Annotated in this window: 36 protein-coding genes, 2 tRNA genes, 2 rRNA genes and 12 pseudogenes (1 of these 52 running past the window's edge); 36 read left to right on the top strand and 16 right to left on the bottom strand. The window is 51.9% G+C overall.

Features of this window, described 5'->3' with window-relative positions:
* Positions 1–1,592, top strand: a pseudogene (gene polA / locus L1889_RS02035) (DNA polymerase I); it begins 1,203 nt to the left of the window's first position.
* An 85-nt stretch (positions 1,593–1,677) separates the two neighbouring features.
* Here the strand turns inward: polA and L1889_RS02030 are convergent.
* Positions 1,678–3,337, bottom strand: a pseudogene (locus L1889_RS02030) (Na/Pi cotransporter family protein).
* Positions 3,338–3,405: 68 nt separating this feature from the next.
* Complete coding sequence (gene htpX, locus L1889_RS02025; protein WP_238663663.1) at positions 3,406–4,278, bottom strand: protease HtpX; 873 nt, start codon at positions 4,276–4,278, stop codon at positions 3,406–3,408.
* Positions 4,279–4,473: 195 nt separating this feature from the next.
* Here htpX and L1889_RS02020 point away from each other — a divergent pair.
* From L1889_RS02020 to L1889_RS01970, 11 genes and pseudogenes are all read left to right on the top strand, one after another.
* Positions 4,474–5,348 (top strand): annotated as a pseudogene (locus L1889_RS02020) (DMT family transporter).
* Positions 5,349–5,382: 34 nt separating this feature from the next.
* Complete coding sequence (locus L1889_RS02015; protein WP_238663662.1) at positions 5,383–6,249, top strand: sulfurtransferase; 867 nt, start codon at positions 5,383–5,385, stop codon at positions 6,247–6,249.
* A 205-nt stretch (positions 6,250–6,454) separates the two neighbouring features.
* Complete coding sequence (locus tag L1889_RS02010) at positions 6,455–6,712, top strand: exodeoxyribonuclease VII small subunit (protein ID WP_238663661.1); 258 nt, start codon at positions 6,455–6,457, stop codon at positions 6,710–6,712.
* A 2-nt stretch (positions 6,713–6,714) separates the two neighbouring features.
* Positions 6,715–7,627, top strand: a pseudogene (locus tag L1889_RS02005) (polyprenyl synthetase family protein).
* A gap of 119 nt (positions 7,628–7,746) precedes the next feature.
* Positions 7,747–9,616 (top strand): annotated as a pseudogene (gene dxs, locus L1889_RS02000) (1-deoxy-D-xylulose-5-phosphate synthase).
* Positions 9,617–9,737: 121 nt separating this feature from the next.
* Positions 9,738–10,553 (top strand): GTP cyclohydrolase FolE2, encoded by an 816-nt coding sequence (folE2, locus tag L1889_RS01995; protein ID WP_238663660.1) that lies wholly within the window; start codon positions 9,738–9,740, stop codon positions 10,551–10,553.
* 176 nt (positions 10,554–10,729) lie between these two features.
* Positions 10,730–11,179: a 30S ribosomal protein S6 gene (rpsF, locus tag L1889_RS01990; RefSeq protein WP_238663659.1), complete on the top strand. Its 450-nt coding sequence runs from the start codon at positions 10,730–10,732 to the stop codon at positions 11,177–11,179.
* A gap of 21 nt (positions 11,180–11,200) precedes the next feature.
* Positions 11,201–11,518: a primosomal replication protein N gene (priB, locus tag L1889_RS01985; RefSeq protein ID WP_238663658.1), complete on the top strand. Its 318-nt coding sequence runs from the start codon at positions 11,201–11,203 to the stop codon at positions 11,516–11,518.
* A 71-nt stretch (positions 11,519–11,589) separates the two neighbouring features.
* On the top strand, positions 11,590–11,865 hold the full coding sequence (gene rpsR, locus L1889_RS01980) for a 30S ribosomal protein S18 (RefSeq protein ID WP_238663657.1): 276 nt from the start codon (positions 11,590–11,592) through the stop codon (positions 11,863–11,865).
* 18 nt (positions 11,866–11,883) lie between these two features.
* Positions 11,884–12,339 (top strand): 50S ribosomal protein L9, encoded by a 456-nt coding sequence (rplI, locus tag L1889_RS01975; protein ID WP_238663656.1) that lies wholly within the window; start codon positions 11,884–11,886, stop codon positions 12,337–12,339.
* 104 nt (positions 12,340–12,443) lie between these two features.
* Complete coding sequence (locus tag L1889_RS01970) at positions 12,444–13,817, top strand: replicative DNA helicase (RefSeq protein WP_238663655.1); 1,374 nt, start codon at positions 12,444–12,446, stop codon at positions 13,815–13,817.
* Positions 13,818–13,880: 63 nt separating this feature from the next.
* Here L1889_RS01970 and pdxA read toward each other — a convergent pair.
* The 4 genes and pseudogenes from pdxA to L1889_RS01950 form a co-directional block, all read right to left on the bottom strand.
* Positions 13,881–14,875, bottom strand: a pseudogene (gene pdxA, locus L1889_RS01965) (4-hydroxythreonine-4-phosphate dehydrogenase PdxA).
* A gap of 105 nt (positions 14,876–14,980) precedes the next feature.
* Positions 14,981–16,704, bottom strand: a pseudogene (locus L1889_RS01960) (PhoH family protein).
* A 61-nt stretch (positions 16,705–16,765) separates the two neighbouring features.
* Positions 16,766–17,230: a peroxiredoxin gene (locus tag L1889_RS01955; RefSeq protein WP_238663654.1), complete on the bottom strand. Its 465-nt coding sequence runs from the start codon at positions 17,228–17,230 to the stop codon at positions 16,766–16,768.
* Positions 17,231–17,238: 8 nt separating this feature from the next.
* A complete protein-coding gene (locus tag L1889_RS01950) occupies positions 17,239–17,670 on the bottom strand; it encodes an Mth938-like domain-containing protein (protein WP_238663653.1) in 432 nt (143 codons plus the stop codon).
* Positions 17,671–17,880: 210 nt separating this feature from the next.
* On the opposite strand from L1889_RS01950, the pseudogene alaC reads away from it, so the two are divergent.
* The 3 genes and pseudogenes from alaC to thrC all read left to right on the top strand — a co-directional run bounded on the left by alaC (position 17,881) and on the right by thrC (position 21,708).
* Positions 17,881–19,001 (top strand): annotated as a pseudogene (gene alaC, locus L1889_RS01945) (alanine transaminase).
* Positions 18,998–20,302 (top strand): homoserine dehydrogenase, encoded by a 1,305-nt coding sequence (locus tag L1889_RS01940; RefSeq protein WP_238663652.1) that lies wholly within the window; start codon positions 18,998–19,000, stop codon positions 20,300–20,302. The pseudogene alaC and the gene L1889_RS01940 overlap by 4 nt, the downstream one beginning before the upstream one ends.
* Positions 20,299–21,708: a threonine synthase gene (thrC, locus tag L1889_RS01935; protein ID WP_238663651.1), complete on the top strand. Its 1,410-nt coding sequence runs from the start codon at positions 20,299–20,301 to the stop codon at positions 21,706–21,708. Before L1889_RS01940 ends, thrC begins: the two co-directional genes overlap by 4 nt.
* A gap of 71 nt (positions 21,709–21,779) precedes the next feature.
* On the opposite strand, the gene L1889_RS01930 is transcribed toward thrC, so the two are convergent.
* From L1889_RS01930 to hpnC, 5 genes and pseudogenes are all read right to left on the bottom strand, one after another.
* Positions 21,780–23,128, bottom strand: a protein-coding gene (locus L1889_RS01930; RefSeq protein ID WP_238663650.1) for an IS3 family transposase whose coding sequence is annotated in 2 segments (ribosomal slippage) — positions 21,780–22,658 and positions 22,661–23,128 — 1,347 coding nt in all. Because the reading frame shifts where the segments join, the coding sequence is not laid out codon by codon here.
* A gap of 82 nt (positions 23,129–23,210) precedes the next feature.
* Positions 23,211–23,933: an FAD-dependent oxidoreductase gene (locus L1889_RS01925; protein ID WP_238663649.1), complete on the bottom strand. Its 723-nt coding sequence runs from the start codon at positions 23,931–23,933 to the stop codon at positions 23,211–23,213.
* A 157-nt stretch (positions 23,934–24,090) separates the two neighbouring features.
* Positions 24,091–24,528 carry an FAD-dependent oxidoreductase gene (locus L1889_RS01920; RefSeq protein ID WP_238663648.1) on the bottom strand — a complete coding sequence of 146 codons (438 nt, stop codon included), beginning with the start codon at positions 24,526–24,528 and terminating at the stop codon, positions 24,091–24,093.
* Positions 24,525–25,387, bottom strand: a pseudogene (gene hpnD / locus L1889_RS01915) (presqualene diphosphate synthase HpnD). Before hpnD ends, L1889_RS01920 begins: the two are co-directional and overlap by 4 nt.
* Entirely contained in the window at positions 25,384–26,274 is an 891-nt protein-coding gene (gene hpnC, locus L1889_RS01910; protein ID WP_238663647.1) for a squalene synthase HpnC, read from the bottom strand. Before hpnC ends, hpnD begins: the two are co-directional and overlap by 4 nt.
* 102 nt (positions 26,275–26,376) lie before the next feature.
* Here hpnC and alr point away from each other — a divergent pair, with 102 nt between their 5' ends.
* The 12 genes and pseudogenes from alr to phoU all read left to right on the top strand — a co-directional run bounded on the left by alr (position 26,377) and on the right by phoU (position 37,216).
* Entirely contained in the window at positions 26,377–27,531 is a 1,155-nt protein-coding gene (gene alr / locus L1889_RS01905; RefSeq protein WP_238663646.1) for an alanine racemase, read from the top strand.
* On the top strand, positions 27,521–28,237 hold the full coding sequence (locus tag L1889_RS01900) for an SDR family oxidoreductase (RefSeq protein WP_238663645.1): 717 nt from the start codon (positions 27,521–27,523) through the stop codon (positions 28,235–28,237). The genes alr and L1889_RS01900 overlap by 11 nt, the downstream gene beginning before the upstream one ends.
* A gap of 9 nt (positions 28,238–28,246) precedes the next feature.
* Complete coding sequence (gene radA, locus L1889_RS01895) at positions 28,247–29,632, top strand: DNA repair protein RadA (RefSeq protein WP_238663644.1); 1,386 nt, start codon at positions 28,247–28,249, stop codon at positions 29,630–29,632.
* A 5-nt stretch (positions 29,633–29,637) separates the two neighbouring features.
* Positions 29,638–30,417, top strand: coding sequence for a sulfite exporter TauE/SafE family protein (locus tag L1889_RS01890; RefSeq protein ID WP_238663643.1), 780 nt, complete (start codon positions 29,638–29,640; stop codon positions 30,415–30,417).
* Position 30,418: 1 nt separating this feature from the next.
* Entirely contained in the window at positions 30,419–31,144 is a 726-nt protein-coding gene (locus L1889_RS01885; RefSeq protein WP_238663642.1) for a 3-deoxy-D-manno-octulosonic acid kinase, read from the top strand.
* 56 nt (positions 31,145–31,200) lie between these two features.
* Positions 31,201–32,301: a polyamine ABC transporter substrate-binding protein gene (locus tag L1889_RS01880; protein ID WP_372871024.1), complete on the top strand. Its 1,101-nt coding sequence runs from the start codon at positions 31,201–31,203 to the stop codon at positions 32,299–32,301.
* A 5-nt stretch (positions 32,302–32,306) separates the two neighbouring features.
* Positions 32,307–33,434 (top strand): ABC transporter ATP-binding protein, encoded by a 1,128-nt coding sequence (locus L1889_RS01875; protein WP_238663641.1) that lies wholly within the window; start codon positions 32,307–32,309, stop codon positions 33,432–33,434.
* Positions 33,431–34,344 (top strand): annotated as a pseudogene (locus L1889_RS01870) (ABC transporter permease subunit). Before L1889_RS01875 ends, L1889_RS01870 begins: the two are co-directional and overlap by 4 nt.
* 2 nt (positions 34,345–34,346) lie before the next feature.
* On the top strand, positions 34,347–35,153 hold the full coding sequence (locus L1889_RS01865) for an ABC transporter permease subunit (RefSeq protein ID WP_257793825.1): 807 nt from the start codon (positions 34,347–34,349) through the stop codon (positions 35,151–35,153).
* 24 nt (positions 35,154–35,177) lie between these two features.
* Positions 35,178–35,528: a Spx/MgsR family RNA polymerase-binding regulatory protein gene (locus L1889_RS01860; protein WP_238663640.1), complete on the top strand. Its 351-nt coding sequence runs from the start codon at positions 35,178–35,180 to the stop codon at positions 35,526–35,528.
* 149 nt (positions 35,529–35,677) lie between these two features.
* Positions 35,678–36,361 (top strand): ribose-5-phosphate isomerase RpiA, encoded by a 684-nt coding sequence (rpiA, locus tag L1889_RS01855; RefSeq protein ID WP_238663639.1) that lies wholly within the window; start codon positions 35,678–35,680, stop codon positions 36,359–36,361.
* 78 nt (positions 36,362–36,439) lie between these two features.
* Entirely contained in the window at positions 36,440–37,216 is a 777-nt protein-coding gene (gene phoU, locus L1889_RS01850) for a phosphate signaling complex protein PhoU (protein WP_238663638.1), read from the top strand.
* A 28-nt stretch (positions 37,217–37,244) separates the two neighbouring features.
* Here phoU and L1889_RS01845 read toward each other — a convergent pair whose 3' ends face one another.
* Both L1889_RS01845 and argA read right to left on the bottom strand, forming a co-directional pair.
* Positions 37,245–37,517, bottom strand: a complete 273-nt coding sequence (locus L1889_RS01845; protein ID WP_238663637.1) for an oxidative damage protection protein — start codon at positions 37,515–37,517, stop codon at positions 37,245–37,247.
* 123 nt (positions 37,518–37,640) lie between these two features.
* A complete protein-coding gene (gene argA / locus L1889_RS01840; RefSeq protein WP_238663636.1) occupies positions 37,641–38,999 on the bottom strand; it encodes an amino-acid N-acetyltransferase in 1,359 nt (452 codons plus the stop codon).
* A 77-nt stretch (positions 39,000–39,076) separates the two neighbouring features.
* On the opposite strand from argA, the gene hrpA reads away from it, so the two are divergent.
* From hrpA to L1889_RS01825, 3 genes and pseudogenes are all read left to right on the top strand, one after another.
* Positions 39,077–42,865, top strand: coding sequence for an ATP-dependent RNA helicase HrpA (gene hrpA, locus L1889_RS01835; RefSeq protein ID WP_238663635.1), 3,789 nt, complete (start codon positions 39,077–39,079; stop codon positions 42,863–42,865).
* 52 nt (positions 42,866–42,917) lie between these two features.
* Positions 42,918–46,393: pseudogene (dnaE, locus tag L1889_RS01830) on the top strand (DNA polymerase III subunit alpha).
* 118 nt (positions 46,394–46,511) lie between these two features.
* Positions 46,512–47,281, top strand: a pseudogene (locus L1889_RS01825) (glycosyltransferase family 2 protein).
* Between the two features lie 53 nt (positions 47,282–47,334).
* Here the strand turns inward: L1889_RS01825 and L1889_RS01820 are convergent.
* Together L1889_RS01820 and L1889_RS01815 are read right to left on the bottom strand one after the other, a co-directional pair.
* On the bottom strand, positions 47,335–48,099 hold the full coding sequence (locus L1889_RS01820) for a YdcF family protein (RefSeq protein ID WP_238663634.1): 765 nt from the start codon (positions 48,097–48,099) through the stop codon (positions 47,335–47,337).
* Complete coding sequence (locus tag L1889_RS01815; protein WP_238663633.1) at positions 48,096–49,082, bottom strand: glycosyltransferase family 9 protein; 987 nt, start codon at positions 49,080–49,082, stop codon at positions 48,096–48,098. The genes L1889_RS01820 and L1889_RS01815 overlap by 4 nt, the downstream gene beginning before the upstream one ends.
* Before the next feature lie 96 nt (positions 49,083–49,178).
* Here L1889_RS01815 and msbA point away from each other — a divergent pair, with 96 nt between their 5' ends.
* Together msbA and L1889_RS01805 are read left to right on the top strand one after the other, a co-directional pair.
* Positions 49,179–50,963 carry a lipid A export permease/ATP-binding protein MsbA gene (msbA, locus tag L1889_RS01810; protein WP_238663632.1) on the top strand — a complete coding sequence of 595 codons (1,785 nt, stop codon included), beginning with the start codon at positions 49,179–49,181 and terminating at the stop codon, positions 50,961–50,963.
* A 159-nt stretch (positions 50,964–51,122) separates the two neighbouring features.
* Entirely contained in the window at positions 51,123–51,533 is a 411-nt protein-coding gene (locus L1889_RS01805) for a hypothetical protein (protein WP_238663631.1), read from the top strand.
* A 164-nt stretch (positions 51,534–51,697) separates the two neighbouring features.
* Here L1889_RS01805 and rng read toward each other — a convergent pair whose 3' ends face one another.
* Positions 51,698–53,161, bottom strand: a complete 1,464-nt coding sequence (rng, locus tag L1889_RS01800) for a ribonuclease G (RefSeq protein ID WP_238663630.1) — start codon at positions 53,159–53,161, stop codon at positions 51,698–51,700.
* Positions 53,162–54,333: 1,172 nt separating this feature from the next.
* Here rng and L1889_RS01795 point away from each other — a divergent pair.
* From L1889_RS01795 to L1889_RS01780, 4 genes are all read left to right on the top strand, one after another.
* Positions 54,334–55,871: ribosomal RNA gene (locus L1889_RS01795) — 16S ribosomal RNA — on the top strand.
* 95 nt (positions 55,872–55,966) lie between these two features.
* A tRNA-Ile gene (locus L1889_RS01790) sits at positions 55,967–56,043 on the top strand.
* A gap of 11 nt (positions 56,044–56,054) precedes the next feature.
* Positions 56,055–56,130: transfer RNA gene (locus tag L1889_RS01785), tRNA-Ala, on the top strand.
* 418 nt (positions 56,131–56,548) lie between these two features.
* Positions 56,549–57,671 (top strand): 23S ribosomal RNA (locus L1889_RS01780); the annotation flags it as partial.

The raw sequence follows: 57,671 nt of genomic DNA, 5'->3' as shown, positions 1-57,671 counted from the left end.
TTGATAAGCAACAGGTGCTCGCGAAGCTAAAGCCGTGGCTCACATCCGATAAGCATGCCAAGGTTCTGCACAATGCCAAATACGATGCACATGTGTTTTTGTCTGAAGACATTGGCTTAAAAGGCATTGAAGAAGACACTATGCTGCAGGCTTACGTACTCGAGTCGCATTTACGTGTGAACATGCAAGATGTGGCTCAGCGCTGGCTTGGGGTTACTGGTACCCCATACGAAGAGATCTGCGGCAAGGGCGCCAAGCAAATATGTTTTGACGAGGTCGCTGTCGATCTGGCCACACATTATGCCTCGGAAGATGCCGATCTGACGCTGCGTCTGCATCAGGTGCTGCGTCCCTTGATAGCGGCCCATGAAGGTCTGGAAGCCACCTATGCGCTAGAGGTGGCCACATCAAGGGTCCTGACTATTATCGAAAGAAACGGTGTGGCCATTGATAGTGATGTACTGCACAAGCAAAGTCACGGTCTGGGTGAGCGACTGTTAGGCCTTGAAGAAAAGGCTTACGAATTAGCGGGCCAGCCCTTCAATATGAATTCTCCCAAACAGGTGGGTGAAATATTGTTTGATCGCATGCAACTGCCCGTAGTGCGTAAAACCGCCAGCGGCGCGCCTTCGACGGACGAAGCCGTCTTAACTACCCTTGCACAAGATTATCCTTTGCCCAAGCTATTGCTAGAGCATCGTAGTATCGCAAAGCTGAAGTCAACCTATACCGATAAATTACCTCGTATGGTTAATGCCAAAACCGGACGTGTGCATACCCGCTACGCGCAAGCTGCGGTGATCACGGGTCGATTGGCGTCGTCAGACCCGAACCTGCAGAATATCCCCGTACGTACAGCAGAGGGCCGACGAGTACGCGATGCTTTTGTTTCCTCATTAGGCAAGATTGTTTCGGCCGATTACTCACAGATCGAGCTTCGCATCATGGCACATGTATCGGGTGACCAGAATCTGATACGCGTTTTCGCTGAAGGCGGTGATGTGCACAGAGCCACGGCGGCCGAGGTTTTTGGGGTCAGCCCGGACGAAGTCACTGCTGATCAGCGTAATGCCGCGAAAGCCATTAACTTCGGACTGATCTATGGCATGGGCGAATTTGGCCTTGCTAATAACATAGGAATTACACGTAGCGCGGCAAAAGCCTATATTGATCGTTATTTTGCGCGTTACCCCGGTGTGGCCGAGTACATGGAACGAATTAAGGTTGTGGCCAAAGAGCAGGGCTACGTAGAGACCGTTTTCGGTAGACGCCTATCTTTCCCCGAACTAAAAGGCGCTCGGGGCGCCCGTACTGCGGCAGCAGAACGAGCCGCTATTAACGCTCCCATGCAGGGTACAGCGGCCGACCTGATCAAAAAGGCGATGGTGGCCGTTCAGGATTGGCTAGAGCAGAAAAAACTCAAGACACTGATGGTAATGCAGGTGCACGATGAGCTGGTTTTTGATGTGCCAGAAGACGAGGTTGCCCTTCTAAAGGCTGAGCTCCCGAGGCTGATGGGAGAAGTCGCTTCACTGGATGTACCGCTTACCTCAGAGGTAGGCGAAGGAAGTAACTGGGGGCAGGCGCACTAAAAGCACGTAGTTTGGCGGGGCAGCACTCTGAAGAAACAGGGGCCATTTGTCAGGGCCCCTGTTTTCATGGTGCTGCTTAAACGGTTTAATCGTCTCTGATGCGAAGCCGGTTAGGCAGCAATTCGTTATGCTTGGCCAAGATAGGGTAGGCGGCGGCACCTACCAAATGCGAATTGATCGCTTTGATATCGCGGAGAATTTCCAGATATAACGAGCCAATGTCTGCCGTGTCAATTTGGCCTGCCTTAATGTTTTTCATATAGCGTTCGGCGGCACTGGTTTCAATATCACGAAAATGATCTTTTTCGAAGGCCAGGTAACGGGCTGTTTTCAAGTCTTCAGCCATGAACAGTGCGGAAGCCTGGCGCTGGTTTCGGATGAGCCGGTCCATGACCGCACTTAACTCATCTTGCTGCTCATTGCTTAGTGCCCAGGCATGACGGCGTAGCTGCGACGCATGTGCCAGCAGACCGCTGACGCAGATACTCGCAGCATGGGCAATATTGGATGAGAAGTTGATGACGCCTTCCAGGTTGCGTGTGTCGGAAGAACTGAGGTTTTCTTGCTCCAGCAGAGCCAGATATTCGGTGATGAGGTTATCAAGCCTGGATATTGCCGTATTGATGTAACGAGCATGGTTAATGCTTTGCGCATTGCCATTACTTAGCGACGAGCGAGACAGATTCAACATGGTCTGCAGCATATCTGACATGCGCAAGGCCTCGCGAGCCGCATTGGCAATTGCTACCGGAGGAACTTCCCGAGCGGAGTCTTCCAGATACATAGGTTTAGATGGGTCGTCTTGATCGGCTTTGCGTGGCAGATACCGTGTCAGCAGCTTTGCATAGGGACGCAGAAGCGGCAAAAAAGTACGGCAATTGCCAGATTGAAAAAGGTATGGAAGTTGGCGACGGCACGGGCGGAATCACTGGTGAACAGTGACATAATGGTCGGAATCCAGGGAAGCAGCGCCATTCCGAACAGGCAACCTATGACGCGGGTACCCAAGTTACCGAGAGGCAATCGGCGGCTGGCCGGATTGTTATCTCGGGTACCTTCAAAAACCGGATTAATAGCCGTACCCAGGTTTGCGCCCAATACCAATGCATAGGTCAGTTCGGCTGTAACCAGTTGATGGCTGGCCAAGGACATAATCAATACAACTACGGCGACGCTGGAGTGTGCCGCCCAGGTCAGTGCTGTAGCCAGAAGCAAGCCTGTGAGGGGGCATCAGCCAAGGCGCTTAATATGACGCGCAGAAGCTGTGCATCGTGGATAGGATCAAAAAGTGCGACTAAGGCATGCAGTGATAGCAGCAGCAGGCCCAGTCCTATAAAAACACGGCCTAAATCGCGTTTGCTTCCTGTTTTCTGCGACCTGAACATCCACACACCAAGCAAAATTAGCCCTGGAGCCAGGGCGGTAAGCTTGAATGAGAGCAACTGAACAATAATAGTGGTGCCGACGTTAGCGCCCAGCATGGCCGCCAAGCCCGGAACCAGGGCGACCAGGCCACCAGAAGCAAAGCCAGTGATCATTAATCCGGCAGCAGTACTGCTTTGCAGCGCCGAGGTAATCGCCAGGCCCGCGAAAAAGGCCCGTATACGACGCCCCAGAGCTCGTCCTAGCCACACGCCCAGAGCAGAGCCGAAAGCGCGCTGTACACCGGTTTGCACCATGTGTACACCCCACAGCAGTAGGGCTATATAGCCGCCGAAGTCGAGAAGAACCGAAATTTCTTTCATGCTGTTAATAATAACGCATGCGGCTTCGGCTTAGCAGCGATGCTTGCCGGACTGTGTTTTAAAAGAGCTCAGGAGTGTTTAAGCGCTGCAATTCGCTGTTCTATAGGAGGATGCGAGGCGAATAGGGCACCAAGGCTGCGGCCACCCGATATACCGGAGGATTCAAATGCCTTGGGCAGTTCTCCGGCTTCCACATTACCAAGCCGGGCAAGGGCACGAATCATGGGAGTGCCCGAACCTAACAGCTGAGCGGAGCCTGCATCGGCGCGGAATTCGCGGCGGCGAGAAAACCAGGCCACGATAATAGAAGCCAGTAGCCCGAAAACGATTTCACAGGCGATGGTGGTGACATAGTAGCCAATGCCGAAACCACGCTCGTTTTTCAGCAGCACCCGGTCTACAAAGTAACCCACCAGGCGGGCGAAGAAAATGACGAAGGTATTGACCACCCCTTGTATGAGCGTCAGGGTAACCATGTCGCCGTTAGCGATGTGGGCTACCTCGTGGCCCAATACGGCCATGACCTCTTCTTCGCTCATGCTTTGAAGTAGCCCGGTGGAAACCGCTACAAGAGAATCATTTTTAAAGGCTCCCGTGGCAAAGGCGTTGGGGGCTCCATCGTAAATGGCAACCTCAGGGCGGCCGATGCCAGCTCTGTCAGCCAGTTGATGCACGGTGTCGACTAACCACGCCTCTTGAGGGCTGCTTGGAGCCTGTGGGTCGATGACACGCGCTCCGGTGGAGCGCTTAGCCATCCATTTGCTGATCAGCAGCGAAAAAATAGCGCCGGTAAAACCAATGATCGCTGAGAAGACAAGCAGGCTTCCTGGGTTAATTCCTTCGGCCGTCAGGTATCGGCCGATGCCCAGAACGTTCATGGAGAAACTAAGCACCAACATAACGGCCATGTTGGTGGCAAGAAATAATAGAATGCGTGTCATTACTGATTTCCGTGCTGTTGCAGAATGAGATAAGACCGCCCAGGGAGCGGTCAGTTCCAAATGGTTTTAGCCGCTTATGGGCAGAAACTGACTAAAGTAGAGTAGTTTAAACGCATACGTGGTCTTTATTACTGACTACGCGGAGTATAGTTCTAGTTCTTTACTTCTTTCTTTCCGTTCCAGCGGGATAGTTAAATGCAATCGTTATGGATGTTGTTGGCGTGCGCGATGTTCGCCATCATGGGGGCCTGTATCAAGGTATCCTCAGAGTTCGATGCGAATTTGGCTCAAATTGTTTTATTTCGAGGCCTGCCATCAGTCGTGTTTATTGTGGTGTGGGCCAAGCTGCGTCAACGCTCATTGCGTCCGCCTAGCTGGAAAGTCCATATATTGCGTAATCTGTTTGGCGTAAGCTCGATGTGGATGGGCTTTTTCTCGTTGACGGTATTAAGTCTTTCAACGTCAGTCAGTCTCACTTATACCGCGCCTCTTTTTATTGGCGTATGGATGCTGTTCTGGGGGGAACCCAGCGAGACCCAATACGAATACTGGCTGTTTTGCTAGGCTTTTGTGGTGTGGTCGCTATACTTCGTCCCAATATCGGTGATGACGAGTGGCTAGCTGCCATGGTGGGCTTATGTGCTGGCGCTTTTTCGGCTGTCGCAATGATGCAGGTGCGCGAACTTGGGCGTCTTGGCGAACCTGAATGGCGAACAGTCTTTCTGTTTTCGTGTTTTGTATGCCTGACCAGCTTTGTAGGCTTGGCTTTGTTGGGATGGCAAGCCGTAGGCTGGCAAGGCAGCTTGTCTTTATTTGGCGTTGGCGCATCGGGCTTTGTGGGGCAACTGGCAATGACCCGCGCTTTTGGCCTGGGTTCTGCCTTGTTGACGGCAGCCCTGCAATATACCACCATTATTTTTGCAGCTCTGCTTGGCATCACTTTCTGGGGCGATGTTCCAGACCCCATAGCGTGGGCGGGCATGGCATTGATAATCGCTTCAGGAATGATTTCTCTCTGGCGTACCTACAGCGAAGATAAACTTATGCGGCGTAAAGCAACTACCGAGTAGTCAGAGGCCGCAGTGAACCCCATCAAGGAGCATCATGTTTAAATATTTAATTAGCCCCCAAGACCTTCAGCAGCACCGTCCACCATCCGGCTGGTTGATATTCGATGTCAGGCACAATTTGATGGATCACGAGGCAGGTCGTGCTGCCTACCTTGAAAGCCATATCCCCGGGGCTTTGTTTTTAGATAACGAAACTCAGTTGGCAGGAGATGCTGACGGCACCAACGGCCGCCACCTGCTCCCTGACCGTAGAGAATTTGCGGCATTGATGCGGTCTCAAGGCCTTACTTCTCGTACTCAGGTGGTTATTTACGATGCCGCGAATGGTCTGTTCGCGGCTCGACTCTGGTGGATGCTGCGGTGGCTCGGGCATGAGTCGGTGGCTATACTGGACGGCGGGTGGCAGGCGTGGGTGGAGTCGGGCGGCAAAACTGAAAGTGGCGAGCGCTCACCACACCTGACGGAAGCTCAGGTTATACAGAGCCTCTCGGTGCCTAGCAAGCCGCTGATGCCAACGGTGCGTGCAAACGACTTGTTATCAAATCTGGGTTCTCCGAGCTTCACCGTTGTAGATGCGCGGGCCCCAGAGCGCTACCGCGGAGAGGTGGAGCCCATGGATCCTGTAGCGGGCCACATTCCCGATGCGCTGAATCGTCCCCACACACAAAACTTAAATGCCGATGGCAAATTCAAGACGCCCGAACAGCTAAAAGCTGATTTTGAGGCCTTGCTTGGCGAAACAGAGCCATCGGACGTTGTGCATCAATGTGGTTCGGGTATCACTGCCTGCCATAACTTGTTTGCCATGGAACTGGCTGGCTTAAAAGGCTCGGTACTGTACCCGGGCTCCTGGAGCGAATGGGTAAGTGATTCCCAGCGTCCAGTGGCGAAAGAAGGCTAATCATAAGACAGGCAGGTCTCAAGGGCCCCGTGGCGTCGGCCGGGCCTTTGAGACGTTAACGTTGGAAGTTAAGCGTTAAACTTCTACTTATTGTGTCTTCACATGGTGTGCTTTGTGAAGTTGCCGTTAAAATGGCCGAAACCCGTACAATTTTGACTATTGTTTGCGCCGTCGAATATGTGCGTAAAAAAATCAGGACGATTTCATGAATGACCAAACCCCACCTATTACACCGGTGCCATTGCCTGGCGACTACGAGTCGGCGCTTGCTGAGCTGGAAGCGCTTGTACAAAGAATGGAATGTGGCGACTTGCCCTTAGAGCAATCCATCACGTCGTATCAGCGCGGCGTTGAGCTGGCACGAGTGTGTCAGCAACGGCTGGATCAGGCGGAGCAACAGGTCAAAGTGCTGCAAGGCCAGTTGTTGCGTCCGCTTAGCGGCATTGATGATGCTGAGGATTAAGCATGCCCACCATAACCATTGATCATAATAAATGGCTGACAGCCAAAGTTCAGCATATTGAAAGCGTGCTTGCCCAGCTTCTTCCCGAGGCAGGGAGCGAGCCGGAGAAACTTCATTCGGCCATGCGCTATGCTGTGCTCGGAGGCGGCAAGCGCATCCGGGGAGCACTGGTGTATGGGGCAGGTGAAGCCATTATGCAAGCCAGTACCTCAGTCATGGCCCAGGGGAAAGCGCTGGATCATGCAGCGGCAGCAGTTGAGTTGATTCACGCATACTCCCTGGTGCATGACGACCTGCCTTGTATGGATAACGATACCTTGCGCCGCGGGCAGCCAACCACGCACATCAAATTTGACGAGGCCACCGCCATGTTGGCGGGCGATGCACTGCAGCCTTTGGCTTTCGAATTACTGGCTACTATGCCCGTGGCTCCTGCCCTGGTCGTGCAGTCTGTTACGGTCCTCGCCCGAGCGGCTGGCAGCTCAGGCATGGCTGGAGGCCAGGCAATCGATTGTGACAGTGTTGGCAAACAGCTCGATTCCTCGCAATTGCAAGCTATGCATCGCATGAAGACGGGTGCCATGTTGAAGGCCAGTATTTTGTTAGGGGGTGGTAGCAGGAGCCAGCTCGTCGCAACGGCAAATGCTTAGCGACTATGGTGACGCGATGGGCCTGGGGTTTCAGGTCATGGATGACATCCTTGACGTGACGGCCGATACTCAGACTTTGGGCAAAACAGCAGGCAAGGATGCCAGCAATAACAAGCCCACGTATGTTTCACTGATGGGTATGGACGCCGCCAGACAATACCTGTCCTCGTTGCACGAGCAGGCGCGTCTGGCAATTCGGCCACTTGGGCAGTCAGGACAATATTTGGCCTATTTGGCTGACTATATCGTAGGCCGCAGCCACTAGCCTTGCGCAGTGCTCGGGTTGGGCTCAGATTAGGTCTACAATGCTAGATTGTCTGATACTTAAACTAAGTTGGCTTATCTTATATAAATAAGTCACGACACCCTATCAGTAGATTTCGTATGGCTACAGTTTCTCTGGAACAAATTCAATCTCCGCACGATCTTCGCGAACTTGATCGCGAAGGCTTGGCTATCGTGACGGCAGAGCTACGCGAGTTTGTGTTGCAGTCCGTTTCGCAAACGGGGGGCACCTGTCCTCGAATTTAGGCACCGTAGAGCTTACTGCAGCTTTGCATTATGTATTTAATACGCCGCATGATCGCATCGTGTGGGATGTTGGCCATCAGTCCTATCCGCATAAAATTCTTACCGGGCGCCGTGAGGCAATGGCTGGCTTGCGCCAGGCCGGCGGTATTTCAGGGTTTCCCAAGCGTAGTGAATCCGAGTACGACGATTTTGGTACGGCTCATTCCTCTACCTCTATCTCTGCCGTGCTTGGCATGGCGGTGGCGTCTCGTAACTCTGGCATCAAGCGCCAGCATATTGCGGTTATTGGCGATGGCGCGATGACAGCTGGTATGGCGTTCGAGGCCTTGAACAACGCAGGCGTAACTCCTGACGTCAACGTATTGGTAATCTTGAACGATAACGATATGTCGATTTCCCCTCCAGTGGGGGCGCTGAATCGCTACTTTGCGCGTTTGATGTCTGGCCAGTTTTACGCCAGGGCCAAGAATGTAGGAAAGGCAGTATTGCAGCACGTACCACCTATGCTTGAGCTTGCCCGTCGATTTGAAGGACATGCAAAAGGCGTGCTGGCGCCTGCGACCTTATTTGAAGAGCTGGGTTTCAATTATGTGGGGCCTATAGATGGGCATGATCTGGACTCTTTGATCCCTACACTGGAGAATTTGCGCGAACTGGGCGGGCTGCAGTTTTTGCATGTGGTCACCCGCAAGGGACAGGGGTATAAGCTTGCCGAGGCTGATCCGGTGCTGTATCACGGGCCAGGAAAGTTTGATCCAAAGGTAGGTATAAAAAAATCCGCGACAGTATCGGCACCGACGTTTACCCAGGTATTCGGTCAGTGGCTATGTGACATGGCAGAGGCCGACCCACGCTTATACGGAATCACTCCCGCTATGCGTGAGGGCAGTGGAATGGTGCAGTTCGAATCCCTGTTTCCTGATCGTTATTTCGATGTGGGCATTGCCGAACAGCATGCGGTCACCTTTGCTGCGGGTCTTGCCTGTGAGGGGCAGAAGCCTGTGGTTGCCATTTATTCCACGTTTTTACAGCGGGGTTATGACCAGTTTATCCACGACGTGGCTTTGCAAAATCTGGATGTCACTTTCGCCCTTGACCGCGCAGGACTGGTAGGGGCCGACGGCGCTACTCATGCAGGTAATTACGATATTGCCTTCTTGCGTTGTGTACCTAATATTGTTATTGCCACACCGTCTGACGAAAAAGAAGCACGGTTACTGCTAAGTACCTGTTATCAGCATTCAGGCCCCTCATCTGTGCGTTATCCTCGTGGTGCGGGGCGCGGTGCAGACGCCGGTACCGACCTTTCAACCGTGCCCGTCGGGAAAGGAATTGAGCGCCGACGAGGCGAATACACTGCAATCCTGGTTTTCGGGACTCTTTTGGCCAATGCGCTCGAAGCAGCTGAAAGCATTAACGCCACCGTCATCGATATGCGTTTTGTGAAACCACTGGATCAAGAGTTACTGCTTGAGCTTGCGCAAAGCCATGAAAACTTTGTAACGCTGGAAGACGCGGCCATTATGGGTGGCGCTGGTAGTGCAGTGCATGAGTTTTTTGCCAGCAAAAAATTCTTAAACCTATGCTTCACCTGGGTTACCCTGACGAATTTATTGACCATGGAGATCAAAAGCGGCTTGCAGCCAATCTGGGGCTGGATGCGGCGGGCCTGTTGGTCTCTATTCAAAGTCACTTTGATTTGAACCTGAGCGTAAAGGTATGAAACCGGGCTATATGCCTTGATAGCATGGGGGTATAGTGGGTGAAGTCATCCAATGTATTCCATAATTAAACGATCTGAAACAACTAGACGCGTCATTTATAGCGTGTCACGGATTTTTATCATGAATAGTATTTCCGAGGCTGTGGTTCAAATGCCCGACGTGCAAAGCAGCATCGATACACGCCGCGTTGCCATTCAAAAAGTGGGGGTTCGAGACCTTCGTTATCCTATGCTCGTTGATGTGGCTGGCGAAGCCATGCCAACTGTTGCCGACTGGGAGCTTACCGTTGCATTGCCGCCCGAGGAAAAGGGAACGCACATGTCGCGTTTTCTGGCCCTTATAGAGCAGCATCGACGTACCCCGCTTACTGCAACGCTGTTTTGCGGTATGGCTGCTGAAATGCTCGAGCTCCTGAACGCTCAGGCAGGTGATATCACGGCTTCTTTCCCTTACTTCGTCAACAAGGTTGCACCTGTGTCAGGTGTGGCCAGCCTGCTTGACTACGAGTTAACGTGGTCCGCAAGTGTAGTACGCACCGAAGACGGTGGCATCGATACCGAATTTGAACTGACGATTCTGGTACCCGTTACCAGCTTGTGCCCATGTTCTAAAGCTATTTCAGAGTACGGCGCACATAATCAGCGCTCTCATGTTACGGTTTCGTTGCTAAGCACAGACCCGGCCCAGCTGAATGTGGATGATGTCATCCGCAGCATAGAAGCGCAGGCTTCGTGTGAGCTTTGGGGGTTATTGAAGCGCACCGACGAAAAATACGTCACCGAACGTGCGTACGAGAATCCCAAATTCGTTGAAGACCTGGTGCGCGACGTTACGGTTGCCATACGTGACTTGCCTGGCGTAATCGGTTATCGCGTTGAGGCTGAAAACTTCGAATCCATCCACAATCACTCAGCCTATGCGGTGGTCGAGGGCTAGTTCTCAGGAAGGGCCGCAGCGCAACACTTTAAAACTAGGCATTGCGCTCTTAGGCCGCACAGGCTAAAATTCTACCTTTCTTGCCCGACCCAATGTTTTTTATGGGCGGGCTGTCGTGTCTGAAATACGGCATTAACTGCTTGATATTTCAGGCGATATCCACAAGGAGTTGTTCCATGCGTCACTACGAAGTAGTGTTTATTGTGCATCCCGACCAAAGCGAGCAAGTGCCGGCCATGGTCGAGCGCTACCAGGCGATTATCACTTCTGAGGGCGGTAAAATCCACCGTCACGAAGACTGGGGTCGTCGTCAATTGGCTTACCCAATCCAGAAATTGGTTAAAGCACACTATGTTTGCTTTAACATCGAGATCGGTCAAAGCACCCTCGACGAACTCGAGCACTCGTTCCGTTACAACGACGCTATCTTGCGCTACCTGATTGCCAAAACTGATGCAGCCCCTGAAGGTGCTTCCATCATGATGAAATCGGTCGAGCGCGAAGAAGGTCGTCGTACAGCTTCTGATTCCAGTGCTCCTGCACGTTCTGATGATAAAAACTCAGATGCAGACGCTGACGAAGATGAAGATGCTGACGAAGTCGACGAAGAAGCTTCCGAGTCTTAACTTACTGGAACCACAAGCTACGTGAATCAACTTTCGTTTATTGGGGTGATCGCTGAAATTAGCGTACTACGCTATACCCCAGCGGGAATGCCAGTCATCGAACTTGAATTGGATCACAGCTCAGAAGTCGAAGAAGCCGGCTTAAGTCGCCGCTTGAACTTTTCGATATCTGCCGTAGCTTTGGGCGATATGGCCTTGCAGTTAGCCGATAGCCCTTTAGGGGCGGTCTTGAAGATTCAAGGTTTTATTGCCCCGTTGCGTAAGTCCTCGGTCCGACTTGTTCTGCACATACAGCAAGCACAGGTTCAGTACTCAGGTAATGCAACGGTAGTTGTGTAAGTCAATTTCGCGGTTTAGCTAACCGCCACTAAATAATTACCGGCTTTGCCGGAAAAATACAGAGGTATATCATGGCTTTTGGTCGTAGAGGCAAAGAAAAACGCCGTAAGTTTGGTCAGCAGAATCCATTATTCAAGCGTCGTAAATTCTGCCGTTTCACCGTCGCTGGTGTTAAAGAAATCGATTACAAAGATTTAGACACATTGCGTGATTTCATCCAAGAAAACGGCAAGATCATTCCTGCCCGTTTAACGGGTACTAAGGCTAACTACCAGCGCCAGCTCGACACTGCTATCAAGCGTGCTCGTTTTCTGGCTTTGTTGCCTTACACCGACAATCACCAATAATCCGGGAGGCTATACGTCATGCAAGTTATTTTGCTAGAGAAAGTTGTAAACCTGGGTGACCTCGGTGATGTGGTTCGCGTTCGTAACGGTTACGCTCGCAACTTTTTGATCCCGCGAAAAATCGCCCGTCGTGCTACAGCAGTAGCTATTCAAGAGTTCGAGGTACGTCGTGCTGAACTCGAGAAAGCTCAGGCAGAGCGCTTGGCTGCTGCTCAGTCGGCTGCTGGCAAGCTGGCCGAACACACTGTCAAGCTGCTGCAGAAAGCGGGTGTTGATGGCCGTTTGTTCGGTTCTGTCACCACTATGGATATTGCTGCATCGCTAGCCGAAGCTGGTTTTAGCGATATCGTACGCTCGCAAGTGCGTTTGCCCGATGGCCCGCTTAAGGCTGTTGGCGAGTACGAAGTACAAGTAGTGTTGCACCCAGACGTTACTGTCGATGTTACTGTGATAGTCGAAGGCGACCTGAACTAAGCATCAAGTTTACATGGTACATTTCCCTTTAGGTTAGTGTGCCAAGCGTCAAAAAAAGCCGGCACGTGCCGGCTTTTTTCTATGGAAAATCACGAGGATTAACGTTGGATAGCGAAATCAAAAGTACCGATCCCAAGCTGGATTATTTGCGTGTTCCGCCTCACTCGGTAGAGGCCGAGCAGTCTGTACTGGGTGGACTGCTGCTCGATAACGCATCCTGGGATCGAATTGCCGATATTATCGTCGACGATGATTTTTACCGCTTTGATCATCGTATTATTTGGCAGCATATCACGCGCCTTATTGGTCTGGCCCGTCCAGCTGACGTTGTGACCGTGCACGAATCCCTGGCTATGTCGGGCAAGGCCGACGAGGTTGGCGGGCTGCAGTATTTGAATGCGCTTGCTCATAATACGCCATCAGCTGCCAATATCCGACGTTATGCCGAGATCGTCCGCGAGCGTTCGATGTTGCGAAAGCTGGTAACGGTTGCTGATGAAATTTCTTCGGCAGCCTTTAACCCGCAAGGAAAAGAGGCGCGCCAGATTCTGGACGATGCCGAGTCGCGTGTTTTCCAGATAGCCCAAGAGGGCGCACGCGGCAATGCTGGTTTCCAGGAAATTCAGCCGCTGCTTACACAAGTAGTAGAACGCATCGACGAGCTGTATCACCGTGAAGGCGACTCCGAAATTACCGGAGTACCTACAGGTTTTATTGATCTTGATCGCATGACCTCAGGTTTGCAGGCCGGAGACCTCGTTATCGTAGCGGGTCGCCCATCTATGGGTAAGACATCGCTATCGATGAACATTGGCGAGCATGTGGCAATCGAGCAAGGGCTACCCGTTGCCGTCTTCTCCATGGAGATGGGGGCTGTGCAACTGGCCATGCGTATGGTGGGTTCGGTCGGCATGCTGGATCAGCATCGTATGCGTACAGGTAAGCTTGATGCCGACGACTGGCCTAAACTGACGCATGCCGTGCAGCAGGTACAAGAGGCGCAAATCTACATTGATGAAACCCCTGGGCTATCCTCTATGGAGGTCCGGGCGCGGGCTCGCCGCCTGTCCCGCCAATGTGGAAAACTCGGGCTGATCATTATTGACTATTTGCAGCTGATGTCGGGTAACTCTTCAAGCGAGAACCGGGCCACTGAAATTTCGGAGATCAGCCGTTCGCTGAAGGGTCTGGCTAAAGAGCTTGATTGCCCACTGATTGCGTTGTCTCAGTTAAACCGAAGCCTGGAGCAGCGGCCCAATAAACGGCCGGTCATGAGCGACCTCCGTGAATCCGGGGCTATCGAGCAAGATGCCGACTTGATTATCTTTATCTACCGAGACGAGGTTTATAACCCCGACTCACCAGATAAGGGTACAGCCGAGCTTATTATTGGTAAGCAGCGTAACGGTCCTATTGGTTCTGTACGAGTAGCGTTCCAGGGCGCAAGCACTCGCTTCCTGAATTACGTACAAATGTAGGGGCCCGGGTAGCCGTTGGGGGCAGCATAGTGGGCAGCTGAATATAGCTGCCCATTTTTGTGCTCAGCCAATATGTGCGGTCATTCGGATTGCCGCTTCAAAGGCTTCACGCAAGGAGCTGGGATCGGCAATGCCCTGGCCGGCAATATCAAATGCCGTACCGTGGTCTACGCTGGTACGCACAAAGGGCAAGCCTACCGTGACGTTTACGCCTTGTTCTACCCCCAGGTACTTAACAGGAATCAGCCCTTGATCGTGGTATTGAGCAACGACAATATCGTAGTCGCCCTTGCGGGCTTTCATGAAAATGGTATCGCCAGGCCAGGGGCCGGAGGCATCTATACCTTCTTTGATAGCCTGCTGTATCGCGGGTGCTATGGCAGTGATCTCCTCGCGGCCAAAGCGGCCGTCTTCGCCCGCGTGCGGATTAAGACCGGCCACGGCGACACGCGGGTGGGCGATACCCTCTTGCAGGCAAGCGTGATGCGCAAGGCGAATACTGCGCAGCACATTGGCTTCAGTAATATGTTTGGGAACGTCGGCCAGCGCCAGATGGATGGTAACCAACAGTACCCGTAATTCGGGATTGGCCAGCATCATGGCGAAATCAGCAGTCTGCGTGCGCTCGGCCAGGATTTCAGTGTGGCCCGGCGCATCTATGCCGCCAGCCTGCATGGCCTTTTTGTGTAAAGGTGCCGTAACAATGGCGCGGATGTTATTGGCCAGGGCATCATCGATAGCATGGCAAAGGTATTCGTAGGCCCCCGGCCTGCGTCGGCATTGATTTCGCCATAAGCCAGATCAGCGGGGAGGGCTTGCCAGCGGTTTCTAACGACGATGCAGCCCTTTTTTGCCGGTTCAGAAGGCCGTTGTGGATCATCTTCGATGATGCGCAGGGTATCCTCGCCTAAGAGCGCTGCGGCGCGCCTGAGGGCCTCTGAGTCGCCATAAACCACAGCCGGATAGTTCAAGCCTTGGGCAAACATAGAGATAATTAATTCCGGGCCAATTCCGGCGGCATCACCCATGGTGATGCCTACAGGCAGAGAAGTAGGCATAATCAGTTGCTTGTAAAGAAAAAGGGCACCGAAGTGCCCAGTATACGGCGGCTGCCGGCAGCCAGTGTATTTTAAACGATGCTGACAGCAGGGACCTTTGCAGCTTTAGAGGGCTTCATTGGCGTAGTCAGCCAAACGAGAACGCTCACCGCGCTGCAGTGTGATATGACCTGAATGCGGCCAGCCTTTGAAGCGGTCGACCACATAGGTCAGCCCGGAACTTCCTTCGGTTAAGTAAGGAGTATCGATCTGGGCAATATTGCCCAGGCAGACTATTTTGGTTCCCGGGCCTGCCCGGGTAACCATGGTTTTCATTTGCTTAGGCGTCAGGTTTTGCGCTTCATCAATAATTAAAAACTTATTGAGAAAAGTCCGTCCACGCATAAAGCTGATCGATTTGATTTTAATCTTTGACCGGATGAGTTCCATGGTGGAGCTGCGGGTAACTTCGCTACTGCCCAGAGCACTATGGTTGGTGCTGCCCAAATGCAGGACTTCAAGGTTATCTTCAAGAGCCCCCATCCACGGGGCCATTTTCTCTTCTTCGGTACCGGGTAGAAAGCCGATTTCATCGCCCACTGGAACCGTGGCCCGTGTGATGATGATTTCGTTATAAAGCTTGGTCTCGAGGGTTTGAGTCAAGGCGGATGCCAGGGCGAGCAAGGTCTTGCCGGTTCCTGCTTGTCCGAGCAATGAGACGAAATCACAGTTTGGATTCATCAGCAGGTTCAAGGCGAAGTTCTGTTCGCGGTTACGAGCGGTGATACCCCAGACATTGTTCTTGTTATGGCTATAGTCGCGCAGTGTTGCCAGAACGGCGGTGTTGGCGGCTACCTCCTTAACTTGTGCATACAAGGGGGTCTCACCCTCGGTAAACACGAATTCATTAACATTGAACTGGGCACATAAGGGGCCGTGCACTCGATAAAAGGTAGTGCCCCCTTGTTGCCAGGACTCCATTTTCTTACCGTGCTGGGACCAGAAATCGGCCGGTAGCGGACGAACCCCATCGTAAAGCAAGTCGGAGTCATCAAGCACATGATCGTGCAGGTAGTCTTCAGCTGACAGCCCTAATGCCTTGGCTTTCAAGCGCATATTGATGTCTTTTGACACCATGACGATCTGACGCTCTTTGAACTCTTCTTTAAGAGCGTGCACCACATTCAGAATATTGTTATCTGCTTTGCCTATGGGCAGATCAATTGGCAGGGCAGAGCGTACCGCTTTAGTCTGGAAAAAACCAGGCCACGGGCTTCAGTATTACCCAGAGAGTTCAGCGCCAGGCCGCCCTCAAGCGAATGATTTGCAACGATACCGTCCAGATTACGACTGACTTGTCGCGCGTTGCGGGCGACTTCGGACATGCCCTTCTTTTGGTGATCAAGCTCTTCGAGCACCATCATGGGCAGGTAAATGTCGTGTTCTTCAAATTTGAACAGTGAATTTGAGTCGTGCAGCAACACGTTGGTATCGAGCACAAACAGCTTACTTATACCTGCTTCAGTCTGGCGTCGCGGTGACTTGCTTGCCCGCGCCTTGGGCGATGGTCTGGCCGTCTGCTGGTCTGCTTGCTTATTTTTCTGGGCACGAGCCTGGACAGGCGGTGCTATGGGAGGCTTTGTGGCGGCCGGAGTTTCAGTGGGGGCCTTGCTTCGTCTTTTTGATGAGGGAGTGGCAGAACTGGGCGGCGCAACGGTGCTGGACGCCACTGGAGGAGCAGGAATGGTTTTTTGGGGTTTGGCAACGGGAGGGGTTGCCCGTTTTGCTGCATTGATTTCTTCAGCGCTGAGTGTTGAGCCAAGACGAGTGGGCAGCGGTGGTAAAGGCATGTATTCATTGCTCCTGGGTTAACAGAGCCGGGCCGATACCGGCACGGCTAAGGGGCCATTGCTAAAGGTTCTGGGCAGCTTCTAAAACCTGTTGTACGTGGCCTGGAACGCGTAGCCCGCGCCATTCTTGCACCAGCACGCCGTTGGCGTCAATCAGAAAGGTGCTACGCTCAATTCCACGTACTTGTTTACCGTACATGTTTTTCAGTTTCATGACTCCGAACAGTTCGCATAGGGATTCGTCCGGATCTGCAATTAATGGAAAGTTTAACGCCTGCTTGTCGATAAAGCGTTTGTGCGAGGCCATAGTGTCGCGTGACACGCCAATCACCTTAACGTTAAGCTGGTCGAACTGATCCTTAAGATCTCTGAAATTTTGTGCCTGCGTGGTGCATCCAGGCGTATTGTCACGTGGATAAAAATACAAAATATAAGGGTGTCCGGCCAGCGTGGTGCTGTCGATTTCGCCTTGATCGCTCTGGGCAGTAAAGGCAGGTACGGCTTGACCTATAACAATGTCGCTCATAAAAAATCCTATATTAAAAGGGCGGCAACAACCTTACGACCCTCTGACATCAAAATATTGTAGGTACGGGCGGCGGCTCGAGTGTCCATGACTTCGATACCTATGCGCATACCCAACAGCGAAGAAGTGACCTGGGGAGACAGTAATTGCTGGGTCTCACCCGTTCCGATAAGTACGACTTCAGGGGCATCTTGCGGCAGAACAGGGGTGTTGCCGTCCAGAAAGTCCATGGGGTCCTGTTTGATTTGATCCAGCCCGGTGATTTTTTGAAGCAGCGCTTCGTTGATGTCGGCGGCGCTTCGTGCAGCCAAAAGCTCTACGATGCCTTCAGGTCTGAAAAAAATGCTCGAATGGTATTTTTCGCGATTAACTTCTACGTAATCCACGTCATACGCCGTGATCGTATTCAGGGCCGGGTTGTTCTCTTTTTGCAGTTGCACAGACGATCTCCAAAGTTCTTTTATGATCATAGCGCAAAGTGTGCGCACGCCAAGTCAATAACAGTATTTTCCACTTTGCCGACGATAGATTAAACTTGTGTGTTTGGGTTGATACCCCCGTCTTTTGCAGATCCCAAGGACCCCCATGACCAGCTTCCCCGTATCGAACGTTTGCCCCCGTATGTCTTTAATATTACTAGTGAATTAAAAATGGCTGCGCGCCGTCGTGGCGAAGACATTATTGATATGTCAATGGGAAATCCCGATGGTTCCACGCCTCAGCATATCGTCGATAAGCTGGTTGAAGCGTCAAATCGTCCTAATACTCATGGTTATTCGGTATCACGTGGTATTCCGCGTTTACGCAAAGCGATTACGAATTGGTACGACAGGCGCTATAACGTCAAGCTCGACGCTGACGAAGAAGCGATTGTTACGATCGGCTCCAAAGAGGGACTGGCTCACTTGATGCTAGCTACCTTAGATAGGGGGATACAGTGTTGGTTCCTAATCCCAGCTACCCTATTCATATTTATGGTGCAGTTATTGCTGGTGCTAATATACGCTCTGTACCCATGATTCCAGGCGTCGATTTCTTTGAGGAAATCGAACGTGCGGTACGTGAATCCATCCCCAAGCCGAAAATGATGATTCTGGGTTTTCCCAGCAATCCGACCGCTCAGTGTGTAGAGCTATCGTTCTTCGAGCGCATTGTGGCCTTGGCCCGAGAGCATAATATTCTGGTCGTGCATGACCTGGCTTATGCCGACATCACGTTTGATGGTTATCAGGCACCTTCAATATTACAGGTCGAAGGCGCACGTGAGGTTGCTGTCGAGTTTTTCACCATGAGCAAAAGCTATAATATGGCCGGCTGGCGTATTGGTTTTATGGTGGGTAATCGCGATCTAGTCAATGCGTTGGCCCGTATTAAAAGCTACCATGACTACGGTACTTTTACTCCTATTCAGGTGGCGGCAATCGCGGCTCTGGAAGGGCCACAAGATGAAGTTGCAGAAATTGTCAGCAAATATCGCAGTCGGCGTGATGTGCTGGCTAAAGGCCTGCACGAGATCGGATGGAATGTCGATATCCCTAAGGCCTCGATGTATATCTGGGCGAAAATTCCAGATTTCTATCTGGAAAAAGGTTCGCTGGAGTTCTCCAAGCGATTGCTTAGCGAAGCTAAGGTAGCTGTCTCGCCAGGTATAGGTTTTGGTGAGTACGGTGACGATTACGTGCGCTTTGCGCTGATTGAAAACGAGCAACGTACACGACAGGCGGTACGCGGCATCAAAGAAATGTTCCGTAAGGACGGGTTGCTTAAATGAGTCCGATAAAAGTTGGTTTATTAGGTTTTGGTGTGGTGGGTGGTGGTACCTGGAAGGTACTGACACAAAATGCAGATGAAATTGCACGTCGCGCAGGCTGTCATATTGAAGTTGTTGCCGTTGCGGTACGCGACCTTGAAAAGGCTCGCGGCTTGTTGGGTGACGATATCGCCATTTCTACCGATGGCATGGATGTGGTTAACCACCCGGACATTGATATCGTGGTCGAGCTTGTGGGCGGCGAGACATTAGCCAAAGACTGGATCATGCAAGCAATAGCGCAGGGTAAGCACGTGGTTACTGCCAATAAAGCCCTGTTGGCGCTGCATGGCAATGAAATTTTTGCAGCGGCCCACGACAAAGGTGTGATGGTTGCCTTTGAAGCCGCGGTAGCGGGCGGAATTCCCATTGTGAAATCCATTCGTGAAGGCCTCACTGCAAATCGTATAGAGTGGGTTGCAGGCATTATCAATGGCACCACTAACTTCATCCTCTCTGAAATGCGTTCGCACGGGGTATCTTTTGCTGAAGCCCTCGCTGATGCACAGCGTCTGGGTTATGCCGAAGCCGACCCAACCTTTGATATTGAAGGGGTAGACGCTGCTCATAAGCTGACGCTGTTGTCGTCTCTGGCCTTTGGTGTGCCAGTGCAGTTCGATGCCGCTCATATCGAAGGAATCACCACCTTGGCGGCCGAAGACATCAGCCACGCTGAACGCCTGGGCTATACGGTTAAATTATTGGGTATTACCCGCCGCCGGTCTGACGGGATTGAATTACGTGTACATCCTACCCTGGTGCCGGCAGAATCTCTGCTCGCCAATGTGCAGGGAGCCATGAATGCCGTGATGGTGCATGGCGATGCGGTAGGCTCTACTGTCTATTATGGCGCGGGGGCTGGCGAGCTTCCTACGGCATCTGCAGTGGTCGCAGACCTGGTGGATGTGGCTAGACTGTTAACGGCAGATCATGTGCACCGTGTACCATATCTGGCTTTTCAGCAAAATGCCATGGCAGATACTCCTATACTGCCCATGTCCGAGGTTCTTTCTTCCTACTATTTGCGTTTGCGGGTTGAAGACCGTCCAGGGGTATTGGCGGACGTGTCGCGTATTCTGGCGCAAGCGCATATTTCTATCGGGTCAATGTTCCAGGAGCCAGCCAACGATGGCGAAGCGGATATCATTTTCTTGACCCACGAAGCCCGTGAAGGATCTATTGATTTGGCCATCGAGCAAATTCAGCGCCTCGAGTTTGTGCGTTCCAAGTTAACCCGACTGCGCGTGGAGAATTTAGGATGAAATACGTTTCAACTCGTGGGGGCATGAGTCCCCAGCCTTTTTCTGAAATTTTACTTGAAGGTCTGGCTCCTGATGGTGGGCTGGCTGTGCCCGAAAGCTACCCTTCCGTCGATGCCGCTACGCTGGAGCAATGGCGCAGCTTAAGCTACGATGAATTGGCCGTTGAAGTGCTGTCGCTCTACATCAGCGATGTGTCTCGCGCCGATTTAAACCGTCTGACCAAGGCTGCTTACGATCCCGCATTGTATGTGGGCGAGACCATGGTGCCGTTAAAGCCGCTAAACAAGCAATTAAGTCTGGTCGGGTTGTCTCAGGGGCCTACATTGGCCTTTAAAGACATGGCCATGCAGTTTTTGGGACAGGTGTTCGAGTTTGTATTAACTCAGCGTAATGCGACCATCAACATTTTGGGGGCAACCTCAGGTGACACCGGCTCTGCAGCCGAATACGCCTTAAAAGGCAAAAAAGGCGTAAATGTATTCATGCTGTCGCCTCAAGGCCGTATGAGTGCATTTCAGCGTGCCCAAATGTATTCGCTCCAGGACCAGAACATTCACAACCTGACCATCAAGGGCGTTTTCGATGATTGCCAGGACATTGTCAAACAGATAGCGGGCGACCTAGGCTTTAAATCACAGTGGCGTTTAGGTGCGGTCAACTCTATCAACTGGGCCCGTATTGCTGCGCAGGTTGTTTATTATTTTTGGGCATGGCTAAGAGCTACAAACGAAAGCTCGCAGCAGGTGTCGTTCGCTGTACCGTCAGGTAACTTCGGAAATATCCTGGCTGGTCATATTGCGCGCCAGATGGGTTTGCCTATTCGTAAGCTGGTGCTTGCCACTAACGAAAACAATGTACTCGAAGAATTCTTCCGTACAGGCATTTACCGTCCACGGGGTTCTGAACATACCTACGCGACTTCCAGCCCGTCGATGGATATATCCAAAGCTTCGAATTTCGAACGCTTTATCTACGACTTTCTGGGACGCGATCCGCAAGCGCTTAGCGCCGTCTGGAAGCAACTGGCCGACACGGGCCAATTTGACTTCAGCGATCGCCTGGACGAGCTTCATGATACTTATGGTTTTGTGGCGGGTGTGAGCACTCACGCAGACCGTTTAAGCACCATCCGCAAAGTATGGGCTGACACCGGCGTTTTAATCGATCCACATACGGCTGATGGCGTGAAAGTTGCCAACGAACATCTGGAGCCCGGTATTCCCATGCTGGTCCTTGAAACGGCGTTGCCTGCCAAGTTCTCAGAAACGATCGAAGAAGCCATCGGGGAACCTGCGCCGGTACCTGACCATCTGACGCATCTGGCCGATTTGCCCCAGCGAGTCATTGAGATGGATGCAGAGGCTGAGTTAGTAATGAACTACATTAAATCTCACGCTTCAATTTAACGCTGTTCTTTGCTTGTCTGAAGAAAAGGCCCTGTTATTGAACTGACCCCAAGAAGTTGGACAGTAAAAAACTAAGGGCTCACGGCCTGAGTACGGTACTGAACCGGGCTCAGGCCTTTTAGTTTGAGTTTGATGCGGTGATTATTGTAATAGTGGATATATTCCGTGATGCCTGATTTAAGTTCATCAATGCTGGCGAACTTGTTCAGGTGGAGGAGTTCTGATTTGAGCGTGCCGAAGAAGCTTTCCATAGCGGCGTTGTCCCAACAGTTTGCCTTGCGCGACATGCTTTGCGTCAACCCCCGATCGCCCAGCATACGTCGGTATTGCGGCATTTGATAGTGCCACCCTTGATCTGAGTGCAGCATCGGCTTATCGGTCAGCCGGAGCCGCACAAGTGCCTTTTTCAGCATCTTGCTCACCAGCTCGAACGTCGGACGGTTTGCCGTTTCGAACGCTACGATCTCGCCGTTGTAGAGGTCCATCACCGGCGACAAGTAAAGCTTCTCGCCAGCCACTTTGAATTCGGTCACGTCTATCACCCATTTCTGATTCAAGCCGTTTGCATCGAACTGACGCTGCAATAGGTTGGGCGCAACGCGTCCCACCGTGCCTTGGTAGGAACGATATCTCTTCGGTCGGACCAGCGATTTGAGTCCCAGTCCCTGCATCAGCCGTTGGACCGTCTTGTGGTTTACGATCTGGCCGGCTTGGCGCAAGTCGGCCGTGATACGCCGATAACCATAGCGCCCTTTGTGGCGCGTGTAGACCGCCTCGATTTGGGCCTTGAGCGCAGCGTACTTATCGACAACGCTTTGCACCTTCACCTGGTAATAGAACGTGCTGCGCGAGAGCTTGGCCACGCACAGCAACAACGACAACGGATGGCGCTGCCTTAACCCTTGGATGATTTGCGCTTTTTGGTCAGCGCTTTGGTCCGGTCCGCTTGGATCAAGGCATCGAGCTTTTTTAGGTAATCGTTCTCCGCTCGAAGGTAGGCCAGCTCCTCGCGCAACTGCTCGATGGTCATGTCCTTCGGTAGAGGCGCGGGCGGGTTCTTGTGTGGCATGGCGGCTTTACTTTGACGTTTGGGCGTCAAGGCGCCCACTCCTCCCTCATTATACTGCCCACGCCACTGGCTTAGGACGCCCGAGTTGCGTAGATTATAAATCGCCACCGCCTGACGGTCCGATAGACCTTCACGCGCAATACGCTCAAGCACGTGGAGTTTGAACTGCGCGCTGTAGCGCACGTATCGCTTCGACACGGCGGCAACGCCATGCAGCTGATAAGCGGCGACCCAACGGCGCACCATCGATTTCTCTATCCCTTGGCGCTGCGCCACTTCCTGATAACTATACCGTCCTGATAGGTACTGCCGGATTGTCTCCAGCTTGAACTGCTCGTCGTATTTCGCCATGAAAAACACCCCAAAGGTTGGATGGGTGTCCAACTTTTGGGGTGCAGTTCATATCTGACAGGGCCTTTTTCCTACCACAAGCTCAGGCAGCGGATTGCGCCAGAAGCAGCCGGGCACTTTTAAGGCCGCTGCGCACGGCGCCTTCAAGCACTCCCGGATACTCGTTTTGAAGCCAGTCGCCAGCTAGAAAAACTGAAGGCCACGGTGTGATCTCGGTGGCCCTGGTGGTAAAAGGGCTAGCCTCGAAGGTAGCGCGTTTTTCTATAATCAGTTCAGCGTTTACGATTTTGTCCAGGGGCGCGCGCGAAGCAAGCTGTCGGCGAACTTGTGATTCTACCGCTGTTATAGCCTGCTCTCTGGGCAATGCGCTCAGGGCTTCAGCGTCGCTAATCACGACACTTAATAACGACCTGGCAAAGCTGCCTGGTATGGCGTGATGGTTAAACAGCCATTGCCCGTAGTCATGTTGTTGACGATTTTCATGAAGCATCAGTAAAGGCTGAGTCTCTTGCCACGGTGAGGCGGGCTCAAGGTAGACGGTCGCAATTGGACGATGAGCCATATGGCTCATCGTGGCAATCCATTGTTGGCTTGTAGAATCGTTGGTACCGTCTATTGTGGCCAACAGGCGCGCCGCGGCATAAGCCGGGGTTGCAAGAATACAAGCGTCAAAAACTTCATTATCAACGCGTACGTAGTCATTGCTGATATTCAGCTTTTGCACACGCTGCCCCAAACGCACATCGACATCAGCCAGTGCTTTTTCCAGCCAGAGCCGGCTCATGTCTTTTTTAGGAATGAGCATTTGCGTATCGCGTCTGCTCCCCCGAGGCTGTCCCGAATTACATTGGCAAAGAGTTGCGCACATGCCAGGTCGATAGGCGTATTCAAAGCCGCCAGGCACAAGGGTTGCCAGAGGTGCTCGATAAGTGGCTGAGTCTGTTGATATTGTTGCAGCAGTGCTAAAACAGTCTGGTTTTTTCTACCTGCCATTTTTTACGGCTTAACTGTTGTGTAAGCTTTATGAGTCGATAGCGGTCATTAATGCCAAACCCCCGGCAGCCGACTAAGCCGCCGGCTAAATGCAAAGGCGCCGGCAAGGGCCAGGCTTGAAGGTGATACTCACGGTTTGCGCTGGTAATGCAAAGGTCTATGCGATGAAAAGCCTCATCCAAATTGATGCCCAAGTCGAGCATCAAAGTCAGGGTTTCGCGATAGGCGCCCAGCAGAATGTGTTGGCCGTTATCGGTAGGGTAACCAAAAGGAGTGCTTTCTACACGTCGTGCGCGCCCGCCAGGCATACGTGCTGCTTCGTAGACGGTGACATTGTGGTGGTGGAGGTTTAAGTAATAAGCGGCCGCCGCGCCGGCCCAGCCAGCCCCTATAACCGCCACTTTCATCGGCTTAGACGCTTGATCAGGCCGCGGCCGCCGCTCACCCATGTTTTCCAGGCCAGCCACAATTTTCGTATAGGAGTCAATGAAATGCGCTGATTCATGACATCCCATTTATCTGCTTCGATTTCCTGAAGGAGCGCGTGATAAATCGCTGCCATAAGCAAACCTGGACGCTGCGCACGTCTGTCGGCTTCGGGAAGGGCCTGCATGGCTTCTTTATACAGGCTATAGGCACGCCGGGTTTGAAAAGCCATCAGGGCCTCAAATTGCTCGGTGTGCTTCAGGTCGAAGATATCGACCGGGTCAACACCATACTCTTCAAGTTCGCGTACAGGCAAATAGACGCGGCCTCGGCGTGCATCGTCGCCTACATCACGAATGATATTGGTCAACTGAAAGGCCAGGCCTAGCTTTTGTGCGTAATCCGTTGTGGCAGGATCTGTTTGTCCAAAAATCTTTGCTGATAATATGCCCACGACGCTGGCCACGTGCCAACAGTACTTTTTCAGGTCTTCCCAGGTTTCGTAGCGGACATCGTTAAGATCCATCTCCATCCCATCGATAACTGCCAGTAGCTCGTCGGACTGTAAATCGTAGGCTTGAACGTGGGGGCCAGTGCCCGCATCACCGGATGACTGGCTTTCCCTTCATACAGGTCAGTGACCTGATCGCGCCACCAAACCAGCTTCATGCGGGCGACAGACGCTTCGGATGTTTCATCAACTACGTCGTCGACTTCTCTACAGAAGGCATACAGCGCAGTGATCGCTTTGCGGCGTTCAGGAGGCAAGAACAAAAAGGCGTAATAAAAGCTGGAACCGCTTTGGGCCGCCTTGTTCTGGCAATATTCGTCAGGACTCATTCGATATGGCTACTACGAGAAGAGGTATGGGGTTTAGGCAGGGGGCCGACGGCACGCATGAACAGTAGCGCCCAGTCAGACTTGGTTAAGGTAGGGCGGCATGTAAATACGTCGAATCTACAGCCTTCTAATCGTTCAAGTATACGTAATCCACCCAAGATTATAAATTTCAGCTCAAGCGCAAAGCGAGTTGGCAACTGTTTCACCAAGGGAGCACCGAACAGCAGCATACGTCTGGCATCAAAGGTTAGGCTGCTCATCAGGCGTTGCCAGTTTTCATCATCGCTTGCAGAGCGGGCGCCAGAGCAGTAGTCATCAATCAATGATTCGTTGATCTGATGCGCGTGCAGAAAGTCTTGCGGAATATACACGCGATCTTTCTTCCAGTCGATGGCCACATCCTGCCAAAAATTAATCAGTTGCAATGCGCTGCAGATAGAGTCAGACCAGGCAGTATTTTGCGTGCCTTCCGTTTTGAACAGAGCGAGCATCAGACGGCCAACCGGATTTGCAGAGCGCTTGCAGTAATCAAGCAAGGCTTCAAGATTGGCGTACCGCTTGATTTGAATGTCTTGTTCGAACGCCGACAGCAAATCATAAAACGGTTTGTATTTAAGGCTGTGCTGTTTAATACTATATCGGAGGGGCGTAAAAACGGGAGCCAGAGCATGTAGCGAGTCGGGTAGCGGTGCCGACCTTTGAAGGCAGTCGAGTGCGCTACTATAGTCATGTAGCGTCGCCAGACGGTCAGGATTGGCGGCATTGCCTTCATCAGCGATGTCATCCGCACTTCGCGCAAAGCGATAGATATCCCTTACCGCCGGGCGTAAGGCCCTGGGTAAAAGTATAGAAGCAACCGGGAAATTTTCATAATGATCCACAGACATAGGTCGCAAGTATAAAGCACTGCGCTGTCATGAACAGTATTGTTGCTCCCTTAGCGTATTCGCGCGTTCTGGTTTAGACTTTCGTATTCGTTGGAGAGTGTCATGCCGCGCCCAATATCGGCCATTATTTCTATACCTGCCCTGCGTCACAATCTTGCTGTTGTTGCTAACAGACTTCGCGATAACTATGTGTCTGCGGGCCGAGCCCGACCCTATATCTGGGCTGTCATTAAGGCCAACGCCTATGGGCATGGCATAGCCCCTGCCGTACAGGCCTTTGCCCAGGCAGACGGCTTGGCGATGCTTGACCTGAACGAGGCGGTTCATTGCCGCAAGCTAGGCTGGACCAAACCCATTATGTTGCTCGAAGGGTTGTTCACACCTGATGACGTCGAGCTTGCTTGCCGCCACGACTTTACTGTGGTTGTGCATAGCTCTTATCAAATTGACATGCTAGAGGTTGCCAGGCTTAAGCGCCCGCTACACATCATGGTCAAGCTCAACACAGGTATGAATCGGCTGGGCTTTAGTCATGCCGATTTTCCCGCGGCCTATCAAAAGGTCCAGGCTCTGGTCGAGGCGGGTCTGTTTGCCAGCGTGGGCGCTATGACCCATTTCGCCCGAGCTGACGATAATCTCGCTATTACTATGGACCAACTGCGTGATTTCAATTCCCTGACTTCAGACATCGCTGATGTGATCAGTGTCTGCAATTCGGCGGGCTGCCTTAATGATGAAATTCTCCCTTACCTTCCGCTGGCGCCAGAGCACTGGGTCAGGCCGGGTATCTGTCTGTACGGATCTTCGCCTTTCAGTTTGAGCTCTGCTGAATCATTTGGTCTGCGGCCAGCACAAACCCTGCAGGCTCAGCTGATCAGCGTGCAGCAGGTCGAGGCAGGGAAGGGTATTGGCTATGGTCACGCCTATACAGCTTCTAGCTCCCTGCGCATAGGCGTCGTCGCGTGTGGCTATGCTGACGGCTATCCCCGGCACGCTCCCAGCGGCACACCAGTCACCGTAGACGGTGTGGCCACTACATTGGTAGGCCGGGTTTCCATGGACATGCTGATGGTCGACATTAGCCACATAAAAGAGGCAAAAGTCGGTTCCGTTGTGGTCTTATGGGGAGAAAATGGTCCAAGTGTAGACAGCGTAGCGCAAGCTTCAGGAACCTTGGGTTATGAACTATTATGCGCAGTGGCACAACGCGTGCCACGAGTCATTCAAAACACCAACGAGGCGATCCATGAAAAATAAATGTGTGCTGGTTACTGGCGCTACCAAAGGTATAGGCTGGGCGATCAGTCAACATCTTGCTGATCTGGGCGCCCATGTTGTAGGCTTGGCCCGTAATACACAAGATATTGATTTTCCTGGTTATTTGTATTCCTGTGACCTTAGCAATGCTGGCGAAACCGAAGAGATGCTGCGCATCATTCGCGAGAAGTATCCGGTTGACGCGATTGTTAATAACGTAGGGATAGTGCGTCCCGAGCCTTTGGGCGAAGTTGATATTGCTTCGCTGTACGAAGTATTCGATTTAAACGTGCGGGTTGCGGTGCAGGTTACCCAAACTTTTGTTCCCTCAATGAAAGCGCGCAAGGAAGGCCGAATCGTGAATATTTGCAGTCGCGTCACTCATGGTGCATACGAGCGTACCAGCTACTCTGCGGCAAAAAGCGCTTTGTTGGGGTGTACACGTACCTGGGCGCTTGAGCTTGCACCGTACGGAATCACTGTTAATGCGGTTTCTCCGGGGCCAGTCGAAACTGAATTGTTTCGCGCCAGTCATCCTGAAGGCAGTGATAACGAAAAACGTGCCCTGGCCTCCATCCCAATGGGACGCTTTGGACAAGCGGACGAAGTCGCTAATGCGGTGACATTCCTGCTCAGCGAGCAGGCTGGCTACATCACAGGCCAAGAGCTGGGTATAGATGGGGGCGGTAGCCTCGCAGGGCGTTAAGTCAAAATCATGGTCACACAACGTCGCGCCACCAAAAAAGCTAAAATTACTTTTGTCTGCTCCGATTGTGGAGGAGAGTCGCCGCGCTGGGAAGGCAAGTGCCCTCATTGCGCACAGTGGAATACGCTGCAAGAGTTCCGTGAGCCCACCGAGGTCGCCACCGCTCCGCATCGCTTTAGCTCGCTGGCGGGTGCCAGCCCGGTACAGAAATTATCTGAAGTGCAGGCGCGCGAGCTACAGCGCCAGCCCACCGGTATTAACGAGTTTGATCGTGCCTTAGGAGGAGGGCTTGTTCCCGGCGGCGTAATACTCATTGGTGGCGATCCGGGCGTGGGCAAATCCACCTTGCTGCTGCAGGCGATGTCATCGCTGGCGGCAGTTACGCCGGTGTTGTATGTCACCGGTGAGGAGTCAGCAGAGCAAGTTGCATTGCGGGCTAAACGCCTTGAGCTGCCCACTGACGGTGTAGAGCTGCTTGCTGAAATACGGCTTGAATCCATTACCGAAGTTTTGCTTGAGCGCAAACCTAAAGTCGCGGTGATCGATTCGATTCAAACCCTGTATTCCAGTGAGCTCAGTGCTGCCCCGGGATCGGTTTCCCAGGTGAGGGAGTGCGCTTCTCAGCTTACGCGTCTGGCCAAGCAGCAAGGCACCTCCATGGTGTTTATTGGCCATGTCACCAAAGATGGCTCCTTGGCAGGGCCTCGGGTTCTCGAACATATTGTCGATACCGTACTGTATTTCGAAGGCGACACCCACTCGTCGTTCAGGTTGGTGCGCGCTTTTAAGAACCGCTTTGGTGCCGTTAATGAACTGGGTGTATTCGCCATGACTGATCGCGGTTTGCGCGGGGTGAATAACCCGTCAGCCTTGTTCTTGTCGCAGCATCAGCAAAATGTCCCAGGCTCATGCGTGATGGCGACCCAAGAGGGGACCCGTCCCTTGCTGGTCGAAATCCAGGCTTTGGTGGATACCGCCCATGTTCCGAATCCCAGGCGCCTGTCGGTAGGGCTGGAGGGAAACCGTCTCGCGATGCTGTTGGCGGTCATGAACCGCCATGCCGGTATTGTGACCTACGATCAGGATGTGTTCGTGAATGCGGTAGGTGGGGTACGTATTGCAGAGCCCGCCGCTGACCTGGCTGTGCTGCTGGCGATCATGTCCTCTTTAAACAATCGCTCCCTGCCTAAAGGGATGGTGGTATTTGGCGAGGTGGGTCTGGCAGGGGAAATCCGCCCAGCTCCGCGGGGGCAGGAAAGGCTGAAAGAAGCAGCAAAGCTGGGTTTTAGCGTGGCACTGATTCCTAAGGCCAATGCGCCCAAACAGCCTATCGAAGGAATGGAGATCTGGGCGGTTGACCGCATAGAAGAAGCTGTCTCCCGCTTACAGGTCTAAAAAACATGTCGTCTTTAAATGTGTGGTTGCTGGTTCCGGTCTTCCTGGCTGTGGGGGCAAGTATCGGTTTTGTAGGCGGTGTGCTGGGTATTGGTGGCGGCTTGCTGGCCATACCTTTACTGGTATTGCTGCTGCAAATGGATCAGCAGATGGCCCAGGGCACGGCGTTGATTATGGTGCTTCCCGCAGTGTTGCTGACCATACGCAAGTACAATCAATATGCGCGTATTGACCGGCAAGCGGCCATGGCGGGGGCGTTAAGCGCCTCGGCCTTTACCTGGCTGGGGGCACAGCTTGCACTGCGCATGCCGTCATCAACCCTGCGCCTCGTCTACGCAGGCTTTGTATTCCTGGTGGCCCTGTATTACATCCATCAAAGTTTAAAGTTCAGAACGCAGCGCAGGCCCAAGGCTAAAACGGCAGGTGATTACCCTCCCTTTTATTTTGCATTGGTAGGGGTGATAGCTGGGGTGGCTGGCGGGGTATTTGGCGTAGGGGGCTCAGTACTGGCTGTTCCGTTTTTAACCAGCTTTTTGGCCTTGTCGCAGATTGGAGCGCAGGCTATTGCACTCACCATGATCACCCCAGGTGTCGTGGTGGCCTTGCTGACTTATGCGTCCCATGGGCAAGTCAATTGGCAGGTGGGTCTGCCGATGGCCTTGGGCAGTATATTTCTCGTTCCGGCAGGGGTGCGACTGGCCCATGGGATGCCGGAGCCCAGGCTCAAGCTGATATTCGCGTGTATGTTGCTGGTGATTATGATGCTGCTTTTGTTAAAGGTCTGATATGCCAAGAAATACTGCAGCCTTGCCTCACACCTTGTACGAAGGCACGAGTTTAATCAATACTCAGCTGGTGCCGGATTTTCAGGTTGCTTTCTTTGATCCTGACGCATCCGGGCTTAATGCTGAGAAGGTAGGCAGCGGGGGACGGCAGGCGGCGTGGTTCGTGACGCTGCCTTCTGGAGAGCAAGGTGTACTTCGACACTATCGTCGCGGGGGCCTCATTGCCAAACTGATACGTGATCGTTATGTCTGGACCGGAGCATCACAGACTCGTTCCTGGTCCGAATATGCGGTCATGCTGTATTTAAGCCATAAGCTTGACTGCGTTCCCCCGCCATTGGCGGCGACTTATCAGCGTAGTGCTTTGCTGTATCGTGCCGCCATTATAGTCAAGCGGATTCCACGAGTGCAGCCCTTGGCAGATGTGCTTGAAAGCGCCAGTCCGTCCGCCGTGGCAGAGGTGATTCTGGCTGTTCACGACGCAGGGGTTTGGCATGCCGACCTGAACGCCTACAATGTGCTCTTGAACGAGGCTGGCCAAGTATGGATTATTGATTTCGACCGGGCCCGTCGCGTGGAAATGTCAAATAAACAACGTCAGAATAATCTGCAACGATTGTGTCGTTCACTCGTAAAAGTGCATGGTGAGCAAGGTCTGGCATGGTGGTCCGAGATGAATCGGGTTTATCTACAACACCAGCATGCAGCTATACCCAATCGCGACTAAAAAAGCGATATCATCACGCCTTTTGGTTACTACGCTTTAGATTATAGGGGGCCGCGATGACCTTCGGTTTCGTTAAACACGCCATGTTAGGAGCTGCTTTGGTGGTGTCTTCCACCACTGTTCTGGCTCAAGAGAAAGTAGTTAACGTTTATAACTGGGCCGAGTACACCGCCCCAGATACCATTTCGGGTTTCGAGAAAGCGACAGGAATAAAAGTCCGTTATGACGTTTACGACAGCAATGACACCTTGCAGGCTAAATTACTGACAGGCAAGTCGGGCTACGACGTGGTAGTGCCCTCTACACACTACGCTGCCCGTCAAATCGAAGGTGGCCTTTTTCAAAAGCTTGATAAAAGCAAGATTCCCAATCTGGAGCACCTGGATCCGGACATCATGGCCGTGCTGGCCGATGTGGATCCGGGAAACGAGTATCTGGTTCCGTGGGGATATGGCACCAATGGGCTGGGCTATAACGTAACCCGCGTTAAAGAATTGATGGGCGACGACGTTCAGCTTGGCGATTGGGACATGTTGTTTAAGCCCGAGAATGCAGAGAAGCTAAGAAGTTGCGGAATATCCATGCTGGACGAAGCCGCGCAGGTCTTTCCGGCAGTCCTGCATTATCTGGGCAAAGATCCCAACAGCGCCGACGCTGAAGATTATAAGGTTGCCCTTGATCTGCTAAAGCAAATCCGCCCTTATATCCGCCAGTTTAGTTCCTCCGGCTATATAGATGAATTAGCCGCTGGCGACCTGTGCATGGTGTACGGCTTTTCAGGTGATGTCATGATTTCGGCACACCGGGCTAAAGAGGCTGGAAAAAGCTACAGCATCGATTATTACATTCCCGAAGGTGGAGCTCCGGTGTGGTTCGATACCATGGCTATCCCGAAAGGTGCGGCGCACGTAGAAACGGCACACGAGTTCATTAATTACATTGAAACTCCCGAGGTACATGCAGCCATTACCAATACCATGTTCTATCCGAATGCGAATAAAACAGCGCGTCAGCATGTGGTTAAAGAAGTGGCCGACAACCCAATGATTTACCCTCCTTCAGACGTGGCCAAAACCTTGTTTGTGATTAAACCCCAAGCCTTAGCACTACAGCGTCTGCAGACACGCATGTGGGCAGAGCTTAAGTCAGGGCGCTAACTAAAATGCAGGAAAACCGTTCAGCCTCCTCGTGGTCAGGCGTAGAAGATGAATTCGTCCGTGTCGACAATGTCGTCAAAATTTTCGATGATACCGTTGCCGTCAAATCAGTGAGCCTTTCGGTACGGCGCCATGAGATCTTTGCTTTGTTAGGTAGCTCAGGCTCAGGTAAATCTACACTGCTGCGCATGCTGGCAGGCTTTGAAGAAGCCACCTCCGGACGAATCTATCTTGATAACGAGGACATCACGGACCTGCCGCCGTATCGGCGTCCTATCAATATGATGTTTCAGTCCTATGCCTTATTTCCGCATATGACTGTAGAGGCGAACGTTGCTTTTGGACTAAAGCAAGAGGGTGTTCCCCGTCACGAAATTCACGAGCGGGTATTCGAGGCACTCGATCTGGTGCAAATGGCGGGGTATTCACGTCGTAAGCCTAGTCAGCTGTCGGGCGGGCAGCAGCAGCGGGTAGCGCTGGCACGCAGTCTGGTTAAGCGGCCCAAACTGTTGCTGCTCGACGAGCCCATGTCGGCGCTCGACAAGCAGATTCGTACCAAGACCCAGTTGGAACTGATCAAAATTCTTGATCAGGTAGGGGTGACCTGCATCATGGTCACCCACGACCAGGAAGAAGCCATGACCATGGCTCACAGAATTGCCGTCATGACCGAGGGCCAGATCGTCCAGTGCGGTACGCCATACGATGTCTATGCCTTTCCTGCGTCACGCTTCGTAGCGGGCTTTATTGGCTCAACAAACCTGTTTACGGGCACCATCGTCATTGACGAAGCAGACCATGTGGAAATCGAGACCGAGGATCTATCCCGGGTCTTATACGTCAACCACGGGGTCAGCGAGCCCCTGGGAATGGAGGTTCATGTCTCCATCCGTCCTGAGCATATTGCCGTTAGCCACGATCAACCCGAGCATGAGAAGAACTGGGGGCATGGAATGGTTAGCCACGTAGCGTGGATGGGTAGCTATGCCCGCTACCAGGTACGTCTTGATTCAGGCAAACTGCTTGAGTGCCATATGCCCAGCCAAACCTTAGCCCAGGCAGATGCCCCGAATATCGATGACGAGGTGTATGTAAGCTGGTCTGACGACAGTGCGATCGTTTTGCCATCATGAGAATCTTTAACTGGCGCCGTTATATTCCATCAGGACGAGCCTGGGTCATCGGACTGCCTTTTGCCTGGCTATTTTTGTTCCTGTTCGTGCCCTTCCTGTTGGTATTCAAAATAAGTTTTGCCGACTTGCAGTTCGGCATTCCTCCGTATACGCCGTTGGCAGAGATCAAGGATGAAACCTTATCGTTCACAGTGCATTTGCGGGGCTATGCGCTGCTGATCAGCGATAACCTTTACCTGGCTACCTACCTGAGCTCGGTGAAAATGGCCGCAATTACCACGCTCTGCTGCGCGTTGATTGGTTACCCGATGGCGTACTATATAGCCCGCTCCGAACCCTCAATTCGCAATTACATGCTGCTTGCGGTTATTTTGCCGTTCTGGACCTCACTGCTACTGCGTGTCTATGCCTGGGTGGGGCTATTGCGTAACGATGGCCTGATCAACAGTGCCTTATTGTGGCTGGGGGTGATCGATACACCTATGGAGATCTACAGAACCGACCTGGCGGTGTATATCGGCCTGGTGTATGCCTACCTGCCATTTTTTGTTTTGCCGCTGTATGCCAATTTGGTGAAACTGGACACCCGCTTGCTAGAGGCAGCTTCCGACCTGGGTGCAAGGCCTATAGCAGCCTTCCTGAATGTGACCTTGCCGTTGTCCCTTCCAGGGGTGATTGCAGGTTCTATGCTGGTATTTATTCCTTCGGTGGGCGAGTACGTCATTCCGGAAATGCTGGGGGCGCCAATACGCTCATGATGGGACGCATTATGTGGACAGAGTTTTTCAGCAACTCTGACTGGCCGATGGCAGCAGCGGTTACCTGCGTCATGGTTTTGTTATTGATTGTGCCCTTGGTTCTGTTCCAGTACAGCCAGGTGCGTCATTTGCAGCCCGAGAAAGGAGCGTAATCATGAGACCTAATCGTTGGTTACGGGCCATTTCTTTGTTTGTGGGCTTTGCATTCTTATATCTCCCCATACTTTTTCTGATGATCTTTTCGTTTAACGATTCGGCCATCATGACGTCCTGGTCAGGGTTCTCGTTCCGTTGGTATCAGGCGTTGATGTCCGATCATGTATTGCTGACGGCGGCGAAGCTTTCTTTTTACATTGCAGCTTTAACCGCAACGGCAGCTGTGATCCTGGGAACGTGGGCGGGCTATGTCCTGGCGCGAATGGGGCGTTTCAAGGGCTTTCCGCTTTATGTGGGTTTGTTAAGCGCACCCCTGGTTATTCCAGAGGTGGTGCTGGGGATCTCGCTGCTGTTGATGTTCGTCGAGTTCTCAAAGCTCTTCGGATGGCCGGATGGCAATGGGATTTTCACCATTTGGGTAGGGCACGTCTTGTTATGCATGGCCTATGTGGCAGTGGTTATACAATCGCGCCTGCGCGATTTTGACCGCTCGCTGGAAGAGGCAGCGCTGGATCTCGGTGCCACACCTCTAAAGGTGTTCTTTGTCATTACCTTGCCCCTGATAGCGCCGGCATTGATGGCGGCATGGCTATTGGCCTTTACCTTGTCGTTAGACGATGTGGTGATTGCCTCGTTCTTGTCCGCCCCTGGGTACACAACCCTGCCAGTCGAGGTTTTCTCGAGAGTCAGGCTGGGCCTGAAGCCGGAAATCAACGCCCTGGCTACGCTCTTCATATTTGTGGTGGGCTTATTTGTTATTGTGGCCAGCCGCATGCAGCGACGTGTTTCCAACGCTGAAAATTAACCAGTATTGTTTTAGAGTAACGACATGATTAAGTTATACGGTATTAAAAATTGCAGCACGTGTGTCAAGGCAATTAAATGGGCTGAAGCGCAAGGCCTGGAGTTCGAGTTTATCGATTATCGCGCGAACCCCATAGCAAGCAATCTTCTAAATGACTGGGCGACGCAGCTGGGCGGCTGGCCTAAACTGGTTAACCGCGCTTCCATGACTTGGCGAAAGCTCGATGATGCGGCGAAGAACCCTGAGACCGATGAAGAGTGGTTAAGCTTGATTGCCGAGAACCCTACGCTGGTACGCCGTCCTGTCACACAAAAAGAAGACGGTTCTGTCATGGTGGGTTTTAACGAAGCAAAGCTGGGCGACTTTCTGGCTTAAGACTCAAATAAGTTCTTAAGCAAACCTGGCAGTACAATGAACAAATCGTTTGGGCGTTTCAGCAGTGCGGGTGCTTTTCCTTTTGCGGACAGTGGTTCAGCGCCTGTCATCTTGATACGCTACTAATTCAACTTATCTTCAGTGGTGTTATGTTTACCCAATCCGAATTAAAAGCCCAGGTTGCTCAAGCTGCAGTCGAGTTCGTGCTTCCCCGCCTTCAGCTATCCAGTGTCTTGGGTGTGGGTACAGGGTCAACGGTTGATCTCTTTATTGATGCCATCGCCGTTCACAAGCATTTGTTCAACGGAGCTGTATCCAGCTCCGAACGGTCAACCCGGCGGATGCAAAAACTGGGCATCAACGTTTATGACCTCAACAAGGTTGAGTCCATGGTCTGGTATGTTGATGGTGCTGATGAGATCAACTCTGAGCTTGAAATGATCAAGGGCGGTGGCGGGGCCTTGACCCGCGAGAAAATCGTCGCTTCCGTAGCCGAGCATTTCCTGTGTATTGCTGACGACACCAAAGAGGTTGCGGTACTGGGTGATTTTCCCCTGCCGATCGAAGTGATTCCCATGGCTCGGGAGTCTGTTGCACGTCAACTGCGAATGCTGGGCGGCGAACCCAGGTTGCGCGAGGGCTTTACTACTGACAACGGTTGTCAAATTCTTGATGTAGCAGGCCTGCGTATCGCCCAGGCCAAAGAATTTGAAGAGCAGATCAACAACATGCCGGGGGTGGTCTGCTGTGGTCTGTTTGCGCTTAAAGGAGCAACAACAGCCCTGATTGCTAGCCAAACGGGGATTGTGCAGCGAGAATCTCCTGCGGCTTAATGCCTTTGTCATAATTACGTTGTATCCTTAATAATCTAACTTTTGCTGCGCAGTGTTTTTCGAAGGTACCAAGCCCCTATGATCGAACATACCAATAAACAGTTTCATTCCGATCTCGAAGCGACACGCTCTTTGTTTTTACAAATGGGTGGCGTAGTCGAATCTATGGTGCGCGAAGCCATGGAGGCACTATTTAGTGGTGACCTCAGCCTGGTCGATAAAGTGCGCGAGCGTGAAAAAGAAGTCAACGCTCTTGAAGTCGAAATCGATGAACGCATTACGTATTTAATTGCGCGTAATCAGCCTACCGCCATCGATTTACGCATGCTGCTATCAGTGTCGAAAATGCTTACTGATATGGAACGCTGCGGTGACGAAGCCGAGCGCATTGCTAAAATGGCACGTCGCCTGCACGAGGGGCAGCGCGGCTACGAGCCCGTGGTCGAGCTCCGTCACATGAGCACGTCCGTTGCCAGCATGATCAACAAGGCGCTCGACGCCTTCGCTCGTCAAGATGCTATTCATGCCGCTGAAATTGTGCGCAGCGATAAAGAAGTCGATAAAGAGTGGAAAGGATCCTTGCGTCATATCATTACCTATATGATCGAAGACCCACGCTACATTTCGCACTCGATTGATCTCATCTTTATTGCCCGGGCACTGGAACGTATTGGCGACCATGCCAAAAACATGGCTGAACGCGTTATCTATATGGTTCGCGGAGACGATGTTCGTCACACAGGCGCCAGAAACGCAGAGCGTACCGCTCGCGGAGAGCCTCTCCCCAGGAAGGCGATACTTCAAACCAGTAGTTTTTTTACTGTAGCTGCCGATAAAAAACGGGTCCGCATTTGAACCCGTTTTTTTATGGCTAATTTATCGTTTATTCGGAAGGTGGGACAAAGCCGTGGGCTTCCACGTCCTGATCTTCAAATAAATGACGCTGCATTTGTTCGGCTAAGTATTTTCTAGCGCGCGAGTCGGCCAAATTTAACCGGTTTTCGTTAACAAGACGGGTTTGTATATCCATCCACTCATTCCATGCCTGTTTGGAAATTGAGCGCCAAATTTTTACGCCAACCTCGCCAGGATACGGTGGATACTCTAAGCCTTCGGCTTGTTTTTTAAGTTTGACGCATTCAACCATTCTAGTCATTGCTGTGAGCCCTATAAAAACAATTATTTAGTCTGCAAGTATTGTAGACGGTAGAGCGATGCCTTGTTGTGTATAAGCCTGCACGGGGCACCAGATAATGACTTTCACGTAAATATGTGCCGATTATAGTTTCTTGATAAATACCAGACTGTTTCTCGAGCGGTTATAAAGGGCTTGTTTTTCTTTGGGGAGATCGGAAACCCCACCTTGGGTGAAACCTCGTTTCATGAACCAGTGGGATGTGCGGGTGGTTAGTACAAACAAGCGCTTGGCGCCCATTGCGCGGGCCCGTGCTTCAGCATGCCGCAAAAGAATTTCGCCTTCGCCACTGCCTTGCCATTCGGGATGCACAATCAGGCAAGCCATCTCGACCATGCCTTCGCTCAGGTATGGCGAGATGGATACACAGCCATAGATAATGCTGTCGTGTTCAAGCACAGTAAAGCGCTCGACTTCGCGCTCAACGACAGAGCGCCCGCGCGCTACCAGCGTGCCATCGGCTTCGAGCGGTTCGATAAGCTGTAAAATGGCAGCAACATCATCTAGCGTGGCAGCACGCAAGTCATCAAGGGTATCTTCGACGACCATGGTGCCCACACCATCATGGGTGAAAATCTCTAGCAAAATGCTGCCATCCAGGGGGTAAGGAACGATATGCGCTCGAGCAATGCCACGCTTTACAGCCAGTGATGCGCACCGTATAAAAACAGCAGAGTCTTCATCCAGAGTGGCAGAACTCAGTAAACGATCTGCCTCGGCGCGAGCCAGTTCACCCGCTACAGCTGTTTCACCGCTAAGGGTTGCGACATGGCCAGGCGTTAAGTAAATTAACTTCTCTGCCCGCAGAGTTACCGCTGCATTCAAAGCAAGATCTTCCATTGCTAAGTCAAAAGCATCTCCGGTAGGCGAGAACCCAAGCGGCGAGAGTAATACAATGGCCTCTTGGTCCAGCACTTTTCGCATGGCATCGGTATCGAGTTTGCGAACTGTGCCAGCATGCTGGTAGTCGACGCCATCAATGACTCCCACGGGGCGCGCAGTTACGAAGTTTCCAGAGATTACCCGGATTTGCGCGTTAGACATTGGCGTGTTGGGCAAACCCTGGCTAAAGGCAGCCTCGATATCCAGGCGTATTTCGCCGGCGGCTTCCTTGGCGCATTCTAAGGCGGCCGGGCTGGTAGGGGAAACGCTGCGGCCAAACATGGTTTGCTCGCCTTTCAGTACAAGTTGCTCATTGACTTGGGGGCGTGAGCCATGCACTAGAACCAGCTTGATGCCCAGGGCAGAAAGCAAGGATAAATCTGGAATTAAGGTATTTAATAAACCTTCATTGATGAGTTCTCCACCGAAGCCAATGACGAAGGTCTTGCCTCGAAATCGATGCACATAGGGGGCAACCTCGCGAAACCAGCGTACAAACTGAGCGGGTGCATATTCAGGAGCATCAAGTGCAGAAAGAGTATCGTTATCGAGGTTGCTCATAGCGAGTTTTGGTGGTGTCCATGATCAAAGATGAATACAGAATTATAATGAAGGTCTGTTTATGAAAAGCGAGTTTCATGCAAGAGCCTGTTGAAGTTTCGGGAAAACCCGTAGCCCTACCTGTTATCACGTATCCAGAAGACCTGCCCGTTAGCGCACGGCGTAATGAAATCGCAGCGGCTATTGAGTCCAATCAGGTTGTTATTGTAAGTGGCGAAACCGGTTCTGGAAAAACCACGCAGATCCCCAAGATCTGTTTAGAGATGGGGCGTGGTCTTAATAAGACAATTGGTCATACGCAACCCCGGCGTCTGGCTGCGACCTCAGTGGCCAGGCGCATTGCTGAAGAGCTAAATACCGAGATCGGCGATCTCGTTGGCTATCAGATTCGCTTCGCCGATCGCACAGGATCCGGTACGGCTATCAAGCTGATGACGGACGGAATCTTGCTTGCCGAAAGTCAGCGGGATCCGCTGCTGCGCCGCTATGACACCATCATCATCGATGAAGCTCACGAGCGCAGCCTGAATATTGATTTTTTATTAGGTTTCTTAAAGCAGCTTCTTGTTAAGCGCAAAGACCTTAAGCTAATTATCACCTCAGCTACCATTGATGCAAAGCAGTTTTCCGAGCATTTCGCCACCCATGGCAAAGCCGCGCCGGTTATAGAGGTCTCAGGTCGTCTGTATCCAGTTGAAGTGCTATATCGCCCGGTGCTGCAAGATAAGGTATCGGGTGAGGACGACACAGAAAATAGCAAAGGCGATGAACGCGATTTAAATGACGCTATCGTCGATGCCGTTGCCGAGTGTGCCCGCTACGGTCCGGGTGACATACTGGTGTTTTTACCTGGTGAGCGAGAAATTCGTGAAGCGACTGAGGCATTACGCAAGCAGCCGTTAACAGGTACAGAGATACTGCCGCTTTACGCACGCCTTAGCAATGCCGAGCAAGAAAGCATATTCAAGCCCAAAGGCAATGCCAGACGAATTGTATTGGCAACCAACGTAGCTGAAACCTCCCTGACCGTTCCCGGCATACGTTTTGTCGTCGATAGCGGACTGGCGCGTATCAAGCGCTATTCATGGCGCAATAAGGTCGAGCAGTTGCGCATCGAGCCTGTTAGCCAGGCGTCCGCCAATCAACGGGCGGGGCGTTGCGGTCGAATTGGCCCGGGCGTGTGCATCCGCTTGTACGCCGAAGACGATTTTAAGCAGCGTGCGCCGTTTAGCGATCCGGAAATCCTGCGCTCATCGCTGGCGGGCGTGATATTGCGAATGAAAGCGCTGCGCTTAAATGATATTGAGCAATTTCCATTTGTAGACGCGCCCTCCGGGAGAGCAATTGCCGATGGTTATCAACTGCTGCAAGAACTGGGCGCCCTTGACGAGGGACAGCGACTAACCAAAGTAGGACAAGAGCTGTCCCGCTTGCCAGTAGATCCCCGTATTGCGCGGATGATTCTTGCTGCCAGGGATCAGCAGTGCCTGCACGAGATGTTAATCATCGCTTCGGCTTTATCTGTGCAGGACCCTAGGGAGCGTCCCATGCATGACCGGGACGCAGCCGAGCGCGCTCACCAGCGTTTCGTCGAGCCTCAATCCGAGTTCCTGTCCTTTGTGAAAATGTGGGACTGGTATGGCGAGCAAGTGAAAAGCCGGCTTTCGCACCGTAAGCTGAGCGCTTTGCTACGGCAGAGCTTTTTATCACCTATGCGCTTCCGAGAATGGCGTGAGGTGCACAAGCAGTTGCTGAATCTGGTGCGTGAGCTTGAGTGGCGCAGCAATACGGTAGAGGCAACATATGAGCAAATACACTGTGCGCTGCTTACCGGTCTGATTGCCAATGTGGGTCATAAAACAGAAGAGGCTGCTGTCTATCAGGGCACGCGCGATATACGATTTGTTATTCACCCGGGCTCAACGCTGGGCAAGAAGGCTGGACGCTGGGTGCTTGCGGGTGAGCTAGTGGAAACCTCACGTCTTTTCGCACGATGTTTAGCTCGTATCGAGCCTGTATGGATAGAAAAAGTAGCCGGGCATTTACTGAAGAAAACTTGGTCTGATCCCCGATGGGAGCGACGTGCAGGGCAGGTTGTGGCCAATGAACGAGCCAGTCTGTACGGTTTACCTGTTTATAGTGGGCGCCGCCTGCATTATGGCCGTATCAATCCGGTGGAAGCGCGCGAAATTTTTATTCGAGATGCGCTGGTGGCAGGCGAAATCAATTCCGACTTGCCCTTTCTAAAACATAATCGTCAGCAAATCAGTGCGATTGAAAAGCTTGAGCATCAGTCCAGGCGGCCTGATATCTTGATTGACGACGCGCTGATCTATGCTTTTTATGATTCCAAGATACCGCCGGATATTTCTCAAACGGCGAGTTTGGAAAAATGGTTTAAAGGTTTAAATAAAACACAGGCAGCCGAACTACGTCTAAACCGTGACGATTTGATGCGTCACGATGCGGCAGGCATTACAACGGATGTCTTTCCTCGCCGGGTAGAGTGGGACGGTGTCAACATGGCGCTTGACTACCATTTCGAGCCCGGCTCGGTGCGCGACGGCGTCACCTTAACCATTCCGCTTTATCATTTAAATAAAATTGATGCTGAACGCTGCGAATGGCTGGTGCCAGGCATGCTCAAAGAAAAAGTTCAGTGGCTGTTGCGTTCGTTGCCTCAGCGCTTACGCCGTCACTGTGTGCCTATTCCTGAATACGCCGCAGGTTTTCACGAGCGGTGGTTTGAAAAAGCCAGCCATCCGACCTCATCACTTATCGATGCGATTATTAATGATGTCTGGCAAGAGCGCCGTCAACGCCTGCAAAGTAGCGACTTTAAACCCGAGACCTTGCCGCCTCACTTATACATGAACTTTAAGGTGGTCGATGAGCATGGGCGTATGCTGTCAGGGGGACGCAATCTGGAGAAGCTACGCGCCGAACACGGTAAGCAGGCTCAAGAGTCGTTTCAGCGCATAGCCTCCACAGATCAGGAAGTCGCCAAAGCGCTGGATCACGAGAAAATCACGTCGTGGTCATTTGGAGAGCTACCTGAATTGCTGGAAATCAGGCGTGGAGGGCGCTCCGTTATAGGGTATCCGGCGCTGGTGGATAAAAAAGACTCTTGTGATCTGGATGTCTTTGATGATCCTGAGCTCGCGCTCCGTACGCATCGTGCCGGCTTAAGACGCTTATTTCGCATCGCACTTAAAGAACAGGTTCGCTTCCAGGAAAAAAATATTCCAGACCTGACAAAAATGGCCTTGCTGTACATGCCGCTGGGCACCCAGGAAGAGTTGCGGGATCAGATTGTTGACGCTGCCATTGATGCTGTCTGCCTGGTGGGTCCTTTGCCGACAAACGCTGAAAGCTTTGCCCAGCATGTAGAGCAGGCGCGGCCGCGGCTGGGGTTGCTGACACAGGAAATTGCCCGCCAATGTGCGCTGATATTAGCGGAATGGTCTACACTGCAACGTAAGCTGCCTACGATTAAAAGTCACACGCAAGCTTATGAAGATATGCGCTCTCATCAGTCGCGTTTAATGCACAAGTTTTTCCTTCGAGAAAACACCGCGCAGCGTTTGGCCCATTTCCCGCGTTATCTTAAGGCTGCACAGTCACGCATTGATAAATTGCGTGCAGATCCCGGTCGTGATGCTCGCTGGATGTCCCAATTGTTGCCGCTGCAGACCTTATATCTACGATCCCTGGCTAGCGCCAAAGGAGCGGTGGATCCCAAGTTTGATGATTTCCGCTGGATGCTCGAAGAGTTACGCGTATCGCTATTTGCGCAAGAGCTGCGCACACCCATGCCTATATCGGCTAAACGCCTCGAGCGTGCATGGGCCGCCATGCAGCGATAGGCGATTGCCTCTCGCTGCTCGCGGTGCTTAAAGACATTTTTAAAAGATATTTATGAATTCACCTTTTGTACATTTACGCACGCATTCCGAGTTCTCGGTTGTCGATGGCATAGCCCGTATTCCCGATCTGCTCCGCAGGGCGGTTGAGTCGCAGCAGCCGGCAATGGCCCTGACTGATCTGGCCAACTTTTTTGGTTTAATAAAGTTTTATAAAAGTGCGCGTAAAAACGGAGTCAAGCCCATTGCCGGAGCCGATCTCTGGATCGAGAACGAGAGTGATCGCGACAAGCCCAGCCGCGCACTTGTTCTGGTGATGAATAATCAGGGTTACCTGGATCTTTGCGATTTGCTGACTCGTGCCTGGCTGGAGAATCAGTTTAAAGGCAGGGGGAAGTTAAACGTGAATGGCTGGCTGGGCAGCAGAACCTGATCATGCTGTCTGGAGGCCGTTTAGGCGATATCGCCCAGGCCCTGGAAGCCGGGAATGTGGATCTCGCCCGTGAGCATGCCCGGTTTTGGGCAGAGCATTATCCAAACCGCTTTTATATCGAACTGCAGCGTGCCGGAAACGAAGGTGACGATGCCTACGTTCAAGCTGCCTGCGGGCTGGCCGCTGAGCTGCAGTTGCCGGTCGTCGCAACGCATCCGATCCAGTTTATGAACCCCGAAGATTTCCGTGCCCACGAGGTGCGGGTATGTATTGCAGAGGGAGAGCAACTGGCGAACCCAAGGCGAGTGCGTCGCTTCACAACAGATCAGCATTTTCTTGACTCGGCCGAGATGCATCGCCGCTTTGCCGATATTCCGTCGGCACTGGCAAATACACTAGAGATTGCCAAGCGGTGTAACTTGACCCTGGTATTGGGCGTGCCCCGCTTGCCTGATTTTCCGACTCCTGATGGTATGACGCTGGATGATTTTCTCAGGCACGAGGCCGATCGTGGCCTGGGTGTGCGCCTTGAGCAACTGTATGCCGACGAAACCGAGCGGGCTGCCAATTACGAGAAGTACAAAGAACGGCTTGATTGGGAATGCAACACGATTATTTCGATGGGCTTTCCCGGTTACTTCCTGATTGTGGCTGATTTTATCAACTGGGGTAAAGCAAACGGGGTTCCTGTGGGCCCGGGGCGTGGATCAGGTGCAGGTTCTTTGGTGGCCTATAGTTTAGGCATTACCGACCTCGACCCTTTGCGCTATGACTTGCTCTTCGAGCGATTCCTGAACCCCGAACGGGTTTCCATGCCTGACTTCGATATTGATTTCTGCCAAGATAATCGAGAACGGGTCATCGACTACGTTAAGCAAAAATACGGGCATCAGGCGGTCAGTCAAATTGCTACTTTTGGCACGCTTGGTGCTAAAGCCGTCGTCAGAGACGTAGGCCGCGTCCTTGAGTTGCCCTATAGCATGTGTGATGGGCTCTCAAAACTCATCCCATTTAGTCCTGCTGATCCCTGGACGCTTGGCCGGGCCCTTTCCGATGAGCCTGCCTTTAAAGAGCGCTACGAAACCGATGAAGAGGTCAGGGCGCTCATCGACCTGGCGCGTCCTCTTGAAGGCTTGACGCGTAGCGTAGGCATGCACGCAGGCGGCGTTCTGATCGCCCCGGGCAAACTGGTGGATTTCTGCCCCCTTTACCGGCAGCCGGGGCTTGATGCCAATGCAGTGTCTCAGTACGACAAAGATGACGTAGAAGACGCAGGGTTGGTGAAATTCGACTTTCTCGGCTTGCGCAACCTGACCATCCTCGATTGGGCGGTTAAGTATGTGCGAGCCTTTAATGAGGATAAAAAAGATTTCGATCTGATGTCGCTGCCTTTGGATGATGAGGGCGCTTATCGGATACTGTGCGATGGAAATACCACTGCAGTCTTCCAGCTTGAGTCACGGGGAATGAAAGAGTTGCTGCGAGGCTTGAGGCCCAGCAACTTTGAAGACATTATCGCGATGCTGGCGCTGTATCGTCCTGGTCCTCTGGAATCAGGCATGGTTGTCGATTTCGTTAACCGCAAGCACGGACGCGCCGAAGTCGATTATTTCCATACTGACTTGGAACCCGTGCTGCAAAGTACCTATGGCGTCATTGTTTATCAAGAACAGGTGATGCTGATTTCGCAGATTGTAGGGGGCTACTCATTAGGTGGCGCCGATCTGCTGCGCCGGGCGATGGGTAAGAAAAAACCAGAAGAAATGGCGATGCACCGTGAAATCTTCGAAAAAGGCGCGGTGGAAAAAGGCTACGATGCCGATCTTGCGGTAAAACTCTTTGACTTGATGGAAAAATTCGCTGGCTATGGCTTTAATAAAAGTCACTCGGCTGCCTATGCGCTTATTGCCTACCAAACTGCCTGGCTTAAGGCTCATCATCCGGCTGAGTTTTTGGCGGCGACGTTGTTATCCGATATGGATGACACCGACAAGATGCAGATTTTTTGGCAAGATGCCCTTAACAATGGGATAGAGGTACTGCCGCCAGACGTTAACGAATCCAATTATCGTTTCGAACCGGTGCGAGATCGTTACACCGAACAGGGCAAACCTCCCCGTACGATTCGCTATGGTCTGGGAGCCATTAAGGGAACGGGGCAGGCTGCGGTCGAAGCCATTATTGCGGCACGTACCGAGGGCGGGCCTTTTACCAGTCTTTTTGATTTTTGCCGTCGGGCTGATCGTACTCAAGTCAATCGCCGTACCGTCGAAGCCTTAATTCGTTCGGGGGCTTTTGACACGATCTCTGACAATCGCGCAGCCCTTATCGCTTCGTTAAGCCGTGCGATGGAAGGTGCCGAGCAGGCAGCCAGAAACATTAACCAGGCCAGCCTGTTCGACAACGATGCTGATGACATCGTAGAGGAAGAACTCGCCCGCACTCGTCCATGGGATCTGCAAACCCGCTTGCGCCAGGAAAAAATGGCCATGGGTTTTTACTTCAGTGCCCATATTTTTGATGCCTGGCGAGACGAAGTCCGCCGCTTCGCACCGCGGCCCCTGGCTAGTCTGGAGCCATCCCGTTCACCGCAATGGTTTGCTGGCGTGCTGGCATCGGTACGTGTTCGCATGACACGTCGAGGTCGCATGTTGTACGCATTGCTTGACGACGGCTCGGCTCAGGTCGAAGTTTCTATCTTTAACGAAGTGTTTGAAGCCAATCGTCAGCATTTGCGCGAAGATCAGTTGGTCATCATCCAAGGCAAGGTAAGCAACGATGATTACACGGGGGGATTACGTGTGACTGCAGACGAAATACTTGATTTGCAGTCCGCCCGTGAAGCTCGTGCCAAAAGCGTATGCTTAAGTTTGAATGGCAGTGCCAATGTCGAACAGCTGCGCAAAGTGCTTAATCCTTTTCGTGCCGAACCTGAAAACAATATTCCCGGTGTCGCGGTCGATGTGCAGTTAAATTATGATGCATATTCATGTATGGTTCGCCTTGGGGGCGAGTGGCGGGTGCGGCTGGCGGACGCCATGTTTGACCAGCTGCACGACTGGCTGGGCGAAGAGGCCGTAGAGATACACTACACCTGATTCCGCTTTGATGGCTGCAGAGCCAGGCCTAAGATGCACATGCCTGGCTTTTTTAATCGCTACAGGGCTCAGCTTTTTATATTTTTAAACTAAGGTTTCGACATCGTCGATAAGCAAGATGACACGACTGACTGTTATTCTCATCACGAAAAATGAAGAGCAGCACATCGCTGAGTGCCTGGCCTCGGTGTCATTTGCCGATGAGATTATCGTTGTTGACTCCGGAAGCACTGACAACACGGTAGCCATCGCCACGCAAATGGGGGCTAAAGTTCAGGTCACTCCAGACTGGCCGGGGTTCGGGCAACAGAAAAACCGGGCTCTGGATCTGGCAACAGGGGATTGGGTATTCAGTATCGATGCTGACGAGCGGGTGCCAGCTGAACTGGCTCAAGAGATACAGGAGGTAATGCAAAACCCGCAAGCCGCCGACGCTTATAAAGTACCAAGGCTCTCGTGCTTTGGGGGAAATGGATGCGGCACAGTGGCTGGTGGCCCGACCGCATCCTGCGCTTGTTCAAGCGCGGAAAGGCCCGCTTCAAAGATGTGCCGGTACATGAAAGCCTGATCTGTGAAAGCAAGACCGAAAACCTGCAAGCACATCTATTGCACTACACCTACGATAGCCTTGAAACCCTGATCTCTAAAATCAACAGCTACTCTTCAGTGGCAGCGCAGATGCAGTTTGAGCGGGGAAGGCGCATTAGTCTGGCGGGCATAGTTCTGAAGTCGGCGTGGACTTTTATTCGGCTGTACGTTGTACGTCGTGGATTTTTAGACGGGAAGCAAGGCCTTATCCTCGCACTGGTATCGAGTGCAGGAAGTCTGTTTCGCTATTCGAAGCTTTGGTTTCTCAATAAGAACATTAACTGGAAGCCCAAACCCTAGCCAAGCCTTCAGTCTTCGCCAGGCACGCCGTAACTTCTTAGGCGGCCCGGTGCTTAGACCCAGCCTCGTGTCCAGTACACGATTAATCCTACATACTCTTTAATGATTGAGCGGCTCGCCTGAAGTGCCCGCATCGATGGCCGCCATGCCGAAAAACCGGCTTGCCTGGATGGCACGATCTGTGGCGCAACCGGGGCGGCGATAATTTCCACCCCTTGTTTAGCAAAGGTGGCAATTGAGCGCGGCATATGTAGAGCCGAGGTCACCAGGAGTACATGGGTAATGCCGCTGTCACGCAGTTGCTGCACGCTAAACAAGGCGTTTTGGCGTGTGGTCAGGCTTTCGTTTTCGAGCACAATAGCCGACTCAGGGACGCCCAGGCTTTCCAGCGTACGAGCCATCATTTGTGCTTCACTGTAGCCACCATCCAGCGCTGCACCAGACACCACTATTTGCGGGGCCTTATTCATGGCATAAAGCTCTGCTGCGCGCTCGGTCCTGGATCGCGTGCCTGACGTTTCCACGGGTTCAAACCAGTTTTTTCGGTTATTAGCGGTATTTCCACCCAGCACAACGATGGCCTCCGCCGTCGGTGAGGCGTCGGCCTCTACATAAGGGTAAAGCTGTTCAAGATAGCCGCCTGTCCAGATGGAAGTTGCAGGTAGCGACCATGCCCCTACCCATATGGCGGCGGCCACGCTTAAGCAAAGTGCCGTTTTACGCGCTCGAAAAATAAACAGCAGGGTGGCGACAAGCAATAGTGCCACACCTAGATTCAAAGGAATGATTAACTGCGGTAGAAGGGCGGAGATGCTCATGCTACAGCCTTTGTTGTTTCAACCAGTTCGATTGAACGGTTGATGACATCATCAAGAGAGGGCCAGTTGCCCTCGTCGCCAAGGGTGTAGGCTCTACTTGACCAGGGGCGCGTGCGTAACAAGGTTGAAACGCCAAACAGGCTAAGTTGCCGCGCTTCTACGGCTGCGGAAAGGTGGGACACACCCGAGTCATTGCAAATGACCAGCGCAGCCTTTTTGCATAAGACCGCAAAGGCATCTAATGGCAAAGGAGGAACCATAGGAGTGTCTGGTGCAGCAGCCCTGGCAATTTTGACTTCATGAGCCGGCGGGCACATGACAACTTTGGCACCGATTCTTGTTAACGCATTATAAAGCTCTGCATACTCAGCCCAGACTTTGTTTTTTCCCTTGTGCAGACCTTTTGCTGTAGGAGCTATCAATACGTATTCATACTCGCGCAGGCCCACGTCCTGCATCACCTTTGCACATAGCTCATAGGCTTCCTCGCGCAACTGCAGGTTAAGCTTCTTTTCAGGAGCCGGTGCCAAGGCCAGCCCCCAGTTTTTGCAGGCCTGGAAAGCCAGGTTGTACCAAAACTCGACCGCATGCATGGGCACGACAGGCTTTTTGATGGGCCACTTCAAAAGGATGGTTCGCCCTTCATCTTTATAGCCTGCACTGGGCACACCAGCCAGCCGGAAAACCAAGGCGCTTGAAATTGAGTCGGGTACGATCAGCCCGACGGCCTTATCGTGTTGATGCTGCTTTTTATGCGTACGGACCCGGGACGCGTCTTCCCTGATGTTACCTGTGATTTCTATCCAGCCATCAAAGCGATACGCAGACAATAAATCCTTGGCCCACGGTTTGGCACACATGACGATTCGTACACCCTGATCCATCAGCCCATGTAACATGGGAAGACACATGCTGATATCGCCAATCCAGTTCGGCATGCGTAAATAAACTACCGTCTCTGATTGATTAAATTGAGTGGTCATACACAACTATTTTGTGGCTAAAAAAACGGGTTAGCGGCGCAGCGCCTAAGAGCGCTAAAATGCGTCCAAACCTCTAGTATATAAGTGAGCTCACCCTTGAAAAAACTAAAACCAAAGACCGCCGAAAAAAAACGCTTATTCGACTCGGATATTTGGCCTCGTATTTACCAAAGGTTGTCCCCACAATGGAAGTTAATTGTAGTCGCGATTCTTCTGGTTACCGTAGTTTCCGCAACAAAACCCATGCTGGCCCTGATTATGCAGCCTCTGCTGGATGAGGGGTTCAGCGGTGATAAGCCCTCCTACATGTGGAGCATTCCGCTCACCGTTATCGCCCTGATGTTCGTACGCGGAGTTGCTTCCTTCGCCAGTGATTATTTATTGGCATTAGTTGCTAATAATATGCTGCGAAAAATGCGCACGGATATGTTCGAGCGCCTGCTAGCCTTGCCCGACATCGTTTTTAAGCGCGGAGATACGGGACGTCTATTGAATCGCTTCACCATCGATGCAGGCACCATGACCAGTGTCGCTACCGAAGTGATTACTGTTCTGGTCCGCGAAACCATCACTATCGTCGCTCTGATCGCCGTATTGCTCTATATGTCATGGCAGTTGACGCTCATTGTTTTTGTGATGTTACCTATTTCGTTCTTGACCGCGCGTATTGTTTCAATCCGCCTGAGGAGAATCAATCGGGAAACCGTCAACATGAACGCCGAGCTGGTCAGGGTGGTCGGGGAGACCATTGAGGGCCAGCGAGTAGTAAAGCTATTCGATGGTTACGAGCGGGAGCACAATCGCTTTGTGTATGTAAACGGACGTCTGCGCCGCTTTGCTATGCGCGCAGCAACCGCCAATGCTGCTTTGTCTCCTATTACCCAGTTTTTTATTTCGCTCGCTGTTGCTGGTGTCATCGCCATGGCCTTATATCAAGCTTCAACTCAGGGCTTGACCATCGGAAGCTTTGCAGCCTTTCTGGGGGCCTTGGCCCAGCTATTTGATCCTATAAGACGACTGACCGGAATTGCGGGTACGACTCAACGCATGATGGCCGCAGCAGAAAGCGTTTTTGCCCTGATCGACTTCGAGGTTGAGCCGACGGCCGGCAAGCGTTCATTCAGCCGAGCCGTCCAAGGCCATCTTGAGTACACGGGCGTAACTCATTATTTTGAAGGTAGCGACACGCCTGTCATCAATAATTTAAGTTTCAAAGCCGAGCCAGGACAAACAGTGGCCCTTGTGGGTCGCTCCGGAAGTGGAAAGACCACGCTGGCCAACATGTTGCCACGCTTCATTATTCCTACGGCGGGTGAAATACGTATTGACGGGGTCGACATACAAGACGTGGATTTGCTTTCGTTGCGCGCGCAGATGTCGATGGTAAGTCAGGATGTGGTGCTTTTTGAGGGCAGTATTCGCGAGAATGTGGCGTATGGGGTGTATGCTGCACGCACCGATGATGAAGTATGGGCCGCACTGGAGGCAGCGAATCTGGCTGACTTTATCAGGAGCTTGCCAGGAGGCTTGGCAGCGCCGGTGGGTGAGAAGGCGAATATGTTGTCGGGCGGACAGCGGCAACGTCTGGCGATTGCGCGTGCGCTGATCAAAGATAGCCCCATTCTGATCCTGGATGAAGCTACTTCCGCACTTGATAACGAATCCGAACGTCAGATTCAGGCTTCGCTGGATATCTTGATGCAAGGCAAGACCACTCTGGTGATCGCGCACAGACTCACTACGATACAAAAAGCAGATTTGATCTTAGTGTTGGACAACGGAGAGATCATCGAGCAGGGAAATCATGCACAGCTGCTCAGGCTTGGCGGTGTATATGCCTCGCTGTATCAAATGCAGTTTTTGGATGAAGGTATCGAGTAGGACAATACACCTTTGGCAGAGTGATCTAATGGCAGGCTGCGAGTTATTCAAGGTCCATCCTGCCAAGGCGAGTGTGTTTAAATTGTGATTAACGCTTAAAAACGGTCGCAGAGCTCAGGCTAAAGTCGTTGAATAATTAAAGGGTAATAAGGTCCAGTTATGAAAATGTTATTTGCAGCAGGTGTATTGATCGCTTTGGCAGGATGCGCCACAGCACCTGCCCCGGGAAACTTGCGCGAAAGCGATCTACGCCAGAGCGCTTTCTTGCGGGGCGAGCAGAAGTTCAACTCTACTTTTGCGCAGGTACAGCGTAACTTGTTTAAAAACCAAGAACTCTGTGACATTGATTTTGTGTGGCGTCTGGACGAGAACCAAATCAGCTATGGGACGATCCTTTATAAAGCCGAAGCCGATGCAGATCTTAGTCAAAGCGTTTTAATCGATATCACCTCCTATTCCAACGGAAATATCGTAGCCAAAGCCTATACCTATTACGCTGATGCAAGGGCGAATGCACGAAATGCGTTGAATGTTTTGACCGATCCAACCATATGTCCGCCTAATAGCTGATAAGCAGGTGGCGAAAAACAAAAAAGCTAAGCATCAGGCTTAGCTTTTTTGTTTTGACATGCACTTTTTGACTTGGTCAGCTTTTAGAGCTGTGCCTATGCGTTTTTGGACGCTGTTCAGGCTTTAGCGCCACTCAATGGCGGGAAGCTTTCGCCTCAGTGGTCTTAAAATAAAATAATATCGTACTGTTCCTGCGTGTACATGGGGTCCACTTCCAGCGAAATGGGCTTGCCAATGAAATCACCGGCCTGTGCCAAGTGCTGGCTTTCCTCTTCCAGAAATAGATCCACCACATCTTGCGAAGCCAGAATACGAAATTCTTTAGGGTTAAACTGTTTGGCCTCCCGCAGGACCTCACGCAAGACTTCGTAGCAAACGGTACGGGCAGTGCGTACTGATCCCCGTGACTGGCAGGTGGGGCAAGGTTCGCATAACTGATTGTTCAGTGATTCTCGAGTGCGCTTCCTGGTCATTTCGACTAGACCCAATTGACTGAATCCGCTGACGGTTACTCGAGTGCGATCTTTAGCCAGGGCTACATGCAGCTCTCTAAGCACACTCTGTTTGTGCTCCTCGTTATCCATATCAATAAAGTCCAAAATAATGATTCCGCCCAGATTGCGAAGACGTAGCTGCCTCGCAATTGCACCGGTGGCTTCTAAATTGGTTCTAAATATCGTGTCGCCGAAGTTACGCCCGCCAACGTATCCGCCTGTGTTGACGTCTACAGTCGTCAGGGCCTCGGTCTGATCAATGATTAAATAGCCGCCAGACTTTAGGTTCACGCGTCTGGACAAGGCGCGTGCAATTTCCTCATCGACATTGACGGTATCAAAAAGAGGGCGGCTTCCGACGTGATGGTGAATACGATCCAGCACAGAGGGCGTGTACGTTTTGGCCCAATCCAGCATGGCTTGCACGACGGTGCGCGAATCCACGATGATGTTCTCGGTTTCAGGAGTGACCATGTCACGCAATACGCGCTGGGTTAAATCCAGGTCTGTATAAAGGGTAGATGGGCTAGGCTGGCTGCGGAGCCGTTGCTGAATAATGCACCATAATTTCTTCAAATACTCGCAATCAGCCTGCAGCTCTTCATCGGTGGCCAGTTCGGCTTGAGTTCGTACGATAAACCCGCCTTTTTCATCCGGCCCGCTTAGTTTTTGTACCCTGGCCTTCAGGTCATTTCTGAACTCTTCACCCTCAATACGCTGAGAAACACCCACATGAGGATCGTAAGGCAAGTACACCAGCATGCGCCCTGCAATACTGATCTGTGTAGATACGCGTGCGCCCTTGGTACCCAGTGGATCCTTAGTCACCTGAACGATCAGGGACTGGCCTTCAAACAATATTTTTTCAATTGGTGTGGGGTTGGCACCGTTGATGCGCTCTGATCTGTTTTGCCGCAAATCGGCTATATGCACAAAGGCCGCACGCTCCTGACCTATATCTATAAAGGCGCTTTGCATTCCGGGCAGCACGCGGACAACTTTGCCCAAATACACATTGCCTACATATCCTCGCTGTATGCTGCGCTCTATATGTAGCTCTTGAACCGAGCCTTGTTCAACTAAAGCGACGCGAGTCTCGAAAGGAGTAACGTTAATAAGAATGTCTTCAGGCATAGTTCAGTTTGATGATTAGGGAGTAATTCAGTGTAGGCGCAACATTAGGCTTTAACCAGTATCTAATAGAAAAACGAAGAAAATGCAGAGTTATCGAGTAGGCTACATAAATTGAAGAGCCTGAGGATGGCCATGCCTCTTTCATACTTGGCTCTTGCCCGCGATATTGGGGGCGAAGAGTAAATATGGAAATATAAGCTCTACCTTTTCAGTTACGGTGTTTCGTTTTATACATAAATGTCAGGTGTTCCAGTAAGATTTCATGCGGGAAGCGGGGGCGAATGCCTTAGAAAGTGACAATGTTGCCATATAAAAGGCCTGTTTTTGGCTAATGAGTAATAAGAGCTTGACAGTATTTGCTCTCCGGGCTAAAGTTCTTTTCCTGCTCAGCGAAAACAAGTCGTTTTGCGATACGGTAGTGATTCCCGCTTAGCCCAAAGGGCAGCTTCAAATCACCACAGTATTTTTGCAATGAGTGGCAACGGCACTTCGGTGTCAGCCGTTAACTTTTAGTTGACAGCCAGCAAAAAGCAGTGCTATAGTTTACTGCTTCGCTACTGCAGCGGCTTTTGTGAAAACGAAAGCAGGTCGTAGCCAGAAGCGAAAGAGAGGTAGTAAGCAAGTAGCAAACAAGTGGGAAGACGGCAGCGCAGTTATTGCCGGGCAGGTAGCAGTACAGCAGGGACGTAAACCTCAATGTTTAGCGGTCGTGTTTAAGGTGCCAGGAAGTGTGGTGCTGGCACGGCGTTTAAGTATTTAGGTTTACGAGAGATCGAGGCAGGTGGGTTAGGCGGTGTGTTGAGAGTGTTTTAGTTTTACTTCTTCCAACAAATTGCTTGACAAACAAATTTAGATGCTTCATAATCTCGTTTCTCTGGTTGCAGTGCACCACTTCGGTGGGCCAGCAGGCAGTGCAGAATAACGCAGTACAGGCAGTATAGATGTTGATTGTGACCAATTGATGTCGACCCGTTCTTTAAAAATTTAACAGCCGATAAGTGTGGGCGCTTGGAATGAGTGAGCCAATCTTCTCACGAAGATTCGCCACAAAGTTAAAATCAAGTGCTCACATAAAGAAGTTTTTAGTATTGCCTTGTGCATACACTGAAGATTTCTTTGAGTACACTCCGCTGAGCTCTATTTATAGGGCGAAGCAAACGAAAACAGAGATTAAACTGAAGAGTTTGATCCTGGCTCAGATTGAACGCTAGCGGGATGCTTTACACATGCAAGTCGAACGGCAGCACGAGAGAGCTTGCTCTCTTGGTGGCGAGTGGCGGACGGGTGAGTAATATATCGGAACGTGCCCAGTAGCGGGGGATAACTACTCGAAAGAGTGGCTAATACCGCATACGCCCTACGGGGGAAAGGGGGGATTCTTTTAGAACCTCTCACTATTGGAGCGGCCGATATCGGATTAGCTAGTTGGTGGGGTAAAGGCCTACCAAGGCGACGATCCGTAGCTGGTTTGAGAGGACGACCAGCCACACTGGGACTGAGACACGGCCCAGACTCCTACGGGAGGCAGCAGTGGGGAATTTTGGACAATGGGGGGAACCCTGATCCAGCCATCCCGCGTGTATGATGAAGGCCTTCGGGTTGTAAAGTACTTTTGACAGGGAAGAAACGGCACTGCCTAATAAGCGGTGCTAATGACGGTACCTGTAGAATAAGCACCGGCTAACTACGTGCCAGCAGCCGCGGTAATACGTAGGGTGCAAGCGTTAATCGGAATTACTGGGCGTAAAGGGTACGCAGGCGGCTAGGAAAGAAGGATGTGAAATCCCAGGGCTCAACCTTGGAACTGCATTCTTAACTGCCTAGCTAGAGTATGTCAGAGGGGGTAGAATTCCACGTGTAGCAGTGAAATGCGTAGATATGTGGAGGAATACCGATGGCGAAGGCAGCCCCCTGGGATAATACTGACGCTCAGGTACGAAAGCGTGGGGAGCAAACAGGATTAGATACCCTGGTAGTCCACGCCCTAAACGATGTCAACTAGCTGTTGGGGCCAATAGGCTTTAGTAGCGCAGCTAACGCGTGAAGTTGACCGCCTGGGGAGTACGGTCGCAAGATTAAAACTCAAAGGAATTGACGGGGACCCGCACAAGCGGTGGATGATGTGGATTAATTCGATGCAACGCGAAAAACCTTACCTACGCTTGACATGTCTGGAATCCTTAAGAGATTGAGGAGTGCCCGCAAGGGAACCGGAACACAGGTGCTGCATGGCTGTCGTCAGCTCGTGTCGTGAGATGTTGGGTTAAGTCCCGCAACGAGCGCAACCCTTGTCATTAGTTGCTACGAAAGAGCACTCTAATGAGACTGCCGGTGACAAACCGGAGGAAGGTGGGGATGACGTCAAGTCCTCATGGCCCTTATGCGTAGGGCTTCACACGTCATACAATGGTCAGGACAGAGGGTCGCCAACCCGCGAGGGGGAGCTAATCCCAGAAACCTGATCGTAGTCCGGATCGCAGTCTGCAACTCGACTGCGTGAAGTCGGAATCGCTAGTAATCGCGGATCAGAATGCCGCGGTGAATACGTTCCCGGGTCTTGTACACACCGCCCGTCACACCATGGAAGTGGGTTTCACCAGAAGTAGGTAGCCTAACCGCAAGGAGGGCGCTTACCACGGTGGGATTCATGACTGGGGTGAAGTCGTAACAAGGTAGCCGTATCGGAAGGTGCGGCTGGATCACCTCCTTTCAGAGCGCGTGCTCACGAAGCGAAAGCGTCCACACTTATTGGCTGTTAACAAGTTCCATGACCAAGGTCGATCAACACCTGGCAACACAACAATTGGGTCAGTAGCTCAGTCGGTTAGAGCACCGTCTTGATAAGGCGGGGGTCGTTGGTTCGATTCCAACTTGACCCACCACGATTTACCTCGGGGGATTAGCTCAGCTGGGAGAGCACCTGCTTTGCAAGCAGGGGGTCGTCGGTTCGATCCCGTCATCCTCCACCATTATTTTAGCGGTGTTGATTGGGTTGGCGTTTACTTGCCAACAGCGTTGTTGGCAAGTTTGGTTCATGGAAGGAATTGAGACATTGCACGCCTCGGCGTTGGCCGAAAAAAGCGGTGTATGGCTCAGTTCAACGACCAGTATCGTTTTTTTAGACGGTACTGCTCGTTGGGCTGATTAGCTCGATGGTTTTAACTTGTTCTTTAACAATCTGGAAAAAGCACAACGAAGTGTATTCATGATGCATCGCGATAATATATCGGGATGTGTGAATATGCGGGTTGTGATTGCAAAATCAACAATTTTGTTCAAATAGTTCTCAATATAGATAGCGCATTGATTAATCAATGTGGATATTGTGAGTGATGAACGGCACAACGCGAAAACTCATAATCCTATAATTAGCCTAAAGCGTTATAGGATCAAGCGAATAAGTGCATGCGGCGGATGCCTTGGCGATCACAGGCGATGAAGGACGTGGTAGTCTGCGAAAAGCTACGGGGAGCTGACAAACAAGCTTTGATCCGTAGATGTCCGAATGGGGGAACCCACGACAGCGATGTCGTATCCTACACTGAATACATAGGTGTAGCGAAGCTAACCAGGTGAACTGAACCATCTCAGTAGCCTGAGGAAAAGAAATCAACCGAGATTCCGGAAGTAGTGGCGAACGAAACCGGACCAGCCTTAACGTGATAGTCGATTTGATAGTTGAATGATCTGGAAAGGTCAACCGTAGTGGGTGATAGTCCCGTAAGCGAAATCAAATCGGTGGTACTAGGCGTTAGACAAGTAGGGCGGGACACGTGAAATCCTGTCTGAATATGGGGGGACCATCCTCCAAGGCTAAATACTCGTGATCGACCGATAGTGAACCAGTACCGTGAGGGAAAGGCGAAAAGAACCCCGGAAGGGGAGTGAAATAGATCCTGAAACCGCATGCATACAAACAGTAGGAGCACCTTCGGGTGTGACTGCGTACCTTTTGTATAATGGGTCAGCGACTTACATTCAGTGGCAAGCTTAACCGAATAGGGGAGGCGTAGCGAAAGCGAGTCCGAATAGGGCGAATCAGTCGCTGGGTGTAGACCCGAAACCAGGCGATCTATCCATGGTCAGGTTGAAGGCACGGTAACACGTGCTGGAGGACCGAACCCACTAATGTTGAAAAATTAGGGGATGAACTGTGGATTGGAGTGAAAGGCTAAACAAGCCTGGAGATAGCTGGTTCTCTCCGAAAACTATTTAGGTAGTGCCTCGCGTATTACTGTCGGGGGTAGAGCACTGTTATGGCTAGGGGGTCACAGCGACTTACCAACCCATGGCAAACTCCGAATACCGACAAGTACAGCGCGGGAGACAGAGCACCGGGTGCTAACGTCCGGACTCAAGAGGGAAACAACCCAGACCGCCAGCTAAGGTCCCTAAAACGGGCTAAGTGGGAAACGAAGTGGGAAGGCATAGACAGTCAGGAAGTTGGCTTAGAAGCAGCCATCTTTTAAAGAAAGCGTAATAGCTCACTGATCGAGTCGTCCTGCGCGGA

Origin of the sequence: Paenalcaligenes niemegkensis, assembly GCF_022230885.1 — a bacterium.
GTDB classification, from domain to species: Bacteria; Pseudomonadota; Gammaproteobacteria; order Burkholderiales; family Burkholderiaceae_B; genus Paenalcaligenes; species Paenalcaligenes niemegkensis.
This window is presented reverse-complemented; position numbering and strand designations above follow the sequence as displayed.

Coding starts and splice junctions, on each gene's coding strand:
- phoU (WP_238663638.1), top strand. CDS start 36,440: ATGATCGAACATACCAATAAACAGTTTCATTCCGATCTCGAAGCGACA.
- L1889_RS01890 (WP_238663643.1), top strand. CDS start 29,638: ATGTCGTCTTTAAATGTGTGGTTGCTGGTTCCGGTCTTCCTGGCTGTG.
- L1889_RS01925 (WP_238663649.1), bottom strand. CDS start 23,933: ATGCTCATTCCTAAAAAAGACATGAGCCGGCTCTGGCTGGAAAAAGCA.
- rpsF (WP_238663659.1), top strand. CDS start 10,730: ATGCGTCACTACGAAGTAGTGTTTATTGTGCATCCCGACCAAAGCGAG.
- hrpA (WP_238663635.1), top strand. CDS start 39,077: ATGCAAGAGCCTGTTGAAGTTTCGGGAAAACCCGTAGCCCTACCTGTT.
- L1889_RS01880 (WP_372871024.1), top strand. CDS start 31,201: ATGACCTTCGGTTTCGTTAAACACGCCATGTTAGGAGCTGCTTTGGTG.
- hpnC (WP_238663647.1), bottom strand. CDS start 26,274: ATGTCTGTGGATCATTATGAAAATTTCCCGGTTGCTTCTATACTTTTA.
- L1889_RS01865 (WP_257793825.1), top strand. CDS start 34,347: ATGAGACCTAATCGTTGGTTACGGGCCATTTCTTTGTTTGTGGGCTTT.
- radA (WP_238663644.1), top strand. CDS start 28,247: ATGGTCACACAACGTCGCGCCACCAAAAAAGCTAAAATTACTTTTGTC.
- L1889_RS01900 (WP_238663645.1), top strand. CDS start 27,521: ATGAAAAATAAATGTGTGCTGGTTACTGGCGCTACCAAAGGTATAGGC.
- folE2 (WP_238663660.1), top strand. CDS start 9,738: ATGAATAGTATTTCCGAGGCTGTGGTTCAAATGCCCGACGTGCAAAGC.
- L1889_RS01820 (WP_238663634.1), bottom strand. CDS start 48,099: ATGAGCATCTCCGCCCTTCTACCGCAGTTAATCATTCCTTTGAATCTA.
- L1889_RS01875 (WP_238663641.1), top strand. CDS start 32,307: ATGCAGGAAAACCGTTCAGCCTCCTCGTGGTCAGGCGTAGAAGATGAA.
- L1889_RS01955 (WP_238663654.1), bottom strand. CDS start 17,230: ATGAGCGACATTGTTATAGGTCAAGCCGTACCTGCCTTTACTGCCCAG.
- argA (WP_238663636.1), bottom strand. CDS start 38,999: ATGAGCAACCTCGATAACGATACTCTTTCTGCACTTGATGCTCCTGAA.
- L1889_RS01815 (WP_238663633.1), bottom strand. CDS start 49,082: ATGACCACTCAATTTAATCAATCAGAGACGGTAGTTTATTTACGCATG.
- rpiA (WP_238663639.1), top strand. CDS start 35,678: ATGTTTACCCAATCCGAATTAAAAGCCCAGGTTGCTCAAGCTGCAGTC.
- rplI (WP_238663656.1), top strand. CDS start 11,884: ATGCAAGTTATTTTGCTAGAGAAAGTTGTAAACCTGGGTGACCTCGGT.
- L1889_RS02010 (WP_238663661.1), top strand. CDS start 6,455: ATGAATGACCAAACCCCACCTATTACACCGGTGCCATTGCCTGGCGAC.
- L1889_RS01860 (WP_238663640.1), top strand. CDS start 35,178: ATGATTAAGTTATACGGTATTAAAAATTGCAGCACGTGTGTCAAGGCA.
- rpsR (WP_238663657.1), top strand. CDS start 11,590: ATGGCTTTTGGTCGTAGAGGCAAAGAAAAACGCCGTAAGTTTGGTCAG.
- thrC (WP_238663651.1), top strand. CDS start 20,299: ATGAAATACGTTTCAACTCGTGGGGGCATGAGTCCCCAGCCTTTTTCT.
- alr (WP_238663646.1), top strand. CDS start 26,377: ATGCCGCGCCCAATATCGGCCATTATTTCTATACCTGCCCTGCGTCAC.
- L1889_RS01920 (WP_238663648.1), bottom strand. CDS start 24,528: ATGAAAGTGGCGGTTATAGGGGCTGGCTGGGCCGGCGCGGCGGCCGCT.
- L1889_RS01805 (WP_238663631.1), top strand. CDS start 51,123: ATGAAAATGTTATTTGCAGCAGGTGTATTGATCGCTTTGGCAGGATGC.
- L1889_RS01940 (WP_238663652.1), top strand. CDS start 18,998: ATGAGTCCGATAAAAGTTGGTTTATTAGGTTTTGGTGTGGTGGGTGGT.
- htpX (WP_238663663.1), bottom strand. CDS start 4,278: ATGACACGCATTCTATTATTTCTTGCCACCAACATGGCCGTTATGTTG.
- L1889_RS02015 (WP_238663662.1), top strand. CDS start 5,383: ATGTTTAAATATTTAATTAGCCCCCAAGACCTTCAGCAGCACCGTCCA.
- rng (WP_238663630.1), bottom strand. CDS start 53,161: ATGCCTGAAGACATTCTTATTAACGTTACTCCTTTCGAGACTCGCGTC.
- L1889_RS01885 (WP_238663642.1), top strand. CDS start 30,419: ATGCCAAGAAATACTGCAGCCTTGCCTCACACCTTGTACGAAGGCACG.
- L1889_RS01845 (WP_238663637.1), bottom strand. CDS start 37,517: ATGACTAGAATGGTTGAATGCGTCAAACTTAAAAAACAAGCCGAAGGC.